Raw genomic sequence first — 51978 nt, forward strand, 5'->3', positions numbered from 1 at the left:
CTACACTGCCGCGAGGCTCTACGCGGACGAAAAGCCCGTGCCGCCAGAGATCCTCCGGAGCCTCCCCGACCCGGACCACCTGCCCAGGGACGGGGACTACCTCAGGTTCCTGGTGAAGCTCATAGAACACAACCACCGCTTCGGAACCGTCAGCTGCGCCTTCGAGTTCTGGGCCCTGAGGGAAGCCCTCTCGCGGAAGATGTGGATGCCGGAAGAGCCAAAAACCTGGAGGGGCAGGGGCTGTTTCGTGGGGGTCATGAGGGGAAAGGGGGACATCAACGACCTCAGAGGCGAGCTGAAGCTGTTCTGCCGGAACGGGTGGTGCCTCTTCTACTTCAGGGGGAGCGAAAAGAGGCTGAAAGAAAAGCTCAAAGAAAGAGGCCTTAGCCCTCCTTGAGTATCTTCTCAACATCAAACCCTTCCTCGTACTTCCTCAGCTTCCTCTCAAAGAACTCGATGAAGAGCTTGTAGCGCTTGGCCCTGTGCTTTGGACTTCCGCGGACGCTGTGGCCGTGAGGGCCTTTCTTGAAGACCGCTATGTAGGCCTCCTTGCCCATGTCCTTGAGCACGTTGTAGAACATCAGGCTCTGGTCGAGGGGACAGCGGTAGTCCTCCAGCGAGTGGATGAGGAGTATCGGCGCCTTGACGTTCTCCGCGTGGAAGAGCGGACTCAGCTTGCGGTAGTTCTCGTTTTTGAGCGGGTTCGGGCCTATAACCTCAAGGTCGTACCAGAGCCCAATGTCGGAGAATGCATAGCTAGTCAGCCAGTAGCTTATGCCGTTCTCGCTGATGCCGGCCTTGAAGAGGTCGCTCTGAGTCAGCGCCCAGTTGGTCATAAAGCCGCCGTAGCTTATGCCCGTTATGCCAACCCTATCCCTGTCCGCCTGGGGTTCGAGCCTGAAGAACTCCTCTATTCCGGCCATTATGTCCTCGAAATCCTCCAGACCGGTTCTCTCCAGAACGCGGAGCGCGAAGTCCTCGTCGTAGCCGTTGCTGCCGCGCGGGTTCACGAAGACTATGTAATACCCCCTGCTCGCCATGAGCTGCATCTCGTAAACAAACCTGTGCCCATACATGCCCTTGGGCCCGCCGTGAACGAAGACTATAACCGGAGCTTTTTCGTCCTCCTTGAGCTCGGGCGTAAGATACCAGCCGTCTATTTCAAGGTCTTTGCTCTTGAAGCGGAAGTGCCTCGGTTCGAAGGTCTTGAGCCGGTCGAATATCGGGCCGTTGTAGTCGGTGAGCTGCATCAGCTCGCCGTCGTAGAGGTAGAGCTCGGGAACGCGGGTGGCGGTCGCTATAAGCAGAACCGCCCTCCCATCGTGGACGTCGAAGCCGTAGACCCAGTGGTCACCGGCAACGATTCTCTCGGCCTTCCCGTCCCAGAGCCAGAGGTTCACCCTGCCGGCATCGGGGGTCAGGAAGTAGACCTTCCCCCCGTCCAGCTTGGCGTCGTAGACGTCCAGCGGGCCCTCGTAGACCGGTTTGAGCTCTCCGTCCCAGAGGTAGAGCCACCCGTGCTCACTGAGGTATCTCGACTCCCTCTTACCCCTAAGGAGAAGGACCGTCCCGTTGGAATCCACCGCCTCAAAAGAAACGCGCTCAAAAAGCTTCTCCTCTTCACCGTCCCTCCAGAGATAGATGTCATAGAACTTTGAGAGGGCAGGCTTGCTACCAATTCTGTGCGGGACGTTGACGACTATGGAATCGCCGTGCCAGATTCCGCTCGAAAACCGCGGCTTCTCGAACTGCTCGAGTATCTCCTCGCTTTCCGTATCGAGAATCCAGAAGGTAGTCTTCTCACCGTCGAAGAACCCCATGCTGTCGAACCAGACCGGAACATCGTCGTCGAAGACGAAATCCTCATCGTCGCGGCGCTTGAAGCCCACAACAAGGAGCCTTCTGGAGTCGTCGTTCCACTCCACAGAGCGGACGTTCTTGATGGTTAAAACCCTCTTGGCACTCAGAGTCTGAACGTCTGCCACCCATATCTCCGTTGCCTTCTTCTCCCCGTTGGGACGCGTGAAAGCGAGTTTCTTTCCATCCGGCGAGATCCTCGGCATGGAGGCGTTCTCGATGAAGCGCCTCGCCCCTGTCTCAAGATCCTCAACGACCACCGTGCTCTCGTATTTGTTGTCCTGTAGGTTGGCCTTGGTGAGAACGTAGGCGACGGAGCTCCCCCGCACCCTCGGGTCACCCAGGTACGCAAACCTAGAAAAGGTCTTCTCATCCCATTCGATGTTGCTCATAACGCTATCACCGGCCTATCATGGACACCAAAGTATATAAACTTAACTATCGTGCGCAGTAACAAACGCGAGAAGGTTTAAAAGGTCATCACCGATAGCGGGGGGTCAGGTGGAAGCATGAGGGAGGAGCAAGGGGTTGGAATCATACTCGGTCTGGGAATATTCATCTCCGTGGCATTCAGAACCTACGCAGGGGTGACAATAGCCGCCGTCGGGATACCCCTCTACCTCGCGTACGTCACCCGGCAGCAGAACATCCTGGCAAAGTCCAGGCTCTTCGACAGGGACCTCTTCCTGATGATGGCGATAGCCGTAGCCGTAATACTGGTCTTCGACTACTTCTGGGATCCAAGGATGGGCCTGATAGCGATGGCGGTGGCGATACCTCTCCTGGCCCTCTACGCAGACAGGCTAAAGTCTAGAAAGAAGGTCCAGAAGACCTGAGAGCTTTCCGGTTCTCTTATAGTTTCGTACCTCCTCCCTCATCTCCCCCAGGAATGCCCGGTCCACCCCGAATTTCTTCCGAACCCGGCGCGAGATGTGGTTGTCGTTCAGGAACACCATTGCCATCGCGGAGGTAAGGTTCTTCGGCTTCCTCCAGCCGGACTTTTCGAAATCTATCAGCCAGACCCTCTCGCCGACTATTACGTGCTTTCCCCCCTGAATTTGGCCGTGGTCGAGACCGAGCCTGTCGAGCAGGGCAGTTTTCTCAACTATCTCAAAGATGTGTCGCTTTTCGAGGTCCGCGTGGAAGATTATCTCTCCCTCTGCGAACTCCCGAACAAGATACTCAAGGCCCTCAAAGACGCCGTAAGCCACGAGCGGGGGGGTTATTCCGAATGGCTCCACCGCGCGGATAATTTCGGCCTCCCTGGCGAAGTTCTGCCTCGGGGAGTCCGGCCGCTGGAGCTTTATTATGACGTTTTTTTCATCCAACCGGGCGCAGAAGATGAGACTCGTGGTTCCCTTGGCGTAGGGTCGAATTTTCTCGAATCCAAGCGATTTCAGGCGGGAGTAAAACCGCCCCAATTGAGCTTCGCTTATCAAGTGGTCGAACATATGCCTCGATAAGCTTAAATACTCCGAAGATAAAATACTTTTGGTGATAGCCATGGTGACGGCTTTTATTTTGATGGTTACGGCCGCTGGAAAGGAAAGGGAAGTTATGGAGAAGCTTCTGGCCATGCCAGAGGTTAAGGAGGCTTACGTGGTCTACGGCGAATACGACCTTGTCGTAAAGGTCGAAACCGACACGCTCAAGGACCTTGACCAGTTCATAACCGAGAAGATAAGGAAAATGACCGAGATCCAGATGACCTCGACGATGATAGCCATCTGATCCTCTCGTTCTTCGTTCTTCCGTTCTCCATTATGCCAGCACCCCCTCTGAAGTCTCATCCTCCCAGAGCAGGGCAAAGCCCACGCTCAGAAGCACCATCGTGACGACAGGAGCTAAAAACCACCACCATCTGCCCGCGTAGAGGGCATTCTGGTTGAGGCCCTCCAGTATGAACGAACCCCAGTTGTCGCTTGGAATCATGTTGAAAAACCCGAGTATCGCCACGAGCGCGACCACTTTGGGGAACAGGAGGCTGAAGTGGCTCAGGGCGTAGGGAATCACCGGCTTTAGGATGTGCCTCCTGAGGATGTGGAGATCACCGGCCCCCAGGGCCCTCGCCGCGGCAACGTGCTCCTTGACCTTCTCCTGAACGACGAAGCCCCTCACGGCACTCCCGAACTTGCCCGCGAGCAGGAGGGCAAGTATCAGCGACAGGGTTTCCGTTTTTATTTCCCTGGTCATCGCTATGCCCGTCGTTGAGAATGAGAATATCATCAGCATCGCGAGGGGAAGGACGGGGAGCGCCCCCAGGGAGTTCAGCAGGCTCTCGAGAAGAATCGCCAGCCGGCTCCGATAGTAGCCGGCGAAGAGACCGAGGAGCAGGCCGATGATAATCACAAGGAGGGAGACCTCAAGCGACACGAGTAACGTGCTTCTACCGGCCAGGACGAAACCCACCCAGAGGTCGCGGCCGTAGGAGTCGGTGCCAAGGAGACCGTAGGAATCGCCAAAGACCGTGACGGCAACGGGGGAGGAGGATTCGACCTCAAGGGTGTACCTTCCCTCCAGAACCTCGCCGCCGTACCCCATGAAGAGAAGCTGGGTGGGCGTGAAGAGGGGCCTGCTCTCCGGGCCGTAGCCGAGGGACTCGGCAAAATCGTAAGCCCCCGTCGCGAGGGTGGGGTTGGAGTTGATGCTCGTCCTCTCGTCCACCTTCACCGGACCGAGAACCACGGAAAGGCCGTCGGGGCGGTGAATCACGAGCCTAACCGTCGAGTTACCCTCGATCATCACGTTTCCCGGAACGATGCCATCAACCGCGAAGGTCATTGAAAAATTCGTTCCAGCCGATTCAAGGGTTCTGAAGCCCGAAGAGAGCCAGATAGGCCTGGCGTTCCGGGGGTAGTCGTTCCAGTATGGCAGGTAGTTCCAGCTGGCGGCCTTTTCAGCGGGCACTATTACACCGACGGGAAGGACCGCGAGGAGCATCACCAGCAGTATCAGCGCGATTCCGGCTTTTTCCTTCCGGTCAAGCCTCAACGCCGCCACCTCCGGGAGCTAGAAGTTCCGACAGAACCGTAACAGCGAGGAGGATGAAGAAGTTCACCACCATAAAGACCGCCAGGGGGTAGAAGAAGACGTCCGGATCGAGGGTGTAGAGGTCGCCGGATATGCGGAAGCCCCACTGGAGCATCTTGCCGAGGCCGAAGAGGCCGAAGAAGGCATCGACCACGAGGGCGAGCGTCGAGACCTCGACGAAGTGCTGGAAGAGGAAGCCGAGGAAGGACGGCATGACCGCGCGGAGGACATGCCTCTCGACCCTGCGCTCCGGCAGTCCCATCGCCCTCTTGGCGCGCACGTACTCCTTCCCGAACTCATCCCTGAGGAGTATTACCAGGGCCTCGACGAACTCCCAGAGGGCGACGAGAACTATGGAAATCAACGGGAAGGCCATGTAGGCGAGGTTCCTGGTGAGGGAGATCGATGTGCCGAGGCCGTTTATCAGGTAGTTGGGGAGCGTGCTCATTATGATGAGGAGCGAGAAGAGCGCCGCCACCGCCCAGACGGGGAGGCCGTTGAAGACCCTGGCGAGAAAGCGGACGGTAGAGCGGAGGCGCCTTTTCCTGAGGGCGAGCTTCGCCAGCGGGAAGCCGATGAGGACTATCGCAACCTCCGCCAGGAGAATCAGCGCCAGCGTTCTGGCCACCATGAGCCTCCTGGGTACCGGGTAGTCGTAGTCCGGGTCGAAGAGGGCGTGGTGAAGCGTGTAGAGCCCCGCATGGAGGAGATTCATCGCGAGGGTTGGATAGTCCTTTGGGGCCACGAAACGCATGTAGTAGTCGTAGGGATCCATTCCCATGGCACTTGCGTTGGCCTCTATAACCGCCCGCTCCGCAGGGGGCAGCAGGCTGAAGTCCATGTCCGCCCGGTAGAACTGGTAATCCTTTATCCCGATGCCGGAGATGAGCGCCACTAGGAGAATGAGGAGGAGGTAATTGAGGAGGGCGCGGAAGATAGCTCGGCCCATGGGATCACCTCGCGAAAAATTGAAACAAAGGCTACCCGACGAGTTTGAGGAATATTTCCTCCAGGCTGGGTTCTTTCACCTGCATCGTCAGAATCTTCGCCCCCTGCGAAGCCACAAAATCATGCAACTCCTCCCTAACGTCCCTCGAAGCAACAACGCGGTACTTGTTCTCACCGAGCGGGGTCACGCTCAATTCCGCTGAACTCCAGTCCACCGGCCTGTTCGTTTCAATGACTATCGTGTAGCCCGCCTTCCTCAGGAACTCCCGCTTGATGTTCTCGATGCTATCCTCCAAGCGGAGTTTGCCCTTGACTATTACGCCAACGGTGTCGCAAACCTCTTCCACGTGCGCGAGGATGTGGCTTGAGAAGAACACCGTCTTTCCAGCCTTCCTCTGCTCCCTGATAATCTCCTTGAACTCTGCTATGCCCTTTGGATCCAACCCAGTCATCGGCTCATCAAGAATCAAAAGCTCCGGGTCGTTGATGAGCGCCTGGGCAAGGAGAAGCCTCTGACGCATTCCTTTGGAGAACTTGCCAACCTTTCTCCTCCTGGCTTCCTTCAAACCAACCAAGTCAAGGAGTTCGCTAATCCGCCTCTCTTTCTCAGCCCTCGGAATCCCGAAGGCGTCAGCGATAACCTCAAGAGTCTGCTCGGGAGTCAGAAAATCCCAGAGCGTGGCATGCTCGGGCATGTAACCGATTCTGGCTTTAGCCTTGACGAGCTTACCCTCATCAAACTTCCCGTCCCTGAAGACTTCCTCACCAAACAATTTAATCCTCCCTTCCTGAGGGAAGATGAGGCCGAGGGTGCTGAGGATCGTCGTGCTCTTACCAGCACCGTTGGGTCCAAGGAAGCCGTAAACCTGACCGGGCTTAACCTCAAGGTTAAGACCGTCCAAAGCCCTAACGTCCTTATAAACCTTAACAAGGTTCTCAACCCTAAGCATGATCATCACCTCAAATCCATCCTCCTGAACCTAAAGAGGGCCACTCCAAGGTAAACCGGAATAAGTCCAACTATCAGGGCAGTCTGGGCGGGATTGTTGGCCATGACTCGCTTAACCCCGCGGTACTCGACGGTGTACGTGCCGTCATCGTTGAAAGTGGTTCTGTCTATGTCAGTGAATATGTCGAGCATGAGCACCTGGGGGGCGTAGAAGAGGTACCTCAGGTGGTACTCCCTGTAAAGCTCCTTCAGGCGCTCGTGATAGGCCCTCAACTCGTCTTTCGAAAGCTTATCAAAGTCATCCCAGCCCTTAATCCCGAACTCTTCCTTGGCTTTGTCCTCCGCAAAGCCGTCCACCACCTGGGGCATGACGAGGCCGGTAACGAAGAACAGGACCAGGGCCAGTCCCAGGGCAGTGTTGGGGGAGCGCACGAAGGTGGAAATCAAAAGGCCAAGGGCGAGGAGCTGGAGCATGGTGAACAGGATTAACAGGTTCGAGAGAACCAGGTCACCGACGAGGGAGGCGGTGAGGGAGAGGCCGTAGTACTTCGTTATCGCGAAGGAGAGGAGGGTGGCGAAGGCCATGGCGACGACTACGCTGAGGGCCTGGCCGAGGAACTTGCCGAGCAGGTATGAAACCCTTCCAAGTGGCTTGCTGAGAACTACCCTCACCGTCCCGTCTTCAAGGTCCGAGTTCACCGAAGTCGCCCCGGCCATGAGGGCGTAGACGCCGATGAAGAGGAACGCGCTGACCGCTATGTAACCCACGACGCTCGTGATAAGGAGTTCCTGCGGATTTGTTGCCCCTTCGAGGTTGTCCTTTACTTCTCTAAAGGCCATGGCATATATCAGCAAAATCAAAACTAATATCAACCAGAACTTCTTCGTTCTGAGGCTTTTCTTCAACTCCAGCTCAAACCCCCACATTTTATCACCTCAGGTCGGCTTTCCTGAAGGTGAGCCACGCGATTGCAAGATAAACCACCGTAGGTATGACCAGCATCGCCAGGTTGCCGGGATAGTTGAGAATCTCAGCAAGGGACTTTGGCGGAAGGCCCCTCTTCGGAGAGACCGCCCTCTCAAGCACGGTGTAGTGCAGGTTAGGACTCGGCACGGGAAGGGAGTTCTTAGATAGGGCATCAAGGAAGGAATCCTCAGCCGAAGTTGATGCCACGGTAACGGAGATGGGAACGGCAAAGGCCAGCAGGAAGGCCAGAACCAGCGAGAGGAAAAGTGCCTTCCTGCCCCTCATGAAAACCGACAGAAGGTAGCTGAGGGCCAAATACTGGACGAGCGAGAGGAAAAGGAGGGAACCAAAGGCAAGGCCGAGTTCGAGGGTTCTACCTGAAGGAGAGCCGAGGTGCAGGGCGTAGGCAACGATAAGGGCCACGTAGAAAGTAGTTCCAATGAAGACCGCAAAGAGGTCACTCAGGAGCGTCCCGAGGAAGAAGTTCCTCCTTTTCAGGGGTTTGCTCAGCAAAACCCTCACGGTACCTTTCTCAACGGCCGAGCTTATCGAGACTGCCCCAAGAGGGAGGACTACGAAGGGCAGGAACACGCCATTCAAGGCCGAGATTAAGGCATTTAAAACACCGGGAACACCGAAGTTGGAGTGATAATCCCCAAGCATGCCCATGTTAAGGAAGGCCGTCAGGACGGCCAGGGCGAGGAAAGCAATGAAGCGCCTGCTCTGAAGGCTCAGCCCGAGGAAAACGCCGTAAAGCCCGCGGGGGGAGAAGGAAAAGCCGGGGACCGAGAATGACTCAGGGCCCCTCAGCTCCCTCCTCCGGAAGGCTTCCATCCCAACGAGCGAGAGTGCAACGCACAGAGCCAGGAGCTCCCCCACGGCGCGATAAGAGACCGAGAGGCTCTCCCCGATGGAAAGAGCTCTTTCAAGGTAAACCGTCGGAATGAACGAATAATCGGATTTTCCGAGGAGAAGGAGAACAACGAACGCCCCAAGCCCGAGGAAGACCCCAGAGTCGCGGGAGGTGGCGAAGGGAAGGAGGAGCAGGGCGACTCCGATTACACCAACCAGCGAGAGCGAGAGGGCAAGTGAGCCTATGAGGTAGTCTCTAACTTCGAAACCGTGAGCCAGCATCGCGAGCGCTCCCGAGAGTGCAATCCCTAGGGTGGAAATTAGGGCAAGCTTTAAGCCCTCAAGTACCCAGCTTAGGAAATAGCGCCTCCTCGTGAGGGGCTTTGAGAGGAGGAGCGTGACGTTGCCCCGCTCGAAGTCCGAGCCGAAGCGCGAGAGGAGCAGGATTAAGATGAGGGGAACCAGGAGGAACTTGAGAAAGCCGGGGAGCCACTTGGCGAGCAGGTCTGCTGTTATCAGGTAGCCAAGCCCTTCAGGAGATATATTGGGATAGTGGGTAGTGAACCTGGAAACGTCTATCTCGACCGCTATGGCCGGGAAGAGGGAGAGGAGGAAAAGCACCATTTTGTATAAGCCCACATCCTTGCCGCTTATTTCTGGCATTGGTATTACACCCCGTCGATATTTGAAGCTTGAGATTAAAAAGTTAAAAAGAGACTAACTTAGTTAGATATCAATTACCTGACAGTCAGGGTCTCCGCCCCAATCTACCCGACATCCTTGGTCTGGTGCACAAGTTTCTCCAAAGGCACACTCCACATTGCAAATGTCGAAGCCACAATTGTCAAAAAATACACACATTGGTTCAACTGGATTAGCTCTTTTATTCAGCTTCTTAAACACTCCCTATCACCTCCATTGGTTTTTGTGTTTTGGCCTCATTGGAGTCCTCAGCCCTCACCCCTATCTTAGGTGAGCGTGAAAAGACCTTATCTAAACACATCTACGAGCTTGAATCAACTACTTTGTTTAATCACTTCCCTCTGAGGCTTATGTCGAGGCTTATGGAGCTATCACCCTCGTTTCTGATGATGACCTTCCAAGAACCCTCTGGAAGCTTTACCATTGTCTCGACATCGGTGACGTTCGCTTGCTTGAAGAGCTCCTTTGAGCCGTCCGAAGAGATTATGAGCAGGGTGAACGGTGCGTTCCCAGAGACCTTTAGTTCCAAAGATGTCGGTCCATCGAAGGGGTAAACTAGCTTGGAACCCGGGCCAATTACTTTGCCTTTTGAGTACACAAAATTCTGAGTCCCTATGCATCCCAGCATCACAACACCAAACAACAGTACCGTCAGTATTGCCGGAAATTTCGTTGCTGATTGTTTCATAAGCTCACCCCCTTCAAAGTTAAAAATAAAAAGTGTCAAATATTATCTAGCAAACATGCGTCTATTCCACAGAGGTCAAAGACACAGCCATCAAGTCCACAGAGATCAAGACCTCCACAGGGTATATCAAGCACTATTGCACAAAATGCTGGTTCCTGACCGTTGCCTCCCTGACGGTTTAGTTTCCTGAACATTGCTTTCACCCTCACAGGTCAATGCCGCAGGAATTGTCCACCCCACAGATATCCAACCCACAGATGTTCCAGTCCCAGCAGAGGTCAAGACAAAATTCCGGCTCCACCGGGTTATCGCCGGCGTTCAGCTTCTTAAACACCTGCTATCACCTCCTTTGGTTTTTGTGTTTTGGCCTCATTGGAGTCCTCACCCCTCACCCCTCTCTGGGGTGAGCGTGAGAAGACCTTATTCAACCAATCCTCGTCAAGATTCGAGTAGAGCCAGGAACCCCACTTCACGAGAGCAAACATGTAAGAGCAGTGGAACTCGTCGGGAAGAAATACGTCGCCGTTGTAGTAGTGGTTGTTGTATATACAGCCACCGCCGCAGTAGGCTCTAATAGGACAGCTCGAACACTTCGGTCGCTTGTCCACAGTATGGTGCAGAATATTCTGAATGAACTCGTTCTCCCACTTGAAATCATCAACACGACCAACCACAAATTCTTCCATCCCGACGAATCTGTGGCAGGGATACATCTTACCGTCCGCCGAAACCCCAAAGTAGCTCCTGGCAACGCCGCATGGATAATGGCGGTAGGTGCCGGAGTAGATCATGTGAACCATCTCACGGAGCTTCGTGTAAACGATTCCCTTCTCTTTGTAGTGTTCAAGCTCGTCCTTCGCTATCTTTTCCAGGGCAGATTCAACGAGTTTAGCATGTTCATTGGTTAGTGGAGTATTGGTAGTCGCAGGCTCAAGATGAACGTTCCTAAACCCAAAATCAACGAAGAACCGGTAAATCTCATAGTACCTGCCGATCTGTTCGGGCAGAATAGTCGCGCGGACGCTAACCTTAACGCCGCGCTCAAGCATCTTCTTTGCATTCCTCGCGACAACGTCAAAGGTCGGATACCCGCCGCGCAGGGGCCTGTTATGATTTTGAATGTCTTTAGGACCATCAAAGCTTAGAGTCACCGTGAAGTTGTTCTCGAGGAAAAAGTCAATGACCTTGTCCGTGATAAGGTAGCCGTTGGTGGTTATGCTGAAAGTAACAACTTTATCGTGTTCCTTAGCTCTCTCTTTTGCATAGTGAACCAGCTCCCGAATCAGCGGAAAGTTCAACAAAGGTTCGCCACCGAAAAACTGAACATTAACGACCTTCTTTCCCTCTCTCATTAGCAAATCAATAGCCTTTTTACCAACTTCCGGGCTCATTCTGGTGTTGGGAGTGTGGTAAGTACCGCCATCACCATAACAGTAAACACAAGCAAAGTTGCAGTCTTCCATGACGTTAAGGGAGAGGGAAGAGATCTTGGATCTCATAAGGCCCAGGTAAGGCTTTATTGAAGGTTTAGCTTCAAAGAATACGTGACGGAGATCTTCATCGGATTTAATTTCAGCTATCAAATAATCCCAGTCGGATTCGGAGTACTTTCTTACAAAATGCTCTCTGGCGTCATCCCAACCGGATTCTACCACAAGCCTGCAGAAGTCGTAGGTTTTCTTATCAACCTCAAATAGCGTTCCTGTAGGTGAATGCAGAACAAAATACTTGCCACCAACGTGGAAGATGTGCAATTCCGGTCTCACGTTACCAGACATTGTACTTTAACACCTCCGAAAAAAAAACTGTGGTTAATGTTTATAAGATTTTCTATTCATTTAAAAAATGATAGAGTATTAAAATTTTTCTACCCCATCAAAATGACCAAAAATAAGCAAAAACACGTCCTCAAGTGATAGTTCCTCAACCCCAATCTGGAGAGCACCCCTTGAGGAGAGAAACCTCACGAACTCATCAACCTCGTTGAGTTTGAGGTAAGCCGTGACATGAGTGTAGTCCCCTTTGATAAGACACCGAGCCATATGCCACCCGTCGCATTCGACTCTCCCCCTAACAATCGCGCTGACCTTTTTATCAACCGGAACCCCGAGCTTCCTGCTTATCTCCTCGGGCTTTCCCTCCAGAATAGGCCTCTTGTTGAAGAGCAGAACCCTGTCGCTCAGCTTCTCCGCCTCCTGAAGGTCGTGGGTGGTGAGGATAACCGTTGTCCCAAAGTCACGGACGAGGGCCATTATTGCGTCATGTATCTCGCTCTTGGTTATCACATCGAGAAAAACCGTCGGCTCGTCGAGTATGAGGTATCTGGGCTGTACCACCAGGGCGGAGGCGATGTAAACCTTCTGCTTCATTCCGGCCGAGAGCTTCTGGTACCACTCGTCCCTCTTCTCCCACAGGTTCAGCAGCTTGAGCGCGTACTCTATGCGCTCCCCTATCTCACCCTCCGGGACCTTCCACAGCCTCGCGATGAACTGGAGGTTTCGTTGAACGCTCAGACGCCACTGGAATATGCCCCACATGTCCCTCTCGCCGGTGAAAACCGTGAACATCTTGCCCGCCACTTTGCCGTGCTCCTCAAAGCTGTCGTGGCCGTCGATGAGCAGTTTTCCAGAACTCGGCTCGAGGAGGCCGTTGGCGATTTTACAGAGGGTTGTCTTCCCCGCGCCGTTGGGGCCGAGGAGGCCGAATATCTCCCCCTCCCTCACCCGGAAGCTCAGGTCTATGAGGGCTGGAATCTCTTCCCTGGGCTTTCCGAGAAAATCACGAAGGCTACCCAGATCGAAGAAGCCCCTGAAAGGGGGTGGATAGTACTTGGTGAGATGCTCGGCTTCTATCATCTGACCACCTCACACGTGCCCGAGGGTGCCCAGCTGCATCGCCTTTCCAACGCCCCAGCGGAACATCGCGATTCCAACCAGGAGCATGACACCCGTGGTCAGGGCAAGGTTCACGAAGCTGGGCCAGATCTGGGACACTGAATAGCCCCCGCCCATCGTCAGCCTGGCCATCTCAAGAATGTACCTCTCGGGGTGTATCTTGGAAATAGGCTGGAGCCACCAGGGGAGCGCGTCGGGCGGGAAGTAGAGACCGCTCACGAGCTGGGAGGTGAGGTTGAGGAACCAGTTTATCGGGTCCTGCCTGGCTTTGGTAGCGGCCCGAAAGCCTGCTGAAAAAAGTTCAAGGGCGAAGGTGAGGGTGAAGCCCGCGAGGATAACGAGCAGGGCACCGAGGTTGATGTGTATGACCAGGCCGTAGAAGAGAACGAAGATCACGGTTATCAGGCCCATTATCATGAGGCTCCAGACGACGTTCCAGGCGTTTATTCCCACGAAGATCGCCACCATTCCGGCAGGGGAGGCGTAGAGCATCGGGAAGCTCCGCCCAATCAGGAGCTTGGAAAGGCTGCCCCGCGGAAGGAATATTATGTTGTGCACGATGAAGCCTATCAGAAAGAACTGGAGGAAGGAGTCGGTTCCGTACTGCTCGATGTTGGCGTCTATCGTCACCAGGCTGGCGAATATCCCCATCACCGCAACCTGGATTAGAAGGCCTATCAGGTAGCTGAGCACGTCCCAGCGGTAGCTGAAAAAGACCTCCCTCTGAATGTTGAAGAACTCACGGACTATTCTAACACCGTCCTTCATTCCCACCGAAAAAAGTTAGAAGGGAGGTTTAAAAGAATATCGGCTCACTTGTTCATCATGAGCCTTATCCTCTCGGCGGCGTCTTTGGCCTTGTCCGAGATGTTGCTGAGCGTTCTGGCGATGTTGAGGATGTAGAAGCCGTCGCCCCAGCTCATCGAGTCGGCGTTCTCGAAGACGAGCTGCATGAGCTTCGTATCGAGGCCGTCTATCTTGTTCTCAACGCTCTCTATCTGCCTGATTATCTCGTACTCCCGCTCTATCTCGCCCTCGGTGAAACCGCTCTCTATAACGCGGTCCATCTGGACTATGGCCTCGTGGACTAGCTTTGCAGCCTTGATGCTCTCCATACCCATCTCGAGAATTATATCCTTGGCCTCCGTCGGGACGCAGTCGGGCTTCTTGACGAGCAGCCACTTCGCAGTGTCTTCAGCGGCATCCGCCACCTTGTCCTGCATGTGGAGGTAGATTATGACGTCCTCCCTAGCGACTGCCATCATGAGCTTCGAGCTGAGGGAATCCCTTATCTCCTCCTTTATCCTGTCCGCAACGTCCTCAAGGTGGTCAACCTCGATGGCAAACTCTCTCATACCCTCGTAGTCGCACGCATACCATGCCTGAAGCGCCTTCTCGAGCGTTTCAACGGTGTTGAGCACGACATCTGCGTGCTTTATGAGGGGCTTGAAGGGGCTCTTCGCGAAGAGCTTCGTCCACACCTGCATGATATCACCCCACGATCATCAGGAGCTTGAATATGGCCGCGCTTATCAGACCCGCGACCGGAACGGTAACAAACCAGGAGATTATTATATCCCTAACGATGTCCTTGTTTATTGCCTTTACTCCCCTCGCGAGGCCTATTCCTATGACCGCGCCGACCACCGTGTGGGTCGTCGAGATGGGCAGTCCAAGCCAGCTGGCAGCGAGAACAACGGTTGCCGCTGAAAAGTCAATGGTGAAGCCGCGGGTGTTGGTGAGCTCGGTTATCTTCTTGCCGACCGTTTCCATGACCCTGTAACCGTAGGTGGCGACACCAATTGCTATTCCGAGACCGCCCATCGCGAGTATCCACTTAGGGACGGGAACCTGCATGCCGCCGAGACCCATCGTGGCTACCGCGTAGACGGCCGCGACCGGACCTATCGCGTTGGCGACGTCGTTGGCGCCGTGGGCCAAAGCCACGTAGCCGGAGGTTAAGACCTGCGCCTTCCGGAATATCGCTTCAACGCCGATGAAGGGGTCGCTGCTCGGGAAGCGGAGCTTTATCAGGAGGTACGTTACCACGAACACGACTATGCCCAGCGGGACGCCGTACATTAAAACTCCCGTCTTGAGGTCCTTCCCGTGGAGAACCTTGATGTAGAACATGGTTCCAATGACGACGAACGCCAGCCCAATCCAGAACGGGGACCATATCCTGGCGCTCCTGACGGGGTCCTTTCTCTCGAAGATGCTCTTGGTGAAGGCCTTGAAGATGAAGTAGGCCATTATGGCGCCGACTATGGGTGAGAGAATCCAGCTGAGAACGACCTGACCCATCTTGCCCCAGTTGACTATCGCGGTGCCGGCGTAGACTATTCCGTAGCCCGCTATACCTCCTATGATGGAGTGGGTGGTCGAGACCGGCAGGCCGAACTTGGTGGCCACTATTAGCCATATCGTGGCCGCGAGAAGGGCCGCAACGGAGCCATACACGAGGACCATCGGGTCGGTTATCATCGTCGGGTCGAGGATGCCCTTCCTTATCGTTTCGGTGACGCTCTTTCCGAAGAAGTACGCGCCTGTGAACTCAAGGAGGCCAGCTATTATAACCGCCTGCTTTGGGGTTATCGCCTTGGCGCCGACGGCAGTGCTCATGGAGTTTGCGGCGTCGTTGGCACCTATCGCCCAGGCCATCGAAAATCCTAGCACCACGGTTATCAGCAACCATACGTCCACACTCACCACCGGGAGGGACTCGAGGGCGGCATATAAATACCTTGTCGCAGTAGAATATAGCTAGCTACCATGAACTATATAGGCCTAAATAGAATAAAGAGAAAGGTTAGGACTCAACCTTGATAGGTTCGATACTTATGCTGCCATCGGTCATCATTCCAAGCTTGACGTAGTGATAAAAGCCCCCCTCGTCCGGCTTTGCGTAGAGAGGAGCGCCTCCCGCGCCGGTTACTATGTAGTGGACTCCCTCGATGGTTCCGTTCCAGAACATGTGGATGTGGCTGAAGATTCCAAAGGCGTTGTACTCCCCCATCAGTTCCAGCAACTTCTTCCCGTCGGTGGGGTTCATGCCGTGGTCGCCGTTCGGCCTCGGATCCACCAGGGGAGCGTGCATCACTATCACGGGCCTCTTGCCCATGGCCTTAGCCCTCTCAAGCTCGTTCTGAAGCCAGCTCCACTGCTCGTCGCTCAGCCCGTAGTCGTTTTCGATATTGTTCATGAAGATGTAGTAGTAATCCCCGAGGACGAAGGAATAGTCCGTTGGGCCGAAGAGCTGGTGGTAGACGTTTATGCCCTCCCCGCGATACTCGTGGTTTCCGACCGCTATGAAAATCGGCTTGCTCCACTTCCACTCCTTCATCAGCTCGCCCCATTCGTCAACCTTGCCCGAATAGACTAGGTCTCCACCGTCTATCACGAAAACGGCGTTATTCTCGTTCATCCTGTCCCTCAGCTGCAGGAAAGCCTTCGGAACCTCCGTGCCGCCGTCCGGCCTGTGGTCACCGAAGGCAAAAACCGTGTAGTCTCCGATGTCTTTTGTAACGACACTGAAGGAAGGCTCGGAGGTTGTTATCTTAACCCACGTATCGCCGGTCTCGGCTCCCTCGGGCAGGTTCAGCACCGAGGGGTTGGTGTTCTCGATAACGTAGGTAAGTGCAGCGCCGGTCCCGTCCTTGACCTCCACGCTGACGTTGAAGCCGAGGGCACGGATGTAAACCGTGGAGCCGTTGACGAGCCTGATAAAGCCTCCCTTTACGGTGATGTTCTCCCCGTCAACGATGCGCCAGTAGTATATGAACGGCTCCCTGCTCCTGAAAGAGCTAAGGTACCAGTGTTCACCGTCGTCTGGAATTCCGTTCCAGTTGTTGTCCCCTATGACCTTGAGGAGAATTCCCTCAAACTCGCCGCTCCTTAGAACATCGTCCGTTCTAAGGGATGCCCCGTTCCTGAGGTTCATAGCGTACTCAAGGGCCGCGCCAGCGCCAGCCTTGCTGGTGCCTGTGAAGACGAAATACGCCTTTCCGTCCTTATTGAAGGCCGCAAAAACGCCCTTGTCTTTTCCAACGAACTTGACGCCGAACTTGTAGACTATGTAACCAAAGTAGTCGTTGACCGTTATTAGTATCGGTTTTCCTCTGAGGAGCTCTCTAGCATCCGCCGGGGACAGCACTGCAACCCCACCCTCGTACTGGCTCGCGGGGAGTATCTGCGCGTTCGGGAAGTAGTGCTTCGCGAGATCCTCGTAGCCCTCGCTGACGTAAACCTTGGAAGCGTCGGCAAGGCTGCTCCACTGGGCCAGAACCTGTCCCTTCTCGTAGCTCCCGAAGTCTATTCCACCGGAGGGAGAGGTAGCTGTGGTGGAAGTCTCCGTTGGAGTACTCTGGCTTATGCATCCCGACGCCAGCACGATGAAAACCAGGAGAATTCCAAAAACGGCTCTCTTCATTGCGTTCACCTTCCGGAAAATTGGAACGGGAGCTTAAAGCACTTTTGATTGGCATCACGAACTCGGCAGATTTAAATAGCCCCAGGCCGAAAGTATTTCGGTGATACCATGTTCGTCGGACACTACACCGAGGTCCCCGAGAAGGACACCGGTTTTGAGGGAGTGACGATAAGGTGGCTCGTTTCTCCAAAGCTCGGAGCGAAGAACTATGCGATGCGCTACTTCGTCCTCAAGAAGGGCGCGGAGATACCGCTCCACCACCACGACTGGGAGCACGAGATATTCATCGTGAGGGGAGAGGGAATCATAACGAACGGAAAGGAAGAGTTCCACGTCAGGGAGGGAGACTTCCTCTACGTTCCGCCCAACGAGACCCACGGCTACAAGGCGACCGGAGAAACGCTGGAGTTTCTCTGCATAATCCCCGCCAAGAAGGAGGCCATTCCTGAGGATGAGTGGGCCTAGCGGCGTCTGTGATAGTAGGCCTTTATTTTCTTCCTTCTCAGAGCGACGAGGTCTGCCTTTCTGGATTTTGGACGTAGGGGTTCCTCCTCGAGCAGGAGCCACGCCATGTCGTATGCAAGAGAGGCGATTATGAACAGAAAAATCCCGAAAACTATCAGCGGAGTGTAGTACCAGACCACACCGACTCTTGGAATCACCAGAACAACCCTGCCAACCACTTGGGAGTAATAGACCCGCCAGGGGTCTGTGTAGTTCCTGTTGTCCCCTTTGGTGATATAGTACATCCGCATTTCTGGATCGGCCTTCATGCCAACGATGCGGTGGGTTATCATGTAGGTCGAGTTGCCGAGGGTCACGCGGTAGAGGATAACGTCCCCAACGTGGAGCCCATCTGGCGAAGATGGCATTGTTATGACGAGGTCGTTGGGATTGATGTAAGGCTCCATCGAGTCGGTCAGGATAACGACGTACTGGAAGCCAAAGACGAAGTGGAGAGCCATGACTAGGACCACGAAGAACAGGAGGAGGTACGAGATGATTGAAAGGACGTCGATACGACGCTTCACCATTAAACCACCGCCTAATTAAAGCCGCATTCGGTACTCATCCCCACTATTTCAACCATATAGTTAGCGTGCCTCACTACCTGACCTCCTCCCCGCCCTGAAGGGCGAGGGTTCCAACGAATTAACCCCCCGCTAAGGGCGGAGAGGTTTGAGGGGTAATCCTCATCACCCCTTTTGAAGGGGGTTCGGAGAACCCCTCCGGGAGGGTCTTCCCCCAATTACCCCTACCCGCCGTTAAACCCGACAGGCTTGGGGTTATCGTTTTCACCACCTTCTTCAAAATATTGAAGGCTCCAACTAAATCAGAGTTAAACACAAGCCCCATTGCAGGACACGAATAAAGACCACGAACAAAACGAGCCCCCTCGTGAGGCCTCCCGCAAACGGGGCAAACCTTGGAAGTGAAAGCCTCACCAACCACCACAACCAGAATACCATACTCCCCGGCGACCTCTTTTAAGTGTTTAATAACGTAATTAAACCGCCAAACGTGAGAGAGGATAAAATTCTGTCTCCTGCCCTTATCAGAGTTTCTTGCTATTCCCTTTGGATAACCCACAACAATTCTTGAAACGCCGAGATGATAAAGTCCTTCAACGGTTTGTCTTACTGCCGTGTTAATGTAGTGCTTTGCCTGAAGCTTGACCCTCTCATGCATTCTTTTGAGTTTTCTACTCTTTTTAGCTCCACTCTTGTTGAGTTTTGACTGATAATCGGCTATTCTCTTCCGCCAGTAAAAGGTTATTGACTTCAAAGGTCTCCCATTGACCAAGAAACTTTCTCCATTCCCGACATAAACGGCCATCAAGTTGTTCACTCCTAAATCAATACCAGCGGAGAGGTCTCCCAAAAGTTGTCTTGGGAGTTTAACCCATTCACCATTGATTAGTTTCTCTCCCACCGTGTAGCTAACGTGAGCATACCATTTTCTCTTTATTGGGTCATAAGTTATTTCTAAGCGTCCCTGTTTGCCCTTCAGGTGTATTCTACCCTTGAACTGGACTTCAAGCTCCTTAAACTTCCCAAGGCCTTTTAGGACTAATTTGTTATTTTCAATTCTGTATTGGTCGTTCCTTAGGACGATTAAGCCTCTTTCCCTGATGTAGTTTGGAGGTTTAGGCTTGAGCCAGTCGGGCAGTTCTCCATTCCTCTTGGCTCTTATGAGGCTGAAGAAACTCCTCCACGCTTCAGCGTTCTTCCTCACTATTTGCTGAACCGTTGCCGAACCGATTTCCTTTTTGAACTCCTCATAAACAACCTTCTCGGTTTTGTTGAAGTCCACTGGTTTATCCTCAAAGAATTCTTGTCTTCTCAGGTAGTTCACCCTATTCCAGACTTTGAAGTTGATGAGGACTAACTTTTTGAGGGTTTTCTCTTGCTCCTTTGAAGGCTGGAGCTTCACCGTTACTGCTCGCTTCATTCTGAATTATGGTATACTTCTTAGGCCTTAAAACGGTTTGCTTTCCTGTTTCTGGGCTGGTTTCTCAATTACTGCATCCCCGCCCTAAAGGGCGAGCTTTCAAAAGAAAAAAGTAAACCCAGTCGACGTAGGCTAAAAGATTGACGGTGCCGAAAATGTCTGCGTTGGCCTGGCCGAAGCCGATGGAAATTTCCCTGCCCTGAAGCGGTTGCTGGTTTCAACGACACGGTGGCCCATAACATTTCCACTGGAGAACTTCCCCACCCTGCCGGTGCTGTTTGCGGGCGAGACTAGCAAAGAATAAGAAAAGGCAGGGATCAATTCAGATTTCACGGGGAAACTGTCTGGCCCTGGAACACGACGGTAACTGTATTTAGATTGTTATTGTCGAGGGATATCCCATTATTCAGGCCGTTATTGGTGAAGTCCACAGTATACACCCCAGTACTCCCACTGTACGTGGCGAGGTACTTTTGGCCATCGATTATAAGGTAAACAGTGTCACTCCCAGTACCAACCTTGGTGCCCTGGTTGTCGGTGAGGGTTATGGTTGCAGATGTGACGTACTGGGCATCATTGCTAAGGGTCCAGTCGATGTAGGCATGGTGAACAGTCTGCGGCATGCCACCATTTCCGGCGTCAAGCTCCTGAAAGTGCACATTTATAGTCGGAACCGCCAGAGCCGCACCAACCATGGCCAGCACAAGGGCGAGTGTCAGTGGAATTAACCTCTTCTTATTATTTCTCCTCATTCTGATTCACCCCCAAGATGGAGAGCTATACTTTATGATTGAACGATAGTATAAATAGTTTTCTAAATCCAACGGGATTGGTTCACCCTTTGACGTTGTAAGTTCTACAACAAAACCAGTGTCCAGTTAGGCATCTCCCAACGACCGTTGAATACTCCACAAGAAAGGTACCTCAGCGGAGGGGAGTGCCCTTCAGGTAAGTTGAACCGGCCCACTCAACCCGAACCTGCAGGAATTCGCCGGGCTCACCAGAATCAAGGATTATGTCCTTGTAGTTGAAAGTCCTGGCCTCAACGCCGCCCTTCTCCCCGGCCCCATGGACGAGAACCTCCACCGTCCTGCCAAGATACGCCCTGTTTATTTCGTGGGCTATCTGGAGCCTAAGCCTGTGAAGGGCCCTTGAGCGTTCCTTGACCCGCCATCCCGGAAGCTGCTTCCATTTCGCCGCGATCGTGCCAGGTCTCGGCGAGTAGCGAGAAACGTTTATCTTGTCCGGCCGGACGCGCTTGATTAGCTCAACGGTGTTCTCGAAAGCCTCATCAGTCTCCCCGGGAAAGCCCACTATAATGTCCGTATTGAGGTTCAAATCACGAACCTTCTTACGAAATGTTCGAACTATCTCCTCGAACTGTTCCGCAGTGTACGTTCTGCCCATCCGCCTCAGAACCTCATCGTCGCCGCTCTGGACGGGCAGGTGGAGGAAGCGGTAGACCTTCTCATCGGTGTAGGCATCAACGAGCTCGTCGAGGAACTTGAGAACGTGGTTCGGGTTCATCATTCCAACCCTAACCCTGAAGTCGCCCTCGATGGCCGTTATCTCGTCTAGGAGCTCCGCCAGGTTCGTCCCGATGTCGAAGCCGTAGCATCCGGTGTCCTCACTCGACAGCTGTATCTCCTTGTATCCCCTGGCGAGGGCCTCCTTAACCCACTTAACGACGAGCTCAGGTTTGTAGCTCTTGAGAACCCCGCGGGCGAAGCGGGTTGCACAGTAGGTGCAGGCGTTGAGACAGCCCTCACTTATCGGGACGACGAAGGCGACACCACTCTTCCAGAGGCGCGGGAGCTCGAGCTTGTCTATGCTCTTCTCACGCCAGCCCTCGACGCTCACCAGCTTTTCACCGCGCTCCGCTACGCTTATCGCCTCGGCTATCCTATCTATGCTCTTAACGCCGAGTATTCCGGAAACGCGTGAATCTATGGCATCCGGGTTGACGTGAGGGAGGCAGCCGGTGACGATTACCCTCTTGCCGGCGTCAAGGAGCTCCTTTATTCTCTCGCGCATGTGCTTTTCGGTTGGGTCTTTGACCGCGCAGGTGTTGACCACAACGTAGTCGGCAGTTTCAGGGGTCTCCGCCAACTCATAGCCCGCGCTAACCAGAAGGCCCTCCATCATCTCGGCATCTGCCTTGTTTCTCGTGCACCCGTAGGTCTCGACGTGAACCCTAACCATCGGTGGGCGCTCTGGGAAGGGGTTTAAAAAGGGTGCGGTTCAAAAATGGGGATTAAACCGCACCCATAATACTGAGGAGCATGAAGAGAGCAACGAAGAGAAAAACAGCCATGAACGTTAGTTTTTCCTTTATCCAGTCGCGGGGCCTGTTGTAGTGCCGCATAACCAGGAAGGAATGGAGGGAAACTATGAGAACCGGGACGAGGGCCGAAACCGCTATGAAGAGCGTGCCCGGCAGGTGGCGGTCGATGCCAGAGGTGTCGAGAAAAGCCACAGTCCAGTAGAGCAGTATCGGCGAGAGAAGAACCAGGAACACAACTACGACCCCGATAATCGCGGACTCCTCGTCCATGGAACCACCGCCAAAAGTTTGGGACAAAATACTAAAAATTCATCGCTTACTTGTTTGATATAACCTTGAAACGTAGGGGCACATCTTTTTAGCGATGATTTTTGCCATCTCGTAGTTGTAGATAGGCTGAGTAGTCGGGTCATCTGTGCGCACTCTGACCATCATTTCCAGTACCGCATCCCCGTGCTTGAAGTACCACCCCCTGGCATCCTGGATGTAGAGGGACGTTAAAGGGTCCCGGGAACAATCGTTGATGGAGTCTAAGGCATCATGCCTCAGACGAAGAACCATCCTGACTTTCTCCTTTGGAGTTTTCAGGGTAGCAAAAGTCGAATTGAGGGCCTCAAATTCATCTAGATGCTCGTTTATTGCGATTGCGTACAGAAGGTGGTAAGTGGCCGCCGAATAGTAGCCGTTCTTGGCTCCCATAAGACCCCGCTTTTTATGGTACTCCTTCCAGCTGCACGCCATCCTGGACATCACCTCCTCGAATTCACACGGAACATCGACTCTCGAGAGATTATCCGCGAGCGCGCGCACGTTATCCCCCAGTTCCTCTGGACGGAAGGTACCTGGGGTTACATGGCCAATAAGCACCCTTGAGTCCATCAAAAAGCTCCTGGCAAATTCCAAGTAACCCGTCACCCAGCCTCCGAGTATGCTCACGTTTTCAATCTCCTGAGACGTGGTTGGGTTTGGTATCCCGTCAAGCTTTTTCAGGAAGTCACGGGACTGGTTCAGAGAGATCTCCGCTTTGATTATGTTGTCTTCAACCACAAAGCCGGTTACGAGATAGTCAGTGAAGTTAATCCCTCTCCGCAGTGTTTGTTTCCACTTTTCGGCCGTTTCGTTCCCTAAAGCTTCCACACTCCGAAACTGCCCACGGACATACCTAAGGAACTCCGTGCGGTTTGCGAGTGCAAGGGTTGAGCCCAGGTAGTCGGCGGCAAGTATTGCACAACTCCTACCCTCTGTTAGGGCAGCGTACAATTCACCCCTGCGTTGATACGAATAGGTCTCGTTAAGGCAGACGTCGATGTCCATTATTTCGTCGTCCGAGACGTTTAGTTTGAGAAGCATCTCCCTGAGCTCCAGAACTCGTCCAATGGCACTTTCAACGTCTTTGTCATCCACCTTCTGATTCAGATAGGCTTTATGGGTGGCATTGTACTCCAGTCTAAACGTCTCAAGATCCGTTTGAACCAGGTTAATGGTCTCATTGAGCTCTGCCTCCTTTATCGCTCTTTCGTGTTGAACGTACTTTGAGTAAGCAAAGAACCCGAAAACTACCAGAAAAAGAAGGAGAAAAGCCTTTGTTTTCATTGTTATCCCCCACCGGCATAGTATACCCTTGTCTTCACTGTTACACGGGCGATTCTTGTTGTTTTTCCAAGAACCGAAGTGGGGCCAACACTTTTTGCCTCGGGGAAACTCGGAATGCTGTTGTGAGAATATCCCGCAACGTACAACGTCGCGCCGCCACTAACCTCAAATTTGTAATCCCCTTCCCGGGGATTCGTTATAATCCACGTCACACCCATGCAATAATCCGTGCCTCTGAATCTGGAGTCCCAGTAGAATCTAACGGTTATTCTACTGATGTCCTGGTAGAAGATATCTCCTGAAGTCTGAATGGTGTAACTATCTCTATCGCTCTTGCCCAGACTTGATACAAGATCCGCAAACCCCGGTAGTTTCAAGAGTTCAGCCAATTTGTCCACTGCCTTTTTAAAGAACTCAAAGTACTTATCTTCTAAGTTCGAGTGCCCCTGTCCTGTATCCACGACAAAGATCCCATTTCTTCCCGACACTATCCCCACATAAGTCTCGGACGATGGCTTAATGACCTTCACGGAAATCCAGTGACCACTACTCACCGGATAGTAATAATGGTTCCACCCGCTTTTCCACCCATTCCCAAGTTTCACCCTGAGGAAAAAGGCCTGTTGAAGTGTGGCCGTGTCATCTTGATTGATTACCGCTAATCTTGGTATATACGTAGAGGCAATGCCGACTTTGCCTACGAAGTGGCCGTATCGATAGTATGGGTCGGAGCCATTCGCCTTCGTTTCTGGCTTGGCAGCACTAGCTACTCCTACCATAGAACCTAAGATCAAAAACCCAACATTAAGCCTAGGAGTTTCCTCCACATAGTGGGCATCATCCTATACAAATTCTCGTAATTGTTAGTGACATTATTACTTATCTACGATTTATATTTCTAGTCTAATATTCACCCCTTAGATAGTAAAATTGAATGCATTGAATGCGCTCAATCCCAAGATAAGAGGCATAGGTGTACGTATTGAAGCATTGGAAAAACCGATCTGATAAGAAGTAAGAGGGAAAGGAAATCAAATAACCTCTCCGAAAGCGAACTTCCTCTTGACTGAGTTAATGACGATCTCAACCTCGTCGCCGACCTGGGTGTTCGGGACGAAGATAACGAAGCCCTTTATCTTGGCGATACCATCGCCACCCTTTCCAAGGCTCTCAATCCTAACTCTATACCTTTCTCCAACCTTAACAGGGGCTTCGTAGCCACCGCCAAATCCATCTCCATACATATCTAACACCAACTCTTTCAACTTTCAGGGCTCCCTCGAAAGACTCCGAGAAGAGTCCCATTGGAAACTCATCTCAAGGGTATATAAAGCTTTGGGTGGATTTTAGGTCCTCAAAGTCACCAAAATGCTGTTTCGAGCCACATGAGGACACTGATGCATTATTTTCCAGAAATCCCGCGCTTCCAACCCTTAACCGTGGAGGGTTTCGGCACCGATGTCAGCAGGCAGGTAATTAACCTTTGGTTAACAACAAAGGGTTAGGTACCTTTGTTTTCAATTCTAAGCTTCAAAAAACCCTTTTAAGAGAATTTTTTCTATGTTAAGCGGAAATCCGAGAAAATGAAGCCGAGATAAGGTTGTAAACCAAAAGTGGGGGGACGCACAATGGGTTTCATTCCCGTATTCATTTGGTCATTCGTGCTCTGGCTTGTGCTGACAGCGGGCAGCAAGGGTATGCTGTGGAGCCCCGAAGAGCTCGTCGCGGGAGTGGTGTTCTCGGGGATAATCGCCTTCACGACGAAGGACATCATAGGTGAGAAGGCCGGGAGGTTCCTCAACCCTGCGAAGTGGGCTGGCTTTGTGGTTTACTCCCTCGGCCCGCTCTTCTGGGGTATGGTCAAGGCCAACCTCGACGTTGCCTACCGCGTCATAACCGGCAGGATAAAGCCCGGAATCGTTCGCGTTCCGGTTGAGCTCGAAAACGACGCTCAGTACACAATCCTCAGCAACTCAATAACCCTCACCCCCGGAACGCTCACCGTGGACGCATGCCCCGAGGAGAAGGCCCTCTACGTCCACTGGATAAACGTGACCGAGAAGGAGCCGAAGAGCTCCGAGGTCATAGCGGGTTCATTTGAAAAATGGGCGAGGAGGCTGGGAAGATGATAGCACCGGAGTTCTTCTATGCCGCGGTCATAGTCATGATTGGAGCATTCCTGGCTCTGCTCAGGGTGCTCCTCGGACCGAGCGTGCCGGATAGAGTGGTCGGAGTTGATACCCTCAACACGTTAATCGTTGCCGGAATGGTTCTCCTCGGAGCGGCCTACGACAGGACGATATACATCGATATCGCCATCGTTTACGCCCTTCTGAGCTACGTGGGAACCCTGGCCATAGCCAAATACCTCCAGGGGGGATTGGAATGAGTGCGGTCACCTACGTCATCTACGCATTCCTCACGATAAACATAGTCTTCAACCTGCTGGGCAGCTTCTCGCTCCACAGGTTCCCGGACGTCTACACAAGGCTCCACGGAGCGACCAAGTGCACTACCTTCGGGACGATATTCGCGGTTCTGGCGGTGGTAGTTCACGCTGCCTACCAGCTCCACCTCACCGGCGACCCCAAGTACCTCCAGATGGCGCTTCACAGCCTCGTTGCCCTAATCGCCCTGCTCCTCACAAACCCGACCGGAGCGCACGCGATAGCCAAGGCGGCCCATCTGAGCGGCTATAAGCCAGCCAAAGCCGTCATTGACGCGTACGAGGACAAGCTCAGGGGTGGTGCCGAATGAACGCCCTTTCGATGGACATGGTCATACAGTTCGGAATACTCCTCGGCGTGCTGGTAGCGGCCTACATCACGATAACCATGCGCGACCTGCTCAGTGCGGCCATCGCTTCGGCGGCCATGAGCCTGCTCCTCAGCCTTGAGTTCTACATGCTCCACGCGCCGGATGTGGCGATAGCCGAGGCCGCGGTCGGAGCCGGCGTCGTTACGGCCATAGTCGTGTACGGTATAGCCAAAACGGAGAGATGGGAGCGTGAGGGACCATGAAGAGGACTTTCGGAGCTCTCGCACTGCTGTTCCTCCTCGGAGTGCTGCTCGTCGTTGCGAGCCCTTCAACCGGAATAAAGTTCGGCCTCGGCGGTGAGGACTGGAAGGCCTACCGCTACACCGACCAGTACTACATAGACCACGGCGTGCAGGAGGTGGGTGGAACCAACATAGTCACCGACATAGTCTTCGACTACCGTGGCTACGATACCCTCGGAGAGGCGACGGTTCTCTTCACTGCTATAGCCGGAGCGGTTGCACTTCTCAGGCCCTGGAGGAGGGATGAGGATGAAGAGTGACATGGGACTAATTGTTAAGACCACCGCGAGGGCCACCATTCCGCTCATAGGAATCTTCGGTGCATACGTGGTCTCACACGGTCACCTTACGCCGGGAGGCGGCTTCCAGGGTGGAGCGACCATAGCGGGAGCCGGGATACTGTTCCTCATAGCCTTCGGGCTGGGCGAGATGAAGAGGCGCTACAACCACCACCTCTACTCGGCCCTCGAGGGCCTCGGCGGCCTGGTATTCCTCGGAGCGGCGATGCTCGGCCTGGGAGTTGCGTTCTTCTACAACACGCTGTGGCACAGCGGGCCGGTCTTCAACGGCCAGCCGGGAACGCTGCTCTCAGCGGGTTACCTACCGATAATGAACCTTGCCGTGGGACTGAAGGTCTTTGCGGGGCTGGTCAGCGCGATGGTTGCCATAGCTGCATTCAGGAGGTGGAACGAATGATACCGTTCCAGTTCATCACGGCGTTCCTGCTAATAGCCATGGGCATCTACGCCCTCCTCTACAAGAGGAACCTCATCAAGCTCATACTGGCCCTCAACATCATAGATGCAGGCATACACCTGCTCCTCATAAGCTTCGGATACCGCATAGAGGCAGGCCAGATACCAACCGCGCCAATCTACACGGGCTACGAGACCGTAAAGAGCGCCATGGTCGCCCCGATTCCGCAGGCGCTCACGCTCACCAGCATAGTCATCGGAGTCTGCGTTCTCTCGCTGGCGATGGCCCTCACGATAAACGCCTACAGGCACTACGGAAGCCTCGACGTTAACAAGCTCAGGAGGTTGAGAGGATGAACGGGCTGATCCCATACCTCATCATAGTCCCGCTCCTTGGAGCATTCGCACTGCCCATAGTGGGCCTCGCGGGAAGGAAGGCCAGGGAGCTGTGGGCGATACTCATAACCGGCATCACCCTCGGCGTCGCGGCCGGACTGTTCAAAGAAGTCTGGAAGAGCGGCGAGATACTCGTCTACACCCTTGGAGCGAAGAGCCCCCTTGGAAACGGCGTTCCATTCCCGATAAGGATAGTCTGGGAGGTGGACCTCCTCAGCGCGCTCTTCGCCCTGATGGTGACCTTCATAGCCTTCGTGGCAGTGCTCTACTCCAGCGAGTACATGAGGCACGATACGGGGCTTGAGAAGTACTATGCCCTCGTCCTCGTCCTCGAGGTCGGTATGCTCGGCATAGCCATAACCGGCGACCTGTTCAACTTCTACGTCTTCCTGGAGATAATGAGCATAGCGAGCTACGCCCTCGTCGCCTTCAGGAACGACACCTGGGAGGGCATCGAGGCGGGCATAAAGTACATGTTCGTCGGCTCCCTCGCCAGCTCATTCATCCTCCTCGGCATAGTGCTCCTCTACGGCCAGTACGGAACGCTGACGATGGCCTACCTGGCCAAGATGATAGCTGAGAACCCAACCTTCACCGCCAAGGTGGCCCTCGGCCTCCTCGCGGGCGGACTGCTCTTCAAGAGCGGTGCCGTTCCGGTGCACATGTGGCTCGCAGACGCACACCCGGCCGCTCCGAGCTCGATCAGTGCCATGCTCTCGGGTCTCGTCATCAAGATAGGCGGTACCTACGCCCTAGCGAGGCTCGCCTTCAGCGTCTTCAGCGCCGGAATCAGCACCAGAACGGTCGGCTGGATAATCATATTCTTCGCCTGCGTGACCCTCATAGTCGGAAACGCGATGGCGGTGATACAGACTGACATGAAGAGGCTCTTCGCCTTCTCCAGCGTCGGCCAGATCGGCTACATCCTCCTAGGAATCGGAATTGGCCTTGCCGCGTATGGAAGCGACGTCGGCCAGGTCGCTCTGGCGGGTGCGATATACCACACCGTGAACCACGCGATAATGAAGGCCCTCCTGTTCCTCGTCGCGGGAGCGGTCATACACCAGCTCGGAACCAAGAACCTCAACGAGCTGAGCGGAATAGCCAGGAAGATGCCGGTCACGAGCTTCGCCTTCCTGGTCGGTGCGGCCGCGATAATCGGCCTTCCGCCGCTCAACGGCTTCGCGAGCAAGTGGCTCATCTACGAAAGCTCGGCGCTCTTCAACCCGTTCCTCGCGGCAATAGCCGTCATAGGCACAGCCTTCTGTACCGCCGCCTACATCAGGGTGCTCTTCACATTCTTCGGAAGGCCGAGCGAGAGGGTCATGAACGCGGAGGAGCCAGGAAAGGCCATGCTCGTGCCGATGCTCATACTGGTGGTGGCAATAATCGTCATGGGACTCTTCCCATGGGCCATCAGCGACAAGGTCATGCTTCCGGCGGCAAAGACTCTGGAGAACATAGGGGCTTACGTTTCGGCGGTGCTGGGGGGTGCGTGAAATGTTTGGCTACTGGGATGCACTCTACTTCGTTTACGTCTTTGCCATAGGCCTGCTCATCTCGTACGTGCTCTACAAGTGGGCCGAGCGCTCCAGCACGGGGACGAGGAGAACCGGCGATGGAACGAAGATATTCCTCAGCGGTGAGGACCAGGACGAGATTATTCCGCAGTTCGAGCACTTCCAGGGCTACGTCACCGGAAGACACGTCATGTGGGGCCTCATAAGAGGAATTCACAGGATGTTCCTCATCTTCCGCAGGGAGCACACCGGACTGCTGAGCGACTACATCAGCTACCTGCTCGTCACGACCGCGATAATTGTGGGAGCGCTGATAGTGTGGGGATGAGGAGGTGAGATGAATGGCGATTAAGGTTACAAGGGCAGAGACCAACGTCAGCTCAAACTCCTCGGAGCGCGAGAGGCTTGAGAGGGAGATATCAAAGCTCTGCAGGTATATAGGGCGCTCACCCTGGGTGTTCCACGTGAACAGCGGCAGCTGCAACGGCTGCGACATCGAGATAATAGCCGCACTGACGCCGAGGTACGACGCCGAGCGCTTCGGTGTGAAGCTCGTCGGAACGCCGAGACACGCCGACATACTGCTCGTAACCGGGCCGGTGACCGACCAGAGTCTTGAGAGGGTCAAGCTGGTCTACGAGCAGACTCCGGACCCGAAAGTTGTCATAGCCGTCGGAGCCTGCCCCACCGGCGGAAGCGTGTTCTTCGAGAGCCCCTTCACCAACGCGCCGCTGGACAAGCACATACCGGTGGACGTCTTCGTACCCGGCTGCCCGCCGAGGCCCGAGGCGATACTCTACGGAGTCGTGCTCGGTCTGCAGAAGCTGATAGAGAGAATTGAGGGGGGTAAGAGATGAACGTTGACGAGTTCGTTAAAGCCTTTGGCGAGAGGTTCCCCGAGGCCGAGATAAGGGTGAGCGAGAACAAGATGCCCCACCCGAAGAGGCGCGTCTGGGTCGAGATAGACAGGGAGAAGTTCCACGACGCCATGAAGTTCATCAAGGAGCTCGACCCGAAGGCCCAGTTCTCCATCATAATCGGAATGGACGCCGGCGACAGACTGCTCGCCAAGTACCACATGGAGATGTTCTGGGAGGAGGGGGAGAGCCTGTCGCTCGTCATAGGCACGAGCGTCCCCAAGGATGACCCCAAGCTGCCCACAGTCACGGACGTCTTCCCGAGCGCGCTGCCCTACGAGAGGGAGAACCAGGAGTTCCTCGGGCTGTTCTTCGAGGGAATCCCCGACCCGAGAAGACTCTTCCTGCCCGACGACTTCCCGGAGGGAATCTACCCGCTGAGGCTCGACGAGACCGGAATCAAACCGGAGATGGTGAAGAACGCGGGTCACCCGTACAAGATAGGGGGTGCAGGGAAATGACGGCCCTGAATGAGGTTCACGTTCATTCCGCGCCCGAAGGGCGCATCAATAGGGTGAACAAGCTCAACAAAGGCAGTAATGAGGCACCCATCCGGAGAGGGGCAACTAAAGCAGTGAAGAAATTCCGCCAGCGCTTTGCGAAGCAAAGGGCTGTGATGGTGAAGAACGCCGGCCACCCGTACAAAATCAAAAAGGAGGGCTCAAAATGAACGGAAAGCTTGAGTACTGGGTTAAGATACCCATCGGACCCATTCACCCCGCACTGGAGGAGCCCGAGAAGTTCATCATCACGCTCGACGGAGAGAGGATAATCAACGTCGACGTCAAGCTCGGCTACAACCTCAGGGGCCTCGAATGGATAGCCATGAGGAGAAACTACATCCAGATACTCTACCTCGCCGAGAGGATATGCGGAATCTGTTCCTTCTCCCACAACCACACCTATTCCAGAGCCGTTGAGGAGATGGCCGGCATAGAGGTGCCCGAGAGGGCCGAATACATCCGTGTGATAATCGGCGAGCTCGAGAGAATCCACTCCCACCTGCTCAACCTCGGAGTCGTTGGGCACACCATAGGCTACGACACCACCCTCCACCTCAGCTGGCTCGCCCGCGAGCGCGTCATGGACATCCTAGAGGCCATCGGCGGCAACAGGGTCAACTACTCCATCAACACCATTGGCGGCGTGAGGAGGGACCTGGAGGAGAAGCACATCAGGGCCATACTCGACATGATAGAGAACTACAGGAACGAGGTCATGCCCAAGATAGAGGAGATATTCCTCTACGATCCGACGGTCGAGGCCAGGCTGAGGGACGCTGGCGTTATTCCCAAGAGGATAGCCATCGAGTACAGCGCCCAGGGACCGACTGCCAGGGGAAGCGGCGTGAAGAAAGACGTCCGCTACAACGAGAAGCTCAGCGTTTACCCGGACCTCGGCGTGAAGCCGATAACGCCCAAGGAGTTCACCGGAGTTGTCAAGGGGGACGTTTTCGACAGGATGGTGGTCAGGGTCGGCGAGCTCTGGCAGAGCATGGAGCTCATAGAGAGGGCCATAGACCAGATGCCAGAGGGCAAGATAAAGGCAGTTCCAAAGGACAACACCCTCCTGTTCCAGCTCAAGAAAGCCGAGGGGGAGGGAATAGGCAGGTACGAGGCCCCGCGCGGTGAACTCATCCACTACGTCATGGCCCAGAAGGGCAAGGACGTTCCGGCGAAGTGGAAGATGCGCGAGCCCACATTCCCGAACCTGTTCGCGATAGCTAGAGCGTTGGTCGGTGAGCAGGTGGCGGATGTTCCGGTTGCAATAGCCTCAATAGACCCCTGCCTAAGCTGTACGGACAGGGTCGCGGTGGTGGATGCTAACACAGGAAGGAAGAAGGTCCTCACCGAGAGGGACCTCCTCAGGCTCTCGATAGAGAAAACCAGGGAGCTGAACCCGAACGTTAGGGCGAAGCCCGAAGTTGTTGGAGTAGGCTGCCCGAGGGGTGGTGTCCTATGAACGTCCTCTACGCAACGCTCGGATTCCTGGGGATTTACGCTTACGTATCCTTCGCCTCACTGCTCTGGGGAGGCATAGACAGGAAACTGGTTGCAAGGATGCAGCGCAGGATGGGCCCCCCACTGCTCCAGCCGTTCTACGACTTCCTGAAGCTGGTCAGCAAGGAGTCCATAATCCCAAGGGACGCCAACAGGTTCTTCGAACTGGCCCCCGTGCTGGCTCTCGCCACCTCCATCGCCCTGCTCGCCTACACCCCGCTCGGCTTCGAGCCGCTCTTTGGAACCAAGGGTGACGTGATACTCTTCATCTACCTGCTGACCCTAATCGGCTTCCTCAGGGTCGTTGGTGCCGTTAGCTCGGGCTCCCCCTACGCCCAGATAGGCGCCCAGAGGGAGATGATAATCCTCGTCTCCAGGGAGGGGCCGATGATGCTGGCCCTCTTCACCATACTCTGGCGCCTCAGCGATCTCGGCGTTACAAAGCCGTTCAGCATGGGCACCTTCTACGAGCACAACGTCTGGGAGCTCGGGACGCCGATGAGCATAATGGGGGCCGTGGTGCTCCTGCTCGTCTTCATGGCCTGGCTCGCCAGCGAGATTGAGGTCGGCTACTTCGACATCCCCGAGGCCGAGACCGAGCTCGCCGAGGGAACGATGGCCGAGTACAGCGGAAGGCACCTGGCCCTCTTCGAGCTGGCCAACGCGATAAAGGCCTTCGTGAGCGCGAGCCTCGTCGTGGTGATATTCTTCCCGTGGGGCATATCCGGCTACATCGGGCTCACGGGGCTTCCGGCGGTAGTCATAGACCTGCTCTTCCACACCCTCAAGGTCTTCGCCGTGCTCTTCGTGAGCATGAGCCTTTTCAGGGCGGTAACTGGAAGGCTCAGGATAAACCAGGCGGTGACCCTGTTCTGGACCAGGATGCTTCCGGCCGCAATAGTCGGGGCGCTGCTGCTGGCAATAGACACCCTGGGGGTGGTGGCATGAGGGTCCCACCGACGCTCTCAGCCGTGCTGAGCAACCTGTTCAAGAAGCCGGCAACCAACCCCTTCCCTGCGAGCGATCCGGTTCCGACTCCAGAGGGCTTCAGGGGCAAGCTCGTCTACTATCCCGACAAGTGCGTCGGCTGCAGGCTCTGCGTCATGGTCTGCCCTGCCGGGGTTATAGAGTACGTTCCCGAGGTCAGGAAGGTCACCTTCTGGCTCGGAAGGTGCGTCTTCTGCCAGCAGTGTGTGGACGTCTGCCCCGTAAAGGCCCTGGAGATGAGCGATGAGTTCCTCCTGGCGACGGACGACAAGTACAACGACAACCTCCGCTGGTTCAAGGAGGATGAGATAGAGGAGCTCAAAAAGAAGCTGGAGAAGCAGAAGAAGGCCAAGGAGGCGGCAAAGAAAGGGGCCGAGTCCCAGAAGAAGTAGCCCCCTTCTTTCCTTGTTTTTCCCACCGACGATTTCAGTTCTGTAATGAACTTTTCTGAACGTTTGTCCCCCCTAATCTACTACAACGTACAGTTTTATGGACGTACGTCAAGAGCCGTCCAATTTATATTTGTCAAATTTCTGGTTGTTAACCATTTGTTTTAGAAACCCATTTATAAAAATTTAGCCAATTTATAATCGAGATTTCGGGAAAATAGGCCCGAATAGGGTTTAAAACCTAAAGTTGAGGTGGGAAAATGGGGTTTACCGCACCGTTCCTGTGGTCCCTTATCGTCTATCTGCTCCTCACAGCAGGTTCCGGCAAAGTCATCGCCTGGAGCCCCGGGGAGCTGATTGCAGGGATTGTAATAGCGGCCATCATCGGCTACGCCACAAAGGAAGTCATGGACGAAAAGGTGGGCTACTTCTTCAGCCCAAGGAGATGGCTGCTCTTCATAGTCTACGCGATAGGGCCGTTCTTCTTCGCCATGGCCAAGGCGAACATTGACGTAGCTTACCGCGTCATAACCGGCAAAATAAGGCCCGGAATCGTAAGGATATCTCCGGACCTGACCAGGGATGAGAGCAGGACTCTTCTGGCCAACTCGATAACACTGACCCCTGGAACCTTCACGCTGGAGATAGACGAAGAGGGCAACTTCTATGTTCACTGGATAAACGTACCGCCCGGGAAGGAGAAACCCACCCCAGAGGAGCTGTGCGGGTATCTTCCAAAATGGGCAAGGAGGATTGGAGAATGACGGTCGATGGAGCATTTATGTGGGCGCTGATACTGCTACTGTTCTCAGCCATGCTGACGCTCATAAGGCTTCTTGCGGGGCCGACGATACCAGACAGGGCCGTCGCCCTGGATTCCATGACGACCACCACAGCGGGGGCCATGGTCATTTACGGCGTGGTAACCAGACAGGCGGTTTTCATAGACGTCGCGCTGGTTTACGCGGTTCTGAGCTACATCGCGACCCTCTACATAGCCCGCTACCTGGTCAAGAAGAGGGTGGGAGTTGCATGCGAGTGCGAGGAGGGGGAGGCGGCATGATAGAGTGGCTAATAGCGGCATTCCTGGCCATCGGCGTGTTCTTCAACCTTCTGGCCAGCGTTGGCATCCTCCGCTTCCCCGACGTCTACACGAGGATACACGCGGCAACCAAGTGCACGACCTTCGGCACGATATTCATAGTCCTAGCCGCCGTCACGTACTCGATATACAGCTACTTCTGGGTGGAGAGGGACCCATCCTGGATAACCATAGGGATACACTCGGCCCTGGTGGTCATATTCCTGGTGCTCACCAACCCCGTTGGAGCCCACGCCATCGGCAGGGCCGCGAGGAAGTCGGGCATACGGCCCCACGGGGCGGTTATAGACGAGCTGGAGGGTCGCCTATGAACTTCGAAGAGCTCTTCTGGGTGCTTCAGGCCATGGTGGGGCTGGGGCTTGTGATAGCAGCCATAGCGGCGGTGAGGTTCAAGAACCTGGTCTCAGCCGTCATCGCGATGGCGGTGTTCAGTCTGATACTCTCGCTGGAGTTCTACATACTGCAGGCACCCGACGTCGCGATAGCAGAGGCGGGAGTTGGAGCGTGCCTCACGACGGCGATGTACCTGCTGGCGATCAAGAAAACCACCGACGAGGAGGTGATAGAATGAGGAGAGCCCTCGGCCTCTTCGCGTTCATAGGCTTCACTCTGTTCCTCCTCGTGGCCGCGGCGAGCCTCAGGCCCTTCGGTGAGCCGGTTCACACCGAGATGGACTCCTACTTCATCGGGCACGCACAGGAGGAGGCATCGTCAAACAACGTCGTCACCAGCATAGTCTTCGACTACAGGGGTTTCGATACCCTCGGAGAGGCCACTGTACTGTTCACCGCGGTTGCGGGCGTGCTGATGGCCCTCAGAAGGAGGGAGGTGAAAGCATGACGACCCTCATCATCAAGACAACCACCAGGTACCTGACGGCGCTCATACTGACGTTCGGAGCCTACATCATCCTCCACGGTCACCTCACGCCGGGAGGCGGCTTCCAGGGAGGAGCTGTTTTCGCCAGCGGCCTGGCACTCCTCATAGTCGCGTGCGAGGACAGGGTGATAAGGGAGCGGTTCAAGAAGGTGCCCCTGAGCGCCTTTGAGAGCATCGGCGCCCTCGGCTTTCTGGGAATGGCCACCCTCGGCTTCATGGGGTACACATTCTTCAGGAACGTCATAGCCAACAGCGGGTTCCCGCTCTTCGGAGACCCGACCCCTCTAGGGATAAACCCCGGCTACCTAAACACGGGCGGAACGCTGCCGTACATGAACATATTCGTCGGAACGAAGGTTTTGGCCGGATTAACCAGCATAATCCTGGTGTTCTACCTCCTCCTGGGGGTGAGGAAGGATGAATAACATGATTCTAGTCAACCTCCCGTTCATAGTCGTGGCGCTCCTGCTGGCGGTGGGGTTCTACACGATAGGATTCAAGAGGAACCTCATCAAGGTCGTCATAGGCATTGAGATCCTTGAGGGAGCCGTTAACCTGTTTCTGATAGCCCTCGGCTACGTCAAAGGCGCCTACGCTCCGATATACACCATGGCACCGAAGGATGCGGTCAACAACATGGTTCTGCCGACGCCTCAGGCGCTCACACTGACCAGCATCGTCATAGGCGTCGCCGTCTCGGCCCTGATGCTGGCCTTCGCCGTCAACATCTACCACCACTACGGAACCCTTGACGTTACAAAGATAAGGAGGCTGAGGGGATGATCGAGCACCTTCCCGCTTTGATGATAGCGATCCCGCTCTTTGGGGCCTTCACGACACCGCTCCTCAAGGGGAAGCCGAGGGCAGCCGCGCTGTGGGCGCTGGCCATAACGGCGGTAACGCTCGGCCTTGGCACCCTCCTCGTCAGGGAAGTGACCGCCGGGGGAACGATGATCTACGTCTTCGGAGCGGACAGTCCGGGCCTCGTACTCCCGTCCGGATACCGCGTTCCGGTGAGGATAATCTTCGAGGTCGACGCGATGGGCGCCTTCATGGCCCTCTCGGCGGTTTTAATGAGCTTCATAGGCGCGATGTACTCCCACAGCCACGTGGAGAGGGAGAGCGGCCTCGAGAAGTACTACTCCCTGCTGCTCCTCCTGGAGGTCGGAATCCTCGGCATGGTGCTGACTGGGGACCTCTTCAACCTCTTCGTGTTCCTTGAGATAGCCGGAATAGCCGGCTCGGCACTGGTCGGGTTCAGGAACTATAGGGGAGAGGCGAGTGAGGCCGGCATCAAGTACCTCATAGTCAGCGCGGTCGCGTCGCTCATGGTGCTCTTCTCCATCGGCCTGCTCTACGGCCAGTACGGCAACCTCAACATAGCCTACCTCAGCAGGCAGATAGGCTTCAACACCGTCGATATGATAGCCCTCGGCCTGCTCTTCGCGTCCTTCGCGATGAAGTGCGGTTCGGTGCCGACCCACCACTGGGTTCCCGATGCCTACACCGAGGTTCCGGCGGGAATAAACCCAACCCTGCTGGTAGCTACTTACGCGAGCCTCTACGCCCTCTTCAGGGTGAGCTTCAGCCTCTTCGGGGAGGTAACACTCAGCATGAGCAGCGTCGGCTGGATAATGAGCATCCTAGGAGTGCTCACGATGTTCATAGGCGTCACGATGGCCCTCGTCCAGAAGGACGTCAAGAGGCTCATGAGCTACCACGCGATTTCCCAGACAGGCTACATGCTCCTCGGCGTTGGGGTTGGACTCACGGTCCTCAACGATCCGGCGAAGCTGGCCGCCTTCGGGAGGGACGCGATGGCGGGAGGTATATTCCACATCATCAACCACATCATCTACAAGAGCCTCCTCCTCATGACGGCTGGAGCGCTGTTCTACGTCACGAAGACGAGGAACCTCAACGAGATGGGCGGTCTCGCCAGAAAGATGCCCTACACGACGATAGCCTTCATCGTAGGTGCGGCGGCCATATCGGGAATCCCGCCCTTCAACGGCTTCGCGAGCAAATTCCTGATCTACGAGACCTCCTACCAGCTCAACCCGCTCCTCGCGATATTCGCGATGGTGACCAGCGTCCTGACGCTCGCTTCATTCATCAAGGTCTTCGCCTCAGCCTTCCTGGGACCGCCGGTGAAGGAGTACGAGAGCGTCGGGGAGGTTCCAAAGCCGATGGTAGCGGCGATGCTCATCCTGGCGGCGCTGTGCATCCTCTTCGGTCTGTTCCCCAACGTGGTGCTCGACAAGCTCGTCTATCCGGCGGTTGACGCGCTGCTGAACCTGGGCGGCTACCAGACGTGGGGTGGTGTCCTATGAGCTGGCTGGAGAGCCTTACGCTGACCTCACCATCGGGCTTCTGGAACCCCCTCCTGTGGCTGGCGTTCCTGGTGATCTTCGCGGTCATCGGCTACATCATCTACTCACGCGGAAACCGTTCCTACAAGCCCAACACCGAGCAGGTAAAGCCCTTCATCAGCGGCAACGCGGTTGAGGACGTCGAGCAGATACGCGTGCGCGCGGGCGACATCTACTGGGGCTTCATGGAGGCCCTGAAGGGCTACTACGCCGTGCTCATGAGGATGCACACGGGCGACGTGAGGGACTACATCCTCTGGTACCTCGGAATCGGTGCCATAATCCTCTTCATCCTCCTGGGGGGTGTGTGAATGGGAAAGCTCACCAACTTTAAGCGCTCCATATGGGTGTTCCACGCCTCGGGCGGGAGCTGCAACGCCTGCGACATCGAGATAGTGGCGGTTCTTACTCCCCGCTACGACGTGGAGCGCTTCGGGATAAAGCTCGTCGGAAGTCCGAGGCACGCCGACGTTCTCCTCGTCACCGGGGCAATACCGAGGGACTTCGCGGACAAGCTGAGGCGCGTTTACGAGCAGATGCCGGATCCAAAGGCCGTCGTGGTCGTCGGGAGCTGCGGAACGACCGGCGGAGTCTTCTACGACTCCTACAACATCGCCGGCCCGATAGACGAGATAATCCCCGTCGACGTCTACGTCCCCGGCTGCCCGCCGAGGCCCGAGGCGATAATCGACGGCGTTGTGAAGGCCTGGCTCAAGATAGAGAAGCTCGAAAAGGAGCTGGAAAAGAAGGGGGGTGCCGGGGAATGACGATGACTGCCCAGGAAGTCCTTGAGAGACTCCAGGAGGTTCTCGGAGAGGCCATCCTTTCCCACGAGATAAGGGAGTACACGATGGGCGTCAAGAGGAAGAGAACCTACGGCGAGGTCTGGCTCACGATAAGGCCCGAGGCCCTCAGGAAGGCTGTGGAGGCGGTGTTCGGCATCGACTACCCCCACCTGCACTTCATAACAGGCAACGACGAGGGCGGGGAGGTCATAACGGTGGTCTACTCCTTCGGCCTCTTCTACGCCAACCCCTGGGGGGAGGTGAGCGTGGTCATCAAGTTCGACCTTCCAAAGAGCAACCTCGTCCTCCCGACGATAACCGACCTTATGATCGGTGCTGAGACCAACGAGAGGGAAATCAGAGAGATGCTGGGAATAGAGTTCGAGGGACTGAAGAACAAGAGGCACCTCTTCCTGCCCGACGACTGGCCGGAGGGCAAGTACCCGTGGAGGCGGGACGAGTACGGCGTCGAGGACATGGTGAAGCACACCCACAGGAGCGTGAACGAGATAAGGAAGGAGAGGGGGGAGCAGTAATGGCCAAAACCCAGTACTACGTGCCCGTCGGCCCGATTCACCCGGCGCTGAAGGAGCCGATTCGCGTCGAGGCGATGGTCGAGGGGGAGAGGATAGTCGAGGTGGACGTCAAGAGGGGCTTCGCCCACAGGGGAATAGAGTACATGGGCATGAAGAGGAACGCCATCCAGACCCTCTACCTGTCTGAGAGGATATGCGGAATCTGCTCGATATCGCACCCCTACGCCTTCGTCATCGGCACCGAGAAGGCCCTGGGAATAGAGGCCCCGCCGAGGGCGCAGTACATCAGGACGATAATAGGCGAGCTTGAGAGGATTCACAGCCACATACTCTGGCTCGGTGTCGTGGCGCACGAGATGGGCTTCGACTCCCTCCTGTTCTGGACGTGGAAGGGCAGGGAGAAGCTCCTCGACATACTGGAGCTGATAACGGGCAACAGGATAAACTACTCGGTCTTCATGATAGGCGGTGTGAGAAGGGACATCAAAGAGAGCCACGTCAAGGCCCTCAGAGACATGATAAACTACTACAGGATATTCACGGAGGAAATGAAGGACGTTTTCCTCTCCGATCCGGTCTACAAGGCCAGGACGAGGGGAGTAGCCCAGCTCTCGAAGAAGATGGCCCTTGAACTCAACGTCGTCGGGCCGGTGGCGAGGGCCGCCGGCATCAGAATGGACGTCAGGCAGGACATGCCCTACGACGCCTACGCGGACATAGGGGTGAGGGCCATCGTGCCCCAGGACATCGTCGGCGAGGCGAGGGGCGATGCGTACGACATCACCATGGTGAGGCTCTACGAGATAGACCAGAGCCTGGACATCATAGAGTACTGCCTCGACGAGATGCCCGAGGGGAAGCTGATGGCGATACCGAACTACGTGGCCCTCCTGGCGAAGATCAGGAGGACGGAGGGCGAGGCGATAGGAGCGCACGAGGCCCCGCGCGGCGAGGTCATCCACTACTTCAGGTACGGCAACAAGCGCGACGGCCCTCTATTCTGGAAGGTCATCGCCCCGAGCTACAACAACATCAACACCTGGAAGCCGCTCCTGCTCGGAGCCGAGGTGGCGGACATACCGATAGTCGTCGCCTACATAGACCCGTGCATGTGCTGCAACGACAGGCTTGCAGTCGTCAGAAACGAGGAGGGCAGAATAATCGACCCGGAGGCGCTCCACAGGAAGGCGGTCGAAAAAACGGAGAGGCTCAAGCGCGACCTGGGGGTGAGAGAATGAAAAGCCGCACTTTTTGCAGGGAGTGCCAAGAAAAAAGGGCCACACGTAAGGTTCACGTCCAATACGTGCCCGAAGGGCACACTTCAAAGGTGAACACAGTGAAGGCGGCCAGTAAGGGAGCACTACCCGGAAGAAAAGCCAGTTTAAGAGGAAGTAACCTTCCGCCAGCGCTTGCGGGAGCAAGGGCTGTGGGGGTGAGAGAATGAACCCCGAAACCCTCATCTATGCGTTCACGTTCCCGCTCCTCGGGGTCTTCCTGGGGCTGGTCTACAAGGGTATAGACAGGCGCTTCTCGGCGAGGCTGACGTCAAGGATAGGGCCTCCGATAAGGCAGCCCTTCTGGGACGTCGGAAAACTGCTCCTCAAGGAGACCGTCGTTCCGGAGAACGCGGTGGCGTGGATATTCAACGCGATGCCGGTAGTCTCCTTCGCGGCCTCAATGACGCTCCTGCTCTACATACCCTTCGGAGTCCTCAAGGCCCCGCTGGAGGGCTACGGCGACCTGATCGTGATACTGTACCTGCTCACGCTCCAGTCACTCTCGATGGCGATAGGCGGCTTCGCCTCGGGCAGTCCGTTCTCCTCTGTGGGAGCGCAGAGGGAAATGGTGCTGATGATGAGCTACGAGATGCCCCTGGCGACGGTCATAGTGGGCTTCGCGCTCGTCTACAAGAGCTTCTCACTGACGACGATAGCCTCGACCCCGGTCTGGAGCATCGTGGGGCCTCTGGCGGCGATGGGAATAGTGCTCCTCTTCATAGCCCTCCTCGTGGTCACTCCAGCGGAACTTGCGAAGCTCCCCTTCGACATAGCCGAGGCCGAGACGGAGATCTGCGAGGGCATGCTCGCGGAGTACAGCGGGAGGAACCTGGCCCTGTTCTACCTCTCGGACGCCGTCAGGGGCTTCGCCATGGCGGCGCTGGAGGTGGTGCTGTTCTTCCCGTTCACGCTGACGGGAATGCTCGACCTCAACCTCACCGGCACGGGCTACTACGTCGTCGAGGCGCTGTGGTTCCTCTTCAAGGTGCTGGTCATCTACCTGCTGGCGATAACGCTGGTCAGGACGTCCTTTGCCAGGTTCAGGATAGAGCAGGCGTCCAGGGTGTTCTGGGTCTACGTCAACATAATCGCCCTCGTTGGAGTGGCCCTCGTGTGGATGGGGGTGTGAGGAATGGTAAACAAGATGATGTTCGTACTGCTCAAACAGCTCGTCCACAGGCCGGCCACCAACCCCTTCCCGGTTAAGCATGCTCCCGCTAACGTTACCGAGCTTATAGAGAAGGTTCAGAAGGGCGAGGCAAGAATAAACCCACCCGTGCCTATTCCAGAGGGCTTCAGGGGAAAGCTCCTCTACGACCCGGAGAGGTGCATAGGCTGCAGGCTGTGCATAATGGTCTGCCCCGCGGATGCTATGGAGTGGATTCCGGAGCTGAAGAAGATAAGGCACTACGCCTCGCGCTGCATGTTCTGCGCCCTCTGCGTCGACGTCTGTCCCGGCAAGAAGTTCCCGGGCGAGGAGAAGGCCGTCAAGGCACTTAGGATGAGCGAGGAGTTCCTGATAGCGGACTACGACAAGTACAGCGACAACCTCATAGAGGAGCCTCCCGAGGCGAGGGAACCATACATGGAGGAGGAAACAGCGGTTAAAGCCGAAGAAAAAACCTAACCCTCCCCGTTTTTCAATTCTTCGTACCTCTTCCTGAGCATCTCGTAGTGCCCCTTCTCGACCTCAGCGAGCCTCCGATAGAGCTTCCTGAGTTCCTCATCCTCGACCTTCTCTGCCAGGAGCGCGTAGGATCTGTGGGCTATCAGCTCGCTCTCCATGGCAGCCCTCAGAACTTCGTCGATCTGGTCGGCCCTCTCGAACTCGTCGATGACTGGCAGAACCTCTATGGAGGGTATGTCCATCTCCGGTCTCCTGCCGTAGCGGCTCTCGTAGTGGGCCCCGAGTTCGGTCGCGTGCTTCATGGAGTCGGCGGCGAGTTTTTCGAAGGTCTCCACCAGCTCCTCCCCCAGACCGAGGTCTCTTGCCCTTTTCGCCAGTTCGCTGTAGAACTCGGCCTCCTTCCTTTCCCCCTCTATCCAGTACGCCAGGGCCTCCTCGTAGCTCAGCCTTGAAAGGGCCTCGACTATCTCGTCCACGTCGTACATGTCCCATCCCGTTCCAACTGGGGCGCAATCGTAAATAAGGCTTTGGCCTACCTGACGAGCCATATCGTCAGGAACATGATGAGGTAAGCCACGATGCTGATGACGATATGGACCTTTATCCACGTCTCTCTGCGCTTTGATAGGAATATCAGTGCCCCGCTGAGCATGGCTAGGCTCATGAGGGCAAAGGCGGCGTAACCCAAGGTGTAGTGATCCAGACTAACCACCGGGAACACCCACTGGAAATATGTACAGCGGAACGCCCTCGACACCTATTATCTCGGCAACCTGGTCATCGTAGAAGGCCCCGACCGCGACGATTCCTAGGTTTAGAGCGGTTGCCTGAAGGTAGAGGTTCTGGCCTATGTGACCAGCCTCCATGTGGACGTACCTTATCCCGCGCTCGCCGTAGTAGTGCGTTGTCCTCTCGTAGTACGCCACGAGGACTATGTCGACCGCGGCCCTGCCTACCCAGGACTGGTCGAGCGCCGCCCTCTGGAGTGCCCTTCTATAGTCGCCCTCCTTAACGAGTACGAGCGTGTGGTTGAAGGGGTCGTAGCGGTAAACGCCCGGCCCGAGGTCTTCAACGTTTCCGGCCACCACGTAGACCTCGAAAGGGTACGTTGCACCGGCGCTCGGCGCGGCGCGGAACTTTCTGGCGGAATAGGTTATCCCCTGCGCCGCCCACAGGAGCTGGGAGAGCTGCTCAAGGGTCAAAGGCTCGTTCCTGTACGAGCGGATGCTCCTCCGCTTTGCTATGGCCTCCTCAACGCTCATCTCTCCAGTCAGTCTCGGCTCAGGAAGAACAACAACCTCACCGGAGATTCTCTCACCCCCCTCCCTCCAAATAACGTAGGGCTTGACGAAAAGAAGAACCGAAGAAACCACGACCAAGGCGATAACCAGGTACGAAACTCGCTTGATGTTCATGAATTCGACTTCATCCTATTTTAGGCTTCACTCGACCACCTCGAAGCGGAGGAGCTCATCCCTCCCCACCAGCCCGATTCCTGCCTTCTTCCCAAGGACCTCAACCACGAGGGTGTAATCCGGGTCGCTCAGGTTCACCCCGAGGCCGAAGCGCTCGACCACCAGGGAGCCGAGGCCAATCTCAAGCTCCCTCTGGGAGAGCCTCTTATTTCCCCTGACCTTGGCGCGTACCGCGAAGGTTCCGTCTATTTTTTCCGCCAGTTCAAGGACGGCCCCTTCAATCTCCTCCCTTCTGGCGGGAACGATGAGGTCGAGGGGAACGACCCTCTGTATAGCCTGCGTCTCGAAGTTCTTCAGCCGTTCAAGGGTTTCGCCCTTCGATAGGGGCGTTTCGGCCAGGAGAACCCCCCGCCAGTCCGTTCCCCTAACCCGGACCTTCCCCAACGCCCATTCCAGTTCGAGTATTCCATCGCCCTCGCGTCCCTGTGGAGTCGTAACGAGAAGAATCGTCATCTCCGCTCACCGATGGACAGGTTTTTATATTTCGCGTTCCTAAACTATGCGGTGAGTTAAAATGGAAGCCGGTGGCCTTAAGCTTTATCCCTACCAGTCATACGAAGTTTATGGCCTTTCTCGGAACCCCTTTGAGCAGCTCGCAAGCGAGGGAATAAGCGACGTCGAGAGCATTCACGTCTATCAGGAGATAGACATGCGCCTTCAGATGATAATCTCCGAGGTTATCGGAAACAAGAGCTCGATAGCCATGAGCATCGTCGGCCCCCTCGGAATGGGCAAGACCCAGAGGCTCAAGACCATAGCCAAGGCCATAGAGGAGAACAAGGGAAAGGCCATATACGTCAAGGTTGACACGAACGACATCCTCAAGCTCACGCGCGACATCTTCTACGCCCTCAAGCCGCCGAAGAGCAGGACTAACATATTCCTCGAGAACCTCTCAAGGAAGCTCGGGTTCATAGACAGGCTCGAGAAGATGCTGAGCGACAGGGACGAGTACAAGAGCAGGGACATAGCCGAGCTTCTGACCGAGCAGATGGGCAAATACCCCTACTGCGCCCTCCTCCTGGACGAGCTTGAGAACATGGGAAGCGCGAGCGAGAGGGAGAAGATACAGTTCTTCGAGATGCTCAGACACTTCATCAGCAACATGCCCCAGGGCTGTATCGTTGCCTTTGCCTGCGTCCCTGAGGCCTACGAGAAGTACTCCAAAATATTCCCCGCGTTCTTCATGCGCCTCCACTACGAGTTCAAGCTCCGCCCGATGAGCATAGACGAGACCTACGAGCTCGTCAAGAAGAGGCTCAACAAGGTGAGGATAAGGGACACCGATGATCCAATCTACCCCTTCACGGAGGAGGCCATAAAGCTCATACACCAGCTCGGAAAGGGCAACCCGAGACAGATCCTGAGGCTCCTTCACTACGTCCTCAGCGAGGCCTCCAAGCACAAGTTCGACCCCATAGACGACTACGTGGTGACCACTATACTCGAGGAGCCGAAGAGCCTCGAGGAGTACCTCACGAGGATTCCGAAGGAGTACAAGGACCTCGTTGAGGCCATAGTCTATGAGTTCAACGGCGGACCGGTGAGCTACATTCAGATAGCCAAGGCCGTCAAGAGGCCAGGAATACAGGTCTACGACCAGCTCAACGAGCTCATAAGGCTCGGCTTCCTGGTCGGAGACCCCAAGGGCAACTACAAGGTTCCCGAGTACGTGAGAAAGTTCCTTGAGGAATGGCAAGCCGAGAACGAGGAAGAGTGATGCCCGATGCCCAACTACGACGTTCACATGCTCAGCGGGATAGCTAGCTATCCGGTCATCGTCGCCGCCGCGGGACTCGCGGCCGCCCACGGGGCCCCCCTTGCCCTCACAACGATGGCGCTGGTGCTGGGCTATGCGTTCTACGTTCTGGGAAGCGATCTGCCGGACATGGACCATCCAAACGCCCTAATCCACCGCGGGACGAAGCCGATAGTCAGCGTGGTGGTTGGGGGGGCGGTCTACGTCAACGCCGCGGGATCGATAAACGTCGGGGAGCCCTGGCTCAACATGGCCGTGGAATGGGGCATAGCGGTCCTTGCCGCCGTGATAGCGTGGTTCGCCTTCACATGGATGATGCCGAAGCACAGGGGAATAGTTCACTCCTTCCTCTTCGCGGCGGTCTATGGGAGCCTGGCGTTCGTTCTGGTGGAGTACGGCCTCAACATGACGACAGGGGAGGGACTCTACGTCGGCTTCGCGGCCTTCTGCGGCTATGCCCTTCACCTTCTCCTCGACGGGGAGCTATCACTGCTGTAGAGAAACTCTTTTATTTTCCAACTTCGTATTTACCCCGGTGGTTACATGGAAGGCGGCGGGGCCCTGTTTATCGTATTCATATTCATCATGCTGGGCATCATACTGATGGACATGGAGAGGGAAGCGAAGGCGAGGAAAAAGTGCACGGAACTGGCCTCCTCGATGAGGATCGATGGGAGAACCCTCATACTCCCCGAGAAAACCAGGCTCCTGAGGGGAACCCTGCGGATAAGGGGCGAATGGATCGGGGCAAAGCACAGACACTACTCCGTGCAGAGGGAACTTAGAACCTCAGGGGAGTTCACCTCGGACAGGATAGAACTGGAGCCGGAGGGGTTCTTCGTCTTCATAGGTGAAAACGACGATGCCTGGGTTGAGCTTCCGGTTTACGTTATCGCGGAGGGGAGGTTCAGGGACGCCCTGATATCCCCCGTGCTGCCCACGTACAGAATCGAGGCAGGGGAGAACTCCCTGGGAACGTCCCACAACGACGAGTACGCCCACCCGCGGCTGGAGACAGGGAGGGGAATGATCTCGGGGAGGCTCTACACCAGCGTCGCGAAGTGCAGGGGAGCCAGGGTGGAGCTGATCCACCCCGAATCGAAGGGGAAGGAGAAGCTCGTGGAGGTCCAGGGGAGCGGGGAAAAAGATTTTGAGAGAAGGTTCTGGGAAAAGCCCCTGATACTAGTGATGGACAGGAACCTGACCTCCTTCTCGCCGTGAACGGCGAGGGTTCCAACGAGTTAACCCCACACCAAAGGCGAGGAGGTTTGAGGGGTAATCCTCATCACCCCTTTTGAAGAGGGTTCGGAGAACCCCTCCGGGACGGTCTCGCCCCAATTACCCCTACCACCAGCAAGGGCTGGAAGGCTCGGGGTTATCGTTCTCACAGCTTTTTTCAAAATATTAAAAGCCCCCACGAGGTCGGCATTCATTACAACGCCCTCTCCATGGCACTTAAACAAACCCCTAACAAAGCGAGCGTTCTCATGACGTTGGCCACAGAGAGGGCACGATTGAGAAGTGAAAGCCTCATTAACAAGCAAAACCTGAATACCATACTCTTCCGCAACTTCCTTGAGCCTTTGAATCACCGTGTTGAACCGCCAAACATGGGATAGAATGAAGTTCTGCTTTTTGCCTCTTTCAGAGTTCCTTGCGATTCCCTTTGGATAACCAACAACGATTCTGGAGACTCCGAGGTGATACAGCCTCTCGACGGTCTGTCTCACAACAGTGTTAATGTAATGCTTTGCCTGAAGTTTAGCCTTCTCGTGCATTCTTTTGAGCTTCTTACTCTTCTTTGCACCACTCTTGTTGAGTTTGGACTGATAATCGGCTATTCTCCTCCGCCAGTAAAAGGCTATTGACTTTAATGGCCTGCCGTTCACGAGGAAGCTTTCGCCGTTCTCAACGTAAACGGCCATTAAATTATTCACTCCCAAGTCAATTCCCGCTGAAAGGTCGCCCAAGGGTTGCCTTGGGACTTCAACCCATTCGTCCCCAATTAGCTTTTCCTCAACGGTGAGGCTGATTTTCGCATACCATTTCCGCTTTACCTCGTCGTAAGTTATCTCCAACCGCCCCTGCTTGCCTTTAAGATGAATTTTTCCTTTAAACTGGATTCTCAACCTTCCAAACTTCCCAAGACGTCTTAACTCGACAACGTTCCCGTCAATCCAATACTGGTCGTTCCTAAGCGGGATAATGAACAGTTTCTTCCCATTCTCTTCCCCAATGAACCCCGGAGGTTTCGGCCTGAACCATTCTGATAATTCTCCACTCTTTTTCTTTTTATTGAGCGAGAAAAAGCTCCTCCAGCTTTCGGCGTTTTTTCTGGCTAATTGCTGGACTGTCGAACCACCAATCCAGTTTTTAAACTCTTGGTAAGCTTCCTTCTCCGTTCCGTTAAAATCAATCTTGCCGAATTCTTTGAATTGTTTTAAACGCTGGTAATTGAGCTTGTTCCAGATTACTGCGGTGGCTTGAGCTAACTCGGAGAGGATTTTTTCCTGCTCCTTGCTTGGCTGGAGTTTGATGGTTACTGAGCGCTTCATTTCAAAGTATAGTATTACTCTTAGGCTTTAAAAGAGTATCGCTTTCCCGCTTAAGGGCTAGCTGGGTGGTCAGCGATCCGCGGAAGCTCCGGGAGGCCTTCGGAGCGCGGAGGGTTCTGGAGGGACACGGAAAATATGAGGTTCTGCTCACGATGGACATCCCCCTAAAGCAGGACGAACACGCGGGGACGGAACTCCTGATCGAACCCGCGGAAGGGTTCCCCGAGGGCAGTCCGGAAATTAACGTCGTGGTATGAATACCCACCACTGGGCAATAATGCTTTTAAATAGTCCACGTTAGGAAAGTCCGGAGGTGAGAGAGATGTTCAGTCTGGGAGGATTCTCACGCGGGGGAGAGTACGAGAACAAGACCTGGGACGTGCTCATCATAGGCGCCGGACCGGCCGGATTCACCGCGGCAATATACGCGGCGCGCTTCGGCCTTGAGACGCTGATACTCAGCAAGGACCTCGGAGGAAACATGGCGCTGACCGACATGATAGAGAACTACCCGGGATTCCCTGAGGGGATCAGCGGTTCCGAACTGACGAACAGGATGCACGAGCAGGTCAAGAAGCTCGGGGTGGACATCGTCTTTGACGAGGTCGCGCGCATAGACCCGACGGAGTGCGCCTACTATGAGGGCCCGTGCAAGTTCGCGGTGAAAACCAAGAACGGCAAGGAGTACAAGGCGAAGACCGTAATCATAACCGTCGGCGCCGCACCGAGAAAGCTCCACGTGCCCGGAGAGGAGGAGTTCACCGGAAGGGGCGTTTCCTACTGCGCGACCTGCGACGGCCCGCTCTTCAAGGGCAAGAAGGTTATCGTTGTCGGTGGCGGAAACACCGCCCTGCAGGAGGCGCTCTACCTCAAGAGTATAGGCGTCGATGTTACCCTCGTCCACAGACGCGACCAGTTCAGGGCCGACAAGATACTCCAGGACAGGTTCAAGGAGAGCGGCATTCCGGCGATACTCAACACCGTCGTGACCGAGATCAAGGGCAACGGCAAGGTCGAGGCCGTCAAGCTGAAGAACCGCGTCACCGGCGAGGAGAGCGAGATGGCCGTTGATGGCGTCTTCATCTTCATCGGCTACGAGCCTAAAACGGATTTCGTGAAGCACCTCGGCATAACCGACGAGTACGGCTACATCCCGGTGGACATGCACATGCGCACGAAGATGAAGGGAATCTTCGCCGCAGGCGACATAACCAACGTCTTCAAGCAGATCGCCGTTGCCGTCGGTCAGGGTGCGATAGCGGCCAACTCGGCGAAGGAGCTCATCGACGAGTGGAACTCGAAGGTTGTGGAGTGATTTTCCACACCCCTTCGTTCTTTTCTCTCGGCGTTTTTCGGATTTCCGTTTTGGGAATCGAGGTATTTCCCGATTCTCCCGAAGATTTTTCGGTCAAAAATGTTCATCGATGAACACAGACTTATATAGGAGAACCCCTATCTCACACCGGTGATGCACATGGTGGTTAGGCCGAACGTTAAGGAACTCCCCGGACCCAAGGGCAAGGAAGTCATCGAAAAGAACTTTGAAGCCCTCGCAGTTACCACCCAGGACCCGGAGACCCTCCCGATTGTCATCGACCACGGAGATGGAATCCTCGTCTACGACGTTGACGGAAACACCTTCTACGACTTCGGAAGCGGCGTCGGCGTGCTGAACGTCGGCCACGCCCACCCGAGGGTCGTCGAGGCCGTTAAGAGACAGGCCGAGAAGTTCACCCACTTCGCGCTGAACGACTTCTTCTACGAGAACGCGGTCGTTCTTGCCCAGAAGCTCGCCGAGCTTGCACCCGGCGACTTCCCGAAGAAGGTCGTCTACCAGAACAGCGGTGCGGAAGCAAACGAGGCCATGATGAAGCTCGTCAAGTACGGCACCGGCAGGAAGAGGTTCATCGCCTTCTACCACGCCTTCCACGGAAGGAGCCAGGCCGTTCTTTCGCTCACCGCCAGCAAGTGGGTTCAGCAGGACAGGTTCTTCCCAACCATGCCGGGCGTTGAGCACATACCATACCCGAACCCCTACAGGAACCCCTGGCACATAGACGGTTACGCCGAGCCGGACGAGCTCGTCAACCGCGTCATCGAGTTCATCGAGGAGTATGTATTCCGCCACGTCCCGCCCCACGAGGTTGGAGCCATAGTCTTCGAGCCGATACAGGGTGAGGGCGGCTACGTCGTCCCGCCGAAGAACTTCTTCAAGGAGCTCAAGAAGCTCGCCGACAGCTACGGCATACTCCTCGCCGACGACGAGGTTCAGATGGGCGTCGGAAGGACTGGTAAGTTCTGGGCCATCGAGCACTTCGACGTTGCACCCGACACCATCCAGTTCGGTAAGGCCATAGGCGGCGGAATCCCCTTAGCGGGTGTCGTCCACAGGGCAGACATAGCCTTCGACAAGCCGGGCAGGCACGCCTCGACCTTCGGAGGCAACCCGGTTGCCATAGCGGCCGGAATAGAAGTCGTCGAGATAGTCAAGGAGCTCCTCCCGCACGTCCAGGAAGTTGGAGACTACCTCCACAGGTACCTCAAGGAGTTCGAGGAGAAGTACGAGGTCATCGGCGATGCCCGCGGTCTCGGTCTCGCCCAGGCCGTCGAGATCGTCAAGAGCAAGGACACCAAGGAGAAGAACCCGGAGCTCAGGGATGCCATCGTCAAGGAAGCCGTCAAGCGCGGACTCATCCTCCTCGGATGCGGCGACAACAGCATAAGGTTCATACCGCCGCTGACCATCAAGAAGGAGGAGATCGACGTCGCCATGGAGATATTCGAGGAGAGCCTCACGAAAGCTCTCGGCTGATTCTCTTTTTTCTCCCCTTAAATCGTCCGATTGTAAGCGAGTACCACCACACCATTCGGCATCTTTTTAAAGTTATAACTTGAGATACCCCCGGTGGTGAACATGACTGAGCTGACCGAGATTCTCAAACCGTACGGACCGTACGTCCTCGCCACAGTCACCCTGCTCTACGTCGCGTACATATTCATGAACAGGAAGAAGTTCAGGAGCGCGAGCGTTCTTGCCCTCTCCGCCGTGATGGCCGCGGTGGTAGGCGTCACCACGGCGTTCATAACGATAGCCACCCCCGCGACCGGTGGCTACCTCAACTTCGGCGATACTATGGTCATGTTCTCGGCAATGGCCTTTGGCCCCGTTATCGGCGTCTTCGCGGGCGGCGTTGGTTCGGCCCTCGGCGACATAATAGCGGGCTATCCAGGATGGGCGCCGATAACCCTCGTCGTCAAGGGGCTTGAGGGGCTCGCAATCGGCTACATCGCCAGAAGAAGCGACAACGTCTCGACGCTGGTGATAGCGGGCCTGATAGGCGGAATAATAATGGTCTCAGGATACTTTGCCTTCGAGGCCTACATGTACGGTATCCCTGCGGCCGCCACCGAGGTGCCCGTCAACATAGTCCAGGCCGTCACCGGCGTCCTGGTAGGCACGCTTCTGGCCCAGGCGATAAAGAAGAGATACCCTGAGATAGAGGACCTCCTCTAAACCTCCAGTTTCCTTATTTCTTCCCACATCTCGTTCTCGACGAGCAGGGGCTCGACCGATATTCTCCTTGAGGCGCGCTTCACCTGGCCGAGGTAGCTGGAGTCGGCGACCACCGCGTCGTAGCCCAGTTCATCTATCTTGTATATCTTGAACCTGCACTCGCGCAGCTGCTCAACGGCGTACTCGATGAAGTTGGGACCCACAAGGAGTATGTCGGGCTCGAGGCCCTCCTCACGGAGCTCCCGGATGGCCTTGTTCAGGAGGTCGTGTATCTCCTTCATTTCGGGGCTCCCCCCACAATCTTTATTCCGCTCGACGTTCCAATCCTCGTCGCGCCGGCCTCCACCATGGCAACCGCCTGCTCGTAGGTCCTTATTCCCCCGGCGGCCTTAACGCCCATCTCCGGGCCGACCACCTTCCTCATGAGCCGGACGTCCTCAACGGTGGCTCCACCGGTTCCAAAGCCCGTTGAAGTCTTCACGAAGTCTGC

General features: G+C 55.5%; 71 protein-coding genes (1 of these 71 only partly in view). 40 read left to right on the plus strand and 31 right to left on the minus strand.

Annotated elements, in window-relative coordinates:
- Nucleotides 1-397 (plus strand): hypothetical protein (locus APY94_RS13375; protein WP_058938973.1); only part of this gene is annotated, 397 nt, incomplete at its 5' end.
- On the opposite strand, the gene APY94_RS07145 is transcribed toward APY94_RS13375, so the two are convergent.
- Entirely contained in the window at nucleotides 384-2249 is a 1866-nt protein-coding gene (locus APY94_RS07145) for a S9 family peptidase (RefSeq protein WP_058938974.1), read from the minus strand. The genes APY94_RS13375 and APY94_RS07145 overlap by 14 nt on opposite strands.
- 117 nt (nucleotides 2250-2366) lie before the next feature.
- Here APY94_RS07145 and APY94_RS07150 point away from each other — a divergent pair, with 117 nt between their 5' ends.
- Nucleotides 2367-2693, plus strand: a complete 327-nt coding sequence (locus tag APY94_RS07150; protein WP_058938975.1) for a hypothetical protein — start codon at nucleotides 2367-2369, stop codon at nucleotides 2691-2693.
- Here the strand turns inward: APY94_RS07150 and APY94_RS07155 are convergent.
- Nucleotides 2661-3308 (minus strand): hypothetical protein, encoded by a 648-nt coding sequence (locus tag APY94_RS07155; RefSeq protein WP_058938976.1) that lies wholly within the window; start codon nucleotides 3306-3308, stop codon nucleotides 2661-2663. The two genes, APY94_RS07150 and APY94_RS07155, sit on opposite strands and share 33 nt — an antisense overlap.
- A gap of 52 nt (nucleotides 3309-3360) precedes the next feature.
- Here APY94_RS07155 and APY94_RS07160 point away from each other — a divergent pair, with 52 nt between their 5' ends.
- Entirely contained in the window at nucleotides 3361-3588 is a 228-nt protein-coding gene (locus APY94_RS07160) for an Lrp/AsnC family transcriptional regulator (protein ID WP_014013114.1), read from the plus strand.
- Nucleotides 3589-3618: 30 nt separating this feature from the next.
- Here APY94_RS07160 and APY94_RS07165 read toward each other — a convergent pair whose 3' ends face one another.
- From APY94_RS07165 to APY94_RS07220, 14 genes are all read right to left on the minus strand, one after another.
- Nucleotides 3619-4848 (minus strand): ABC transporter permease subunit, encoded by a 1230-nt coding sequence (locus tag APY94_RS07165; protein ID WP_058938977.1) that lies wholly within the window; start codon nucleotides 4846-4848, stop codon nucleotides 3619-3621.
- Nucleotides 4838-5836 carry an ABC transporter permease subunit gene (locus APY94_RS07170; RefSeq protein ID WP_058938978.1) on the minus strand — a complete coding sequence of 333 codons (999 nt, stop codon included), beginning with the start codon at nucleotides 5834-5836 and terminating at the stop codon, nucleotides 4838-4840. Before APY94_RS07170 ends, APY94_RS07165 begins: the two co-directional genes overlap by 11 nt.
- Before the next feature lie 31 nt (nucleotides 5837-5867).
- On the minus strand, nucleotides 5868-6785 hold the full coding sequence (locus APY94_RS07175; RefSeq protein WP_058938979.1) for an ABC transporter ATP-binding protein: 918 nt from the start codon (nucleotides 6783-6785) through the stop codon (nucleotides 5868-5870).
- A 5-nt stretch (nucleotides 6786-6790) separates the two neighbouring features.
- Nucleotides 6791-7711 carry an ABC transporter permease gene (locus tag APY94_RS07180; RefSeq protein ID WP_058938980.1) on the minus strand — a complete coding sequence of 307 codons (921 nt, stop codon included), beginning with the start codon at nucleotides 7709-7711 and terminating at the stop codon, nucleotides 6791-6793.
- A 4-nt stretch (nucleotides 7712-7715) separates the two neighbouring features.
- Nucleotides 7716-9266 carry an ABC transporter permease subunit gene (locus tag APY94_RS07185; RefSeq protein WP_058938981.1) on the minus strand — a complete coding sequence of 517 codons (1551 nt, stop codon included), beginning with the start codon at nucleotides 9264-9266 and terminating at the stop codon, nucleotides 7716-7718.
- A 370-nt stretch (nucleotides 9267-9636) separates the two neighbouring features.
- Nucleotides 9637-9993 carry a hypothetical protein gene (locus APY94_RS07190; protein WP_058938982.1) on the minus strand — a complete coding sequence of 119 codons (357 nt, stop codon included), beginning with the start codon at nucleotides 9991-9993 and terminating at the stop codon, nucleotides 9637-9639.
- A gap of 35 nt (nucleotides 9994-10028) precedes the next feature.
- Nucleotides 10029-10187 (minus strand): hypothetical protein, encoded by a 159-nt coding sequence (locus tag APY94_RS13210; RefSeq protein WP_157065499.1) that lies wholly within the window; start codon nucleotides 10185-10187, stop codon nucleotides 10029-10031.
- 11 nt (nucleotides 10188-10198) lie between these two features.
- Nucleotides 10199-10327 (minus strand): hypothetical protein, encoded by a 129-nt coding sequence (locus APY94_RS13870; protein ID WP_281176017.1) that lies wholly within the window; start codon nucleotides 10325-10327, stop codon nucleotides 10199-10201.
- On the minus strand, nucleotides 10320-11771 hold the full coding sequence (locus APY94_RS07195) for a radical SAM/SPASM domain-containing protein (RefSeq protein ID WP_058938983.1): 1452 nt from the start codon (nucleotides 11769-11771) through the stop codon (nucleotides 10320-10322). The genes APY94_RS13870 and APY94_RS07195 overlap by 8 nt, the downstream gene beginning before the upstream one ends.
- 78 nt (nucleotides 11772-11849) lie before the next feature.
- Complete coding sequence (locus APY94_RS07200) at nucleotides 11850-12848, minus strand: ABC transporter ATP-binding protein (protein WP_058938984.1); 999 nt, start codon at nucleotides 12846-12848, stop codon at nucleotides 11850-11852.
- A gap of 9 nt (nucleotides 12849-12857) precedes the next feature.
- Nucleotides 12858-13655, minus strand: a complete 798-nt coding sequence (locus tag APY94_RS07205; RefSeq protein WP_058938985.1) for an ABC transporter permease — start codon at nucleotides 13653-13655, stop codon at nucleotides 12858-12860.
- A 44-nt stretch (nucleotides 13656-13699) separates the two neighbouring features.
- Nucleotides 13700-14374: a TIGR00153 family protein gene (locus APY94_RS07210; protein ID WP_058938986.1), complete on the minus strand. Its 675-nt coding sequence runs from the start codon at nucleotides 14372-14374 to the stop codon at nucleotides 13700-13702.
- Nucleotides 14375-14378: 4 nt separating this feature from the next.
- Nucleotides 14379-15548: an inorganic phosphate transporter gene (locus APY94_RS07215; protein WP_058939066.1), complete on the minus strand. Its 1170-nt coding sequence runs from the start codon at nucleotides 15546-15548 to the stop codon at nucleotides 14379-14381.
- Between the two features lie 148 nt (nucleotides 15549-15696).
- The gene (locus APY94_RS07220; protein ID WP_058938987.1) at nucleotides 15697-17316 is read right to left on the minus strand and encodes a metallophosphoesterase family protein; all 1620 of its coding nucleotides are present in this window, start codon (nucleotides 17314-17316) and stop codon (nucleotides 15697-15699) included.
- 108 nt (nucleotides 17317-17424) lie between these two features.
- Here APY94_RS07220 and APY94_RS07225 point away from each other — a divergent pair, with 108 nt between their 5' ends.
- Nucleotides 17425-17781, plus strand: coding sequence for a cupin domain-containing protein (locus APY94_RS07225; RefSeq protein ID WP_058938988.1), 357 nt, complete (start codon nucleotides 17425-17427; stop codon nucleotides 17779-17781).
- Here the strand turns inward: APY94_RS07225 and APY94_RS07230 are convergent.
- The 8 genes from APY94_RS07230 to APY94_RS07265 form a co-directional block, all read right to left on the minus strand.
- On the minus strand, nucleotides 17778-18350 hold the full coding sequence (locus APY94_RS07230) for a signal peptidase I (protein ID WP_058938989.1): 573 nt from the start codon (nucleotides 18348-18350) through the stop codon (nucleotides 17778-17780). The genes APY94_RS07225 and APY94_RS07230 overlap by 4 nt on opposite strands.
- 118 nt (nucleotides 18351-18468) lie before the next feature.
- Nucleotides 18469-19767, minus strand: coding sequence for an RNA-guided endonuclease InsQ/TnpB family protein (locus APY94_RS07235; RefSeq protein ID WP_058938990.1), 1299 nt, complete (start codon nucleotides 19765-19767; stop codon nucleotides 18469-18471).
- 329 nt (nucleotides 19768-20096) lie between these two features.
- Entirely contained in the window at nucleotides 20097-20519 is a 423-nt protein-coding gene (locus APY94_RS07240) for a hypothetical protein (protein WP_058938991.1), read from the minus strand.
- A gap of 172 nt (nucleotides 20520-20691) precedes the next feature.
- Nucleotides 20692-21969, minus strand: a complete 1278-nt coding sequence (locus tag APY94_RS07245; RefSeq protein ID WP_058938992.1) for a tRNA (N(6)-L-threonylcarbamoyladenosine(37)-C(2))-methylthiotransferase — start codon at nucleotides 21967-21969, stop codon at nucleotides 20692-20694.
- Nucleotides 21970-22021: 52 nt separating this feature from the next.
- Nucleotides 22022-22321, minus strand: a complete 300-nt coding sequence (locus tag APY94_RS07250; protein WP_058938993.1) for a hypothetical protein — start codon at nucleotides 22319-22321, stop codon at nucleotides 22022-22024.
- Between the two features lie 39 nt (nucleotides 22322-22360).
- A complete protein-coding gene (locus APY94_RS07255; protein WP_058938994.1) occupies nucleotides 22361-23644 on the minus strand; it encodes a hypothetical protein in 1284 nt (427 codons plus the stop codon).
- A 2-nt stretch (nucleotides 23645-23646) separates the two neighbouring features.
- Nucleotides 23647-24423: a hypothetical protein gene (locus APY94_RS07260; RefSeq protein ID WP_157065501.1), complete on the minus strand. Its 777-nt coding sequence runs from the start codon at nucleotides 24421-24423 to the stop codon at nucleotides 23647-23649.
- Nucleotides 24424-24675: 252 nt separating this feature from the next.
- Entirely contained in the window at nucleotides 24676-24888 is a 213-nt protein-coding gene (locus APY94_RS07265) for a TRAM domain-containing protein (RefSeq protein WP_014013099.1), read from the minus strand.
- 384 nt (nucleotides 24889-25272) lie between these two features.
- Between APY94_RS07265 and APY94_RS07270 the strand changes: the two genes are divergently transcribed.
- The 29 genes from APY94_RS07270 to APY94_RS07415 all read left to right on the plus strand — a co-directional run bounded on the left by APY94_RS07270 (nucleotide 25273) and on the right by APY94_RS07415 (nucleotide 42185).
- A complete protein-coding gene (locus tag APY94_RS07270) occupies nucleotides 25273-25773 on the plus strand; it encodes a monovalent cation/H+ antiporter subunit E (RefSeq protein ID WP_058938996.1) in 501 nt (166 codons plus the stop codon).
- Nucleotides 25770-26033 carry a cation:proton antiporter gene (locus tag APY94_RS07275; protein WP_058938997.1) on the plus strand — a complete coding sequence of 88 codons (264 nt, stop codon included), beginning with the start codon at nucleotides 25770-25772 and terminating at the stop codon, nucleotides 26031-26033. The genes APY94_RS07270 and APY94_RS07275 overlap by 4 nt, the downstream gene beginning before the upstream one ends.
- A complete protein-coding gene (gene mnhG, locus APY94_RS07280) occupies nucleotides 26030-26401 on the plus strand; it encodes a monovalent cation/H(+) antiporter subunit G (protein WP_058938998.1) in 372 nt (123 codons plus the stop codon). The genes APY94_RS07275 and mnhG (APY94_RS07280) overlap by 4 nt, the downstream gene beginning before the upstream one ends.
- Nucleotides 26398-26664: a DUF4040 domain-containing protein gene (locus tag APY94_RS07285; RefSeq protein WP_058938999.1), complete on the plus strand. Its 267-nt coding sequence runs from the start codon at nucleotides 26398-26400 to the stop codon at nucleotides 26662-26664. Before mnhG (APY94_RS07280) ends, APY94_RS07285 begins: the two co-directional genes overlap by 4 nt.
- Nucleotides 26661-26963 carry a hydrogen gas-evolving membrane-bound hydrogenase subunit E gene (gene mbhE, locus APY94_RS07290; protein ID WP_014013093.1) on the plus strand — a complete coding sequence of 101 codons (303 nt, stop codon included), beginning with the start codon at nucleotides 26661-26663 and terminating at the stop codon, nucleotides 26961-26963. Before APY94_RS07285 ends, mbhE (APY94_RS07290) begins: the two co-directional genes overlap by 4 nt.
- Nucleotides 26953-27399, plus strand: a complete 447-nt coding sequence (locus tag APY94_RS07295) for a Na(+)/H(+) antiporter subunit B (protein ID WP_058939067.1) — start codon at nucleotides 26953-26955, stop codon at nucleotides 27397-27399. The genes mbhE (APY94_RS07290) and APY94_RS07295 overlap by 11 nt, the downstream gene beginning before the upstream one ends.
- Nucleotides 27396-27755 (plus strand): NADH-quinone oxidoreductase subunit K, encoded by a 360-nt coding sequence (locus APY94_RS07300; RefSeq protein ID WP_014013091.1) that lies wholly within the window; start codon nucleotides 27396-27398, stop codon nucleotides 27753-27755. Before APY94_RS07295 ends, APY94_RS07300 begins: the two co-directional genes overlap by 4 nt.
- Nucleotides 27752-29293, plus strand: a complete 1542-nt coding sequence (locus APY94_RS07305; RefSeq protein ID WP_058939000.1) for a proton-conducting transporter transmembrane domain-containing protein — start codon at nucleotides 27752-27754, stop codon at nucleotides 29291-29293. The genes APY94_RS07300 and APY94_RS07305 overlap by 4 nt, the downstream gene beginning before the upstream one ends.
- A 1-nt stretch (nucleotide 29294) precedes the next feature.
- Nucleotides 29295-29642, plus strand: coding sequence for a hypothetical protein (locus APY94_RS07310; RefSeq protein ID WP_058939001.1), 348 nt, complete (start codon nucleotides 29295-29297; stop codon nucleotides 29640-29642).
- Nucleotides 29643-29655: 13 nt separating this feature from the next.
- Complete coding sequence (locus tag APY94_RS07315) at nucleotides 29656-30171, plus strand: NADH-quinone oxidoreductase subunit B family protein (protein ID WP_058939002.1); 516 nt, start codon at nucleotides 29656-29658, stop codon at nucleotides 30169-30171.
- A complete protein-coding gene (locus APY94_RS07320) occupies nucleotides 30168-30692 on the plus strand; it encodes an NADH-quinone oxidoreductase subunit C (protein WP_058939003.1) in 525 nt (174 codons plus the stop codon). Before APY94_RS07315 ends, APY94_RS07320 begins: the two co-directional genes overlap by 4 nt.
- Nucleotides 30689-30901 carry a hypothetical protein gene (locus APY94_RS07325; RefSeq protein WP_058939004.1) on the plus strand — a complete coding sequence of 71 codons (213 nt, stop codon included), beginning with the start codon at nucleotides 30689-30691 and terminating at the stop codon, nucleotides 30899-30901. The genes APY94_RS07320 and APY94_RS07325 overlap by 4 nt, the downstream gene beginning before the upstream one ends.
- Entirely contained in the window at nucleotides 30898-32193 is a 1296-nt protein-coding gene (locus APY94_RS07330; protein WP_058939005.1) for a hydrogenase large subunit, read from the plus strand. Before APY94_RS07325 ends, APY94_RS07330 begins: the two co-directional genes overlap by 4 nt.
- Nucleotides 32190-33179, plus strand: a complete 990-nt coding sequence (locus tag APY94_RS07335; RefSeq protein WP_058939006.1) for a respiratory chain complex I subunit 1 family protein — start codon at nucleotides 32190-32192, stop codon at nucleotides 33177-33179. Before APY94_RS07330 ends, APY94_RS07335 begins: the two co-directional genes overlap by 4 nt.
- Nucleotides 33176-33610 (plus strand): 4Fe-4S binding protein, encoded by a 435-nt coding sequence (locus APY94_RS07340; RefSeq protein ID WP_058939007.1) that lies wholly within the window; start codon nucleotides 33176-33178, stop codon nucleotides 33608-33610. Before APY94_RS07335 ends, APY94_RS07340 begins: the two co-directional genes overlap by 4 nt.
- 257 nt (nucleotides 33611-33867) lie before the next feature.
- Complete coding sequence (locus tag APY94_RS07345) at nucleotides 33868-34371, plus strand: Na+/H+ antiporter subunit E (RefSeq protein ID WP_058939008.1); 504 nt, start codon at nucleotides 33868-33870, stop codon at nucleotides 34369-34371.
- Nucleotides 34368-34670 carry a cation:proton antiporter gene (locus APY94_RS07350; RefSeq protein WP_058939009.1) on the plus strand — a complete coding sequence of 101 codons (303 nt, stop codon included), beginning with the start codon at nucleotides 34368-34370 and terminating at the stop codon, nucleotides 34668-34670. Before APY94_RS07345 ends, APY94_RS07350 begins: the two co-directional genes overlap by 4 nt.
- Nucleotides 34667-35020, plus strand: coding sequence for a monovalent cation/H(+) antiporter subunit G (gene mnhG, locus APY94_RS07355; RefSeq protein ID WP_058939010.1), 354 nt, complete (start codon nucleotides 34667-34669; stop codon nucleotides 35018-35020). Before APY94_RS07350 ends, mnhG (APY94_RS07355) begins: the two co-directional genes overlap by 4 nt.
- Complete coding sequence (locus APY94_RS07360; protein ID WP_058939011.1) at nucleotides 35017-35280, plus strand: hydrogenase subunit MbhD domain-containing protein; 264 nt, start codon at nucleotides 35017-35019, stop codon at nucleotides 35278-35280. The genes mnhG (APY94_RS07355) and APY94_RS07360 overlap by 4 nt, the downstream gene beginning before the upstream one ends.
- Complete coding sequence (mbhE, locus tag APY94_RS07365) at nucleotides 35277-35549, plus strand: hydrogen gas-evolving membrane-bound hydrogenase subunit E (protein ID WP_058939012.1); 273 nt, start codon at nucleotides 35277-35279, stop codon at nucleotides 35547-35549. Before APY94_RS07360 ends, mbhE (APY94_RS07365) begins: the two co-directional genes overlap by 4 nt.
- Entirely contained in the window at nucleotides 35546-36013 is a 468-nt protein-coding gene (locus APY94_RS07370) for an MnhB domain-containing protein (RefSeq protein WP_058939013.1), read from the plus strand. The genes mbhE (APY94_RS07365) and APY94_RS07370 overlap by 4 nt, the downstream gene beginning before the upstream one ends.
- Nucleotides 36006-36371: a sodium:proton antiporter gene (locus APY94_RS07375; protein ID WP_083500636.1), complete on the plus strand. Its 366-nt coding sequence runs from the start codon at nucleotides 36006-36008 to the stop codon at nucleotides 36369-36371. The genes APY94_RS07370 and APY94_RS07375 overlap by 8 nt, the downstream gene beginning before the upstream one ends.
- Nucleotides 36368-37921 carry a proton-conducting transporter transmembrane domain-containing protein gene (locus tag APY94_RS07380; RefSeq protein WP_058939014.1) on the plus strand — a complete coding sequence of 518 codons (1554 nt, stop codon included), beginning with the start codon at nucleotides 36368-36370 and terminating at the stop codon, nucleotides 37919-37921. Before APY94_RS07375 ends, APY94_RS07380 begins: the two co-directional genes overlap by 4 nt.
- Nucleotides 37918-38271: a hypothetical protein gene (locus APY94_RS07385; RefSeq protein ID WP_058939015.1), complete on the plus strand. Its 354-nt coding sequence runs from the start codon at nucleotides 37918-37920 to the stop codon at nucleotides 38269-38271. Before APY94_RS07380 ends, APY94_RS07385 begins: the two co-directional genes overlap by 4 nt.
- Entirely contained in the window at nucleotides 38272-38727 is a 456-nt protein-coding gene (locus APY94_RS07390; RefSeq protein ID WP_058939016.1) for an NADH-quinone oxidoreductase subunit B family protein, read from the plus strand.
- Complete coding sequence (locus APY94_RS07395; RefSeq protein ID WP_058939017.1) at nucleotides 38724-39281, plus strand: NADH-quinone oxidoreductase subunit C; 558 nt, start codon at nucleotides 38724-38726, stop codon at nucleotides 39279-39281. Before APY94_RS07390 ends, APY94_RS07395 begins: the two co-directional genes overlap by 4 nt.
- On the plus strand, nucleotides 39281-40519 hold the full coding sequence (locus tag APY94_RS07400; RefSeq protein WP_058939018.1) for a hydrogenase large subunit: 1239 nt from the start codon (nucleotides 39281-39283) through the stop codon (nucleotides 40517-40519). The genes APY94_RS07395 and APY94_RS07400 overlap by 1 nt, the downstream gene beginning before the upstream one ends.
- Before the next feature lie 202 nt (nucleotides 40520-40721).
- Entirely contained in the window at nucleotides 40722-41687 is a 966-nt protein-coding gene (locus APY94_RS07410; protein WP_058939020.1) for a respiratory chain complex I subunit 1 family protein, read from the plus strand.
- A gap of 3 nt (nucleotides 41688-41690) precedes the next feature.
- The gene (locus tag APY94_RS07415) at nucleotides 41691-42185 is read left to right on the plus strand and encodes a 4Fe-4S dicluster domain-containing protein (protein WP_058939021.1); all 495 of its coding nucleotides are present in this window, start codon (nucleotides 41691-41693) and stop codon (nucleotides 42183-42185) included.
- Here APY94_RS07415 and APY94_RS07420 read toward each other — a convergent pair.
- The 4 genes from APY94_RS07420 to APY94_RS07435 are packed head-to-tail and all read right to left on the minus strand — an operon-like array spanning nucleotide 42182 to nucleotide 44113.
- On the minus strand, nucleotides 42182-42670 hold the full coding sequence (locus APY94_RS07420) for a ferritin-like domain-containing protein (RefSeq protein WP_058939022.1): 489 nt from the start codon (nucleotides 42668-42670) through the stop codon (nucleotides 42182-42184). The genes APY94_RS07415 and APY94_RS07420 overlap by 4 nt on opposite strands.
- Before the next feature lie 47 nt (nucleotides 42671-42717).
- Nucleotides 42718-42897: a hypothetical protein gene (locus tag APY94_RS07425; protein WP_058939023.1), complete on the minus strand. Its 180-nt coding sequence runs from the start codon at nucleotides 42895-42897 to the stop codon at nucleotides 42718-42720.
- Entirely contained in the window at nucleotides 42890-43600 is a 711-nt protein-coding gene (locus tag APY94_RS07430; protein ID WP_058939024.1) for a SagB/ThcOx family dehydrogenase, read from the minus strand. Before APY94_RS07430 ends, APY94_RS07425 begins: the two co-directional genes overlap by 8 nt.
- A 27-nt stretch (nucleotides 43601-43627) precedes the next feature.
- Complete coding sequence (locus APY94_RS07435; RefSeq protein ID WP_058939025.1) at nucleotides 43628-44113, minus strand: THUMP domain-containing protein; 486 nt, start codon at nucleotides 44111-44113, stop codon at nucleotides 43628-43630.
- A 61-nt stretch (nucleotides 44114-44174) separates the two neighbouring features.
- On the opposite strand from APY94_RS07435, the gene APY94_RS07440 reads away from it, so the two are divergent.
- From APY94_RS07440 to APY94_RS07450, 3 genes are read left to right on the plus strand one after another with little or no spacing between them, the layout of a single operon-like run.
- The gene (locus APY94_RS07440) at nucleotides 44175-45380 is read left to right on the plus strand and encodes an AAA family ATPase (RefSeq protein WP_058939026.1); all 1206 of its coding nucleotides are present in this window, start codon (nucleotides 44175-44177) and stop codon (nucleotides 45378-45380) included.
- 6 nt (nucleotides 45381-45386) lie between these two features.
- Entirely contained in the window at nucleotides 45387-45917 is a 531-nt protein-coding gene (locus APY94_RS07445) for a metal-dependent hydrolase (protein ID WP_058939027.1), read from the plus strand.
- 45 nt (nucleotides 45918-45962) lie between these two features.
- Nucleotides 45963-46640 carry a hypothetical protein gene (locus tag APY94_RS07450; protein ID WP_058939028.1) on the plus strand — a complete coding sequence of 226 codons (678 nt, stop codon included), beginning with the start codon at nucleotides 45963-45965 and terminating at the stop codon, nucleotides 46638-46640.
- 20 nt (nucleotides 46641-46660) lie between these two features.
- Here the strand turns inward: APY94_RS07450 and APY94_RS07455 are convergent, their stop codons facing one another.
- Complete coding sequence (locus APY94_RS07455; protein ID WP_058939029.1) at nucleotides 46661-47974, minus strand: RNA-guided endonuclease InsQ/TnpB family protein; 1314 nt, start codon at nucleotides 47972-47974, stop codon at nucleotides 46661-46663.
- A 65-nt stretch (nucleotides 47975-48039) separates the two neighbouring features.
- Between APY94_RS07455 and APY94_RS07460 the strand changes: the two genes are divergently transcribed.
- The 4 genes from APY94_RS07460 (at nucleotide 48040) to APY94_RS07475 (ending at nucleotide 51488) form a co-directional block, all read left to right on the plus strand.
- Nucleotides 48040-48231, plus strand: a complete 192-nt coding sequence (locus APY94_RS07460; RefSeq protein ID WP_058939030.1) for a hypothetical protein — start codon at nucleotides 48040-48042, stop codon at nucleotides 48229-48231.
- A 65-nt stretch (nucleotides 48232-48296) separates the two neighbouring features.
- On the plus strand, nucleotides 48297-49289 hold the full coding sequence (trxB, locus tag APY94_RS07465) for a thioredoxin-disulfide reductase (protein WP_058939031.1): 993 nt from the start codon (nucleotides 48297-48299) through the stop codon (nucleotides 49287-49289).
- A 159-nt stretch (nucleotides 49290-49448) separates the two neighbouring features.
- Nucleotides 49449-50786: an ornithine aminotransferase gene (locus tag APY94_RS07470; protein WP_058939032.1), complete on the plus strand. Its 1338-nt coding sequence runs from the start codon at nucleotides 49449-49451 to the stop codon at nucleotides 50784-50786.
- Nucleotides 50787-50888: 102 nt separating this feature from the next.
- On the plus strand, nucleotides 50889-51488 hold the full coding sequence (locus APY94_RS07475) for an ECF transporter S component (protein ID WP_058939033.1): 600 nt from the start codon (nucleotides 50889-50891) through the stop codon (nucleotides 51486-51488).
- On the opposite strand, the gene APY94_RS07480 is transcribed toward APY94_RS07475, so the two are convergent.
- Nucleotides 51485-51769: a family 4B encapsulin nanocompartment shell protein gene (locus tag APY94_RS07480; RefSeq protein WP_058939034.1), complete on the minus strand. Its 285-nt coding sequence runs from the start codon at nucleotides 51767-51769 to the stop codon at nucleotides 51485-51487. The two genes, APY94_RS07475 and APY94_RS07480, sit on opposite strands and share 4 nt — an antisense overlap.
- Nucleotides 51766-51978: the final stretch of a deoxyribose-phosphate aldolase gene (deoC, locus tag APY94_RS07485; protein ID WP_058939035.1), read on the minus strand. It continues 462 nt past the right edge of the window; 213 of the gene's 675 nt are visible here — the last part of the coding sequence; its start codon lies off the right edge, out of view; the stop codon is at nucleotides 51766-51768. Before deoC ends, APY94_RS07480 begins: the two co-directional genes overlap by 4 nt.

This window comes from Thermococcus celericrescens, assembly GCF_001484195.1.
GTDB lineage: Archaea > Methanobacteriota_B > Thermococci > Thermococcales > Thermococcaceae > Thermococcus > Thermococcus celericrescens.

Excerpts from the sequence above, each read along its gene's own strand:
- APY94_RS07145 (WP_058938974.1), bottom strand. The coding sequence starts at position 2,249 with ATGAGCAACATCGAATGGGATGAGAAGACCTTTTCTAGGTTTGCGTAC.
- APY94_RS07150 (WP_058938975.1), top strand. The coding sequence starts at position 2,367 with ATGAGGGAGGAGCAAGGGGTTGGAATCATACTCGGTCTGGGAATATTC.
- APY94_RS07155 (WP_058938976.1), bottom strand. The coding sequence starts at position 3,308 with ATGTTCGACCACTTGATAAGCGAAGCTCAATTGGGGCGGTTTTACTCC.
- APY94_RS07160 (WP_014013114.1), top strand. The coding sequence starts at position 3,361 with ATGGTGACGGCTTTTATTTTGATGGTTACGGCCGCTGGAAAGGAAAGG.
- APY94_RS07170 (WP_058938978.1), bottom strand. The coding sequence starts at position 5,836 with ATGGGCCGAGCTATCTTCCGCGCCCTCCTCAATTACCTCCTCCTCATT.
- APY94_RS07175 (WP_058938979.1), bottom strand. The coding sequence starts at position 6,785 with ATGCTTAGGGTTGAGAACCTTGTTAAGGTTTATAAGGACGTTAGGGCT.
- APY94_RS07180 (WP_058938980.1), bottom strand. The coding sequence starts at position 7,711 with ATGTGGGGGTTTGAGCTGGAGTTGAAGAAAAGCCTCAGAACGAAGAAG.
- APY94_RS07185 (WP_058938981.1), bottom strand. The coding sequence starts at position 9,266 with ATGCCAGAAATAAGCGGCAAGGATGTGGGCTTATACAAAATGGTGCTT.
- APY94_RS07190 (WP_058938982.1), bottom strand. The coding sequence starts at position 9,993 with ATGAAACAATCAGCAACGAAATTTCCGGCAATACTGACGGTACTGTTG.
- APY94_RS13210 (WP_157065499.1), bottom strand. The coding sequence starts at position 10,187 with ATGTTCAGGAAACTAAACCGTCAGGGAGGCAACGGTCAGGAACCAGCA.
- APY94_RS07195 (WP_058938983.1), bottom strand. The coding sequence starts at position 11,771 with ATGTCTGGTAACGTGAGACCGGAATTGCACATCTTCCACGTTGGTGGC.
- APY94_RS07200 (WP_058938984.1), bottom strand. The coding sequence starts at position 12,848 with ATGATAGAAGCCGAGCATCTCACCAAGTACTATCCACCCCCTTTCAGG.
- APY94_RS07205 (WP_058938985.1), bottom strand. The coding sequence starts at position 13,655 with ATGAAGGACGGTGTTAGAATAGTCCGTGAGTTCTTCAACATTCAGAGG.
- APY94_RS07210 (WP_058938986.1), bottom strand. The coding sequence starts at position 14,374 with ATGCAGGTGTGGACGAAGCTCTTCGCGAAGAGCCCCTTCAAGCCCCTC.
- APY94_RS07215 (WP_058939066.1), bottom strand. The coding sequence starts at position 15,548 with ATGGCCTGGGCGATAGGTGCCAACGACGCCGCAAACTCCATGAGCACT.
- APY94_RS07220 (WP_058938987.1), bottom strand. The coding sequence starts at position 17,316 with ATGAAGAGAGCCGTTTTTGGAATTCTCCTGGTTTTCATCGTGCTGGCG.
- APY94_RS07225 (WP_058938988.1), top strand. The coding sequence starts at position 17,425 with ATGTTCGTCGGACACTACACCGAGGTCCCCGAGAAGGACACCGGTTTT.
- APY94_RS07230 (WP_058938989.1), bottom strand. The coding sequence starts at position 18,350 with ATGGTGAAGCGTCGTATCGACGTCCTTTCAATCATCTCGTACCTCCTC.
- APY94_RS07235 (WP_058938990.1), bottom strand. The coding sequence starts at position 19,767 with ATGAAGCGAGCAGTAACGGTGAAGCTCCAGCCTTCAAAGGAGCAAGAG.
- APY94_RS07240 (WP_058938991.1), bottom strand. The coding sequence starts at position 20,519 with ATGAGGAGAAATAATAAGAAGAGGTTAATTCCACTGACACTCGCCCTT.
- APY94_RS07245 (WP_058938992.1), bottom strand. The coding sequence starts at position 21,969 with ATGGTTAGGGTTCACGTCGAGACCTACGGGTGCACGAGAAACAAGGCA.
- APY94_RS07250 (WP_058938993.1), bottom strand. The coding sequence starts at position 22,321 with ATGGACGAGGAGTCCGCGATTATCGGGGTCGTAGTTGTGTTCCTGGTT.
- APY94_RS07255 (WP_058938994.1), bottom strand. The coding sequence starts at position 23,644 with ATGAAAACAAAGGCTTTTCTCCTTCTTTTTCTGGTAGTTTTCGGGTTC.
- APY94_RS07260 (WP_157065501.1), bottom strand. The coding sequence starts at position 24,423 with ATGGTAGGAGTAGCTAGTGCTGCCAAGCCAGAAACGAAGGCGAATGGC.
- APY94_RS07265 (WP_014013099.1), bottom strand. The coding sequence starts at position 24,888 with ATGTATGGAGATGGATTTGGCGGTGGCTACGAAGCCCCTGTTAAGGTT.
- APY94_RS07270 (WP_058938996.1), top strand. The coding sequence starts at position 25,273 with ATGGGTTTCATTCCCGTATTCATTTGGTCATTCGTGCTCTGGCTTGTG.
- APY94_RS07275 (WP_058938997.1), top strand. The coding sequence starts at position 25,770 with ATGATAGCACCGGAGTTCTTCTATGCCGCGGTCATAGTCATGATTGGA.
- mnhG (WP_058938998.1), top strand. The coding sequence starts at position 26,030 with ATGAGTGCGGTCACCTACGTCATCTACGCATTCCTCACGATAAACATA.
- APY94_RS07285 (WP_058938999.1), top strand. The coding sequence starts at position 26,398 with ATGAACGCCCTTTCGATGGACATGGTCATACAGTTCGGAATACTCCTC.
- mbhE (WP_014013093.1), top strand. The coding sequence starts at position 26,661 with ATGAAGAGGACTTTCGGAGCTCTCGCACTGCTGTTCCTCCTCGGAGTG.
- APY94_RS07295 (WP_058939067.1), top strand. The coding sequence starts at position 26,953 with ATGAAGAGTGACATGGGACTAATTGTTAAGACCACCGCGAGGGCCACC.
- APY94_RS07300 (WP_014013091.1), top strand. The coding sequence starts at position 27,396 with ATGATACCGTTCCAGTTCATCACGGCGTTCCTGCTAATAGCCATGGGC.
- APY94_RS07305 (WP_058939000.1), top strand. The coding sequence starts at position 27,752 with ATGAACGGGCTGATCCCATACCTCATCATAGTCCCGCTCCTTGGAGCA.
- APY94_RS07310 (WP_058939001.1), top strand. The coding sequence starts at position 29,295 with ATGTTTGGCTACTGGGATGCACTCTACTTCGTTTACGTCTTTGCCATA.
- APY94_RS07315 (WP_058939002.1), top strand. The coding sequence starts at position 29,656 with ATGGCGATTAAGGTTACAAGGGCAGAGACCAACGTCAGCTCAAACTCC.
- APY94_RS07320 (WP_058939003.1), top strand. The coding sequence starts at position 30,168 with ATGAACGTTGACGAGTTCGTTAAAGCCTTTGGCGAGAGGTTCCCCGAG.
- APY94_RS07325 (WP_058939004.1), top strand. The coding sequence starts at position 30,689 with ATGACGGCCCTGAATGAGGTTCACGTTCATTCCGCGCCCGAAGGGCGC.
- APY94_RS07330 (WP_058939005.1), top strand. The coding sequence starts at position 30,898 with ATGAACGGAAAGCTTGAGTACTGGGTTAAGATACCCATCGGACCCATT.
- APY94_RS07335 (WP_058939006.1), top strand. The coding sequence starts at position 32,190 with ATGAACGTCCTCTACGCAACGCTCGGATTCCTGGGGATTTACGCTTAC.
- APY94_RS07340 (WP_058939007.1), top strand. The coding sequence starts at position 33,176 with ATGAGGGTCCCACCGACGCTCTCAGCCGTGCTGAGCAACCTGTTCAAG.
- APY94_RS07345 (WP_058939008.1), top strand. The coding sequence starts at position 33,868 with ATGGGGTTTACCGCACCGTTCCTGTGGTCCCTTATCGTCTATCTGCTC.
- APY94_RS07350 (WP_058939009.1), top strand. The coding sequence starts at position 34,368 with ATGACGGTCGATGGAGCATTTATGTGGGCGCTGATACTGCTACTGTTC.
- mnhG (WP_058939010.1), top strand. The coding sequence starts at position 34,667 with ATGATAGAGTGGCTAATAGCGGCATTCCTGGCCATCGGCGTGTTCTTC.
- APY94_RS07360 (WP_058939011.1), top strand. The coding sequence starts at position 35,017 with ATGAACTTCGAAGAGCTCTTCTGGGTGCTTCAGGCCATGGTGGGGCTG.
- mbhE (WP_058939012.1), top strand. The coding sequence starts at position 35,277 with ATGAGGAGAGCCCTCGGCCTCTTCGCGTTCATAGGCTTCACTCTGTTC.
- APY94_RS07370 (WP_058939013.1), top strand. The coding sequence starts at position 35,546 with ATGACGACCCTCATCATCAAGACAACCACCAGGTACCTGACGGCGCTC.
- APY94_RS07375 (WP_083500636.1), top strand. The coding sequence starts at position 36,006 with ATGAATAACATGATTCTAGTCAACCTCCCGTTCATAGTCGTGGCGCTC.
- APY94_RS07380 (WP_058939014.1), top strand. The coding sequence starts at position 36,368 with ATGATCGAGCACCTTCCCGCTTTGATGATAGCGATCCCGCTCTTTGGG.
- APY94_RS07385 (WP_058939015.1), top strand. The coding sequence starts at position 37,918 with ATGAGCTGGCTGGAGAGCCTTACGCTGACCTCACCATCGGGCTTCTGG.
- APY94_RS07390 (WP_058939016.1), top strand. The coding sequence starts at position 38,272 with ATGGGAAAGCTCACCAACTTTAAGCGCTCCATATGGGTGTTCCACGCC.
- APY94_RS07395 (WP_058939017.1), top strand. The coding sequence starts at position 38,724 with ATGACGATGACTGCCCAGGAAGTCCTTGAGAGACTCCAGGAGGTTCTC.
- APY94_RS07400 (WP_058939018.1), top strand. The coding sequence starts at position 39,281 with ATGGCCAAAACCCAGTACTACGTGCCCGTCGGCCCGATTCACCCGGCG.
- APY94_RS07410 (WP_058939020.1), top strand. The coding sequence starts at position 40,722 with ATGAACCCCGAAACCCTCATCTATGCGTTCACGTTCCCGCTCCTCGGG.
- APY94_RS07415 (WP_058939021.1), top strand. The coding sequence starts at position 41,691 with ATGGTAAACAAGATGATGTTCGTACTGCTCAAACAGCTCGTCCACAGG.
- APY94_RS07420 (WP_058939022.1), bottom strand. The coding sequence starts at position 42,670 with ATGTACGACGTGGACGAGATAGTCGAGGCCCTTTCAAGGCTGAGCTAC.
- APY94_RS07430 (WP_058939024.1), bottom strand. The coding sequence starts at position 43,600 with ATGAACATCAAGCGAGTTTCGTACCTGGTTATCGCCTTGGTCGTGGTT.
- APY94_RS07435 (WP_058939025.1), bottom strand. The coding sequence starts at position 44,113 with ATGACGATTCTTCTCGTTACGACTCCACAGGGACGCGAGGGCGATGGA.
- APY94_RS07440 (WP_058939026.1), top strand. The coding sequence starts at position 44,175 with ATGGAAGCCGGTGGCCTTAAGCTTTATCCCTACCAGTCATACGAAGTT.
- APY94_RS07445 (WP_058939027.1), top strand. The coding sequence starts at position 45,387 with ATGCCCAACTACGACGTTCACATGCTCAGCGGGATAGCTAGCTATCCG.
- APY94_RS07450 (WP_058939028.1), top strand. The coding sequence starts at position 45,963 with ATGGAAGGCGGCGGGGCCCTGTTTATCGTATTCATATTCATCATGCTG.
- APY94_RS07455 (WP_058939029.1), bottom strand. The coding sequence starts at position 47,974 with ATGAAGCGCTCAGTAACCATCAAACTCCAGCCAAGCAAGGAGCAGGAA.
- trxB (WP_058939031.1), top strand. The coding sequence starts at position 48,297 with ATGTTCAGTCTGGGAGGATTCTCACGCGGGGGAGAGTACGAGAACAAG.
- APY94_RS07470 (WP_058939032.1), top strand. The coding sequence starts at position 49,449 with ATGGTGGTTAGGCCGAACGTTAAGGAACTCCCCGGACCCAAGGGCAAG.
- APY94_RS07475 (WP_058939033.1), top strand. The coding sequence starts at position 50,889 with ATGACTGAGCTGACCGAGATTCTCAAACCGTACGGACCGTACGTCCTC.
- APY94_RS07480 (WP_058939034.1), bottom strand. The coding sequence starts at position 51,769 with ATGAAGGAGATACACGACCTCCTGAACAAGGCCATCCGGGAGCTCCGT.